Source organism: Paenibacillus sp. UNC499MF, assembly GCF_900107975.1.
Lineage (GTDB): Bacteria > Bacillota > Bacilli > Paenibacillales > NBRC-103111 > Paenibacillus_F.
Map to the genome: position 1 here is coordinate 1 of NZ_FNVF01000001.1, position 57,671 is coordinate 57,671.

At 55.3% G+C, this 57,671-nt stretch carries 50 protein-coding genes (1 of these 50 running past the window's edge); 40 read left to right on the top strand and 10 right to left on the bottom strand.

Annotated elements, in window-relative coordinates:
* From C4S74_RS26330 to yajC, 10 genes are all read left to right on the top strand, one after another.
* The coding region (locus tag C4S74_RS26330; protein ID WP_181024271.1) for a hypothetical protein at positions 1-569 on the top strand (569 nt) is incomplete at its 5' end.
* A 209-nt stretch (positions 570-778) separates the two neighbouring features.
* The gene (locus tag C4S74_RS00010) at positions 779-1,456 is read left to right on the top strand and encodes a BofC C-terminal domain-containing protein (protein ID WP_103993338.1); all 678 of its coding nucleotides are present in this window, start codon (positions 779-781) and stop codon (positions 1,454-1,456) included.
* A gap of 197 nt (positions 1,457-1,653) precedes the next feature.
* Entirely contained in the window at positions 1,654-2,070 is a 417-nt protein-coding gene (locus tag C4S74_RS00015; protein WP_103993339.1) for an organic hydroperoxide resistance protein, read from the top strand.
* A gap of 314 nt (positions 2,071-2,384) precedes the next feature.
* A complete protein-coding gene (gene ruvC, locus C4S74_RS00020) occupies positions 2,385-2,888 on the top strand; it encodes a crossover junction endodeoxyribonuclease RuvC (RefSeq protein ID WP_009671937.1) in 504 nt (167 codons plus the stop codon).
* Positions 2,885-3,511 carry a Holliday junction branch migration protein RuvA gene (gene ruvA / locus C4S74_RS00025; protein ID WP_103993340.1) on the top strand — a complete coding sequence of 209 codons (627 nt, stop codon included), beginning with the start codon at positions 2,885-2,887 and terminating at the stop codon, positions 3,509-3,511. Before ruvC ends, ruvA begins: the two co-directional genes overlap by 4 nt.
* An 18-nt stretch (positions 3,512-3,529) precedes the next feature.
* The gene (gene ruvB / locus C4S74_RS00030) at positions 3,530-4,534 is read left to right on the top strand and encodes a Holliday junction branch migration DNA helicase RuvB (protein WP_009671941.1); all 1,005 of its coding nucleotides are present in this window, start codon (positions 3,530-3,532) and stop codon (positions 4,532-4,534) included.
* 684 nt (positions 4,535-5,218) lie between these two features.
* The gene (locus tag C4S74_RS00035) at positions 5,219-7,291 is read left to right on the top strand and encodes a SpoIID/LytB domain-containing protein (RefSeq protein ID WP_103993341.1); all 2,073 of its coding nucleotides are present in this window, start codon (positions 5,219-5,221) and stop codon (positions 7,289-7,291) included.
* Positions 7,292-7,300: 9 nt separating this feature from the next.
* Entirely contained in the window at positions 7,301-8,422 is a 1,122-nt protein-coding gene (queA, locus tag C4S74_RS00040) for a tRNA preQ1(34) S-adenosylmethionine ribosyltransferase-isomerase QueA (RefSeq protein WP_103993342.1), read from the top strand.
* Positions 8,423-8,442: 20 nt separating this feature from the next.
* Entirely contained in the window at positions 8,443-9,579 is a 1,137-nt protein-coding gene (tgt, locus tag C4S74_RS00045) for a tRNA guanosine(34) transglycosylase Tgt (protein ID WP_103993343.1), read from the top strand.
* Between the two features lie 19 nt (positions 9,580-9,598).
* The gene (yajC, locus tag C4S74_RS00050) at positions 9,599-9,919 is read left to right on the top strand and encodes a preprotein translocase subunit YajC (RefSeq protein WP_103993344.1); all 321 of its coding nucleotides are present in this window, start codon (positions 9,599-9,601) and stop codon (positions 9,917-9,919) included.
* 92 nt (positions 9,920-10,011) lie between these two features.
* Here yajC and C4S74_RS00055 read toward each other — a convergent pair whose 3' ends face one another.
* Positions 10,012-10,857, bottom strand: a complete 846-nt coding sequence (locus C4S74_RS00055; RefSeq protein ID WP_103993345.1) for a phosphatase PAP2 family protein — start codon at positions 10,855-10,857, stop codon at positions 10,012-10,014.
* Positions 10,858-10,950: 93 nt separating this feature from the next.
* Positions 10,951-11,343, bottom strand: coding sequence for a TIGR04086 family membrane protein (locus C4S74_RS00060; protein ID WP_103993346.1), 393 nt, complete (start codon positions 11,341-11,343; stop codon positions 10,951-10,953).
* Between the two features lie 118 nt (positions 11,344-11,461).
* Between C4S74_RS00060 and C4S74_RS00065 the strand changes: the two genes are divergently transcribed.
* Together C4S74_RS00065 and C4S74_RS00070 are read left to right on the top strand one after the other, a co-directional pair.
* Positions 11,462-12,793 (top strand): SLC13 family permease, encoded by a 1,332-nt coding sequence (locus C4S74_RS00065; RefSeq protein ID WP_103993347.1) that lies wholly within the window; start codon positions 11,462-11,464, stop codon positions 12,791-12,793.
* Between the two features lie 83 nt (positions 12,794-12,876).
* The gene (locus tag C4S74_RS00070) at positions 12,877-13,566 is read left to right on the top strand and encodes a DUF421 domain-containing protein (protein WP_103993348.1); all 690 of its coding nucleotides are present in this window, start codon (positions 12,877-12,879) and stop codon (positions 13,564-13,566) included.
* 64 nt (positions 13,567-13,630) lie between these two features.
* Here the strand turns inward: C4S74_RS00070 and spoVB are convergent, their stop codons facing one another.
* A complete protein-coding gene (spoVB, locus tag C4S74_RS00075; RefSeq protein WP_103993349.1) occupies positions 13,631-15,202 on the bottom strand; it encodes a stage V sporulation protein B in 1,572 nt (523 codons plus the stop codon).
* Positions 15,203-15,385: 183 nt separating this feature from the next.
* Here spoVB and C4S74_RS27175 point away from each other — a divergent pair, with 183 nt between their 5' ends.
* The 6 genes from C4S74_RS27175 (at position 15,386) to C4S74_RS00105 (ending at position 22,421) form a co-directional block, all read left to right on the top strand.
* The gene (locus C4S74_RS27175; protein ID WP_103993350.1) at positions 15,386-16,081 is read left to right on the top strand and encodes a post-transcriptional regulator; all 696 of its coding nucleotides are present in this window, start codon (positions 15,386-15,388) and stop codon (positions 16,079-16,081) included.
* A 112-nt stretch (positions 16,082-16,193) separates the two neighbouring features.
* The gene (gene secD / locus C4S74_RS00085; RefSeq protein WP_103993351.1) at positions 16,194-17,426 is read left to right on the top strand and encodes a protein translocase subunit SecD; all 1,233 of its coding nucleotides are present in this window, start codon (positions 16,194-16,196) and stop codon (positions 17,424-17,426) included.
* Positions 17,416-18,336 (top strand): protein translocase subunit SecF, encoded by a 921-nt coding sequence (gene secF, locus C4S74_RS00090; RefSeq protein ID WP_103993352.1) that lies wholly within the window; start codon positions 17,416-17,418, stop codon positions 18,334-18,336. The genes secD and secF overlap by 11 nt, the downstream gene beginning before the upstream one ends.
* A 91-nt stretch (positions 18,337-18,427) precedes the next feature.
* Positions 18,428-19,381 carry a cation diffusion facilitator family transporter gene (locus C4S74_RS00095; protein WP_103993353.1) on the top strand — a complete coding sequence of 318 codons (954 nt, stop codon included), beginning with the start codon at positions 18,428-18,430 and terminating at the stop codon, positions 19,379-19,381.
* A 47-nt stretch (positions 19,382-19,428) separates the two neighbouring features.
* Positions 19,429-21,891, top strand: a complete 2,463-nt coding sequence (recJ, locus tag C4S74_RS00100) for a single-stranded-DNA-specific exonuclease RecJ (RefSeq protein ID WP_103993354.1) — start codon at positions 19,429-19,431, stop codon at positions 21,889-21,891.
* A 14-nt stretch (positions 21,892-21,905) separates the two neighbouring features.
* Positions 21,906-22,421: an adenine phosphoribosyltransferase gene (locus tag C4S74_RS00105; RefSeq protein ID WP_103993355.1), complete on the top strand. Its 516-nt coding sequence runs from the start codon at positions 21,906-21,908 to the stop codon at positions 22,419-22,421.
* Between the two features lie 91 nt (positions 22,422-22,512).
* Here C4S74_RS00105 and uraA read toward each other — a convergent pair whose 3' ends face one another.
* Positions 22,513-23,769, bottom strand: coding sequence for a uracil permease (gene uraA / locus C4S74_RS00110; protein WP_103993356.1), 1,257 nt, complete (start codon positions 23,767-23,769; stop codon positions 22,513-22,515).
* A 236-nt stretch (positions 23,770-24,005) separates the two neighbouring features.
* On the opposite strand from uraA, the gene C4S74_RS00115 reads away from it, so the two are divergent.
* The 4 genes from C4S74_RS00115 to C4S74_RS00125 all read left to right on the top strand — a co-directional run bounded on the left by C4S74_RS00115 (position 24,006) and on the right by C4S74_RS00125 (position 29,390).
* Entirely contained in the window at positions 24,006-26,192 is a 2,187-nt protein-coding gene (locus C4S74_RS00115) for a bifunctional (p)ppGpp synthetase/guanosine-3',5'-bis(diphosphate) 3'-pyrophosphohydrolase (RefSeq protein WP_103993357.1), read from the top strand.
* 39 nt (positions 26,193-26,231) lie between these two features.
* Positions 26,232-26,675: a D-aminoacyl-tRNA deacylase gene (dtd, locus tag C4S74_RS00120; protein WP_103993358.1), complete on the top strand. Its 444-nt coding sequence runs from the start codon at positions 26,232-26,234 to the stop codon at positions 26,673-26,675.
* A 129-nt stretch (positions 26,676-26,804) separates the two neighbouring features.
* A complete protein-coding gene (locus C4S74_RS26335) occupies positions 26,805-26,978 on the top strand; it encodes a hypothetical protein (RefSeq protein ID WP_181024272.1) in 174 nt (57 codons plus the stop codon).
* A gap of 429 nt (positions 26,979-27,407) precedes the next feature.
* Positions 27,408-29,390, top strand: a complete 1,983-nt coding sequence (locus C4S74_RS00125) for an FAD-dependent oxidoreductase (protein ID WP_103993359.1) — start codon at positions 27,408-27,410, stop codon at positions 29,388-29,390.
* A gap of 170 nt (positions 29,391-29,560) precedes the next feature.
* On the opposite strand, the gene C4S74_RS00130 is transcribed toward C4S74_RS00125, so the two are convergent.
* A complete protein-coding gene (locus tag C4S74_RS00130; RefSeq protein ID WP_103993360.1) occupies positions 29,561-30,346 on the bottom strand; it encodes a phosphodiester glycosidase family protein in 786 nt (261 codons plus the stop codon).
* Between the two features lie 238 nt (positions 30,347-30,584).
* Here C4S74_RS00130 and C4S74_RS00135 point away from each other — a divergent pair, with 238 nt between their 5' ends.
* The 5 genes from C4S74_RS00135 (at position 30,585) to C4S74_RS00155 (ending at position 36,968) form a co-directional block, all read left to right on the top strand.
* Positions 30,585-30,890 carry a helix-turn-helix domain-containing protein gene (locus C4S74_RS00135; protein ID WP_009674280.1) on the top strand — a complete coding sequence of 102 codons (306 nt, stop codon included), beginning with the start codon at positions 30,585-30,587 and terminating at the stop codon, positions 30,888-30,890.
* A 482-nt stretch (positions 30,891-31,372) separates the two neighbouring features.
* On the top strand, positions 31,373-32,662 hold the full coding sequence (gene hisS, locus C4S74_RS00140) for a histidine--tRNA ligase (RefSeq protein ID WP_103994240.1): 1,290 nt from the start codon (positions 31,373-31,375) through the stop codon (positions 32,660-32,662).
* Positions 32,659-34,440: an aspartate--tRNA ligase gene (aspS, locus tag C4S74_RS00145; RefSeq protein ID WP_103993361.1), complete on the top strand. Its 1,782-nt coding sequence runs from the start codon at positions 32,659-32,661 to the stop codon at positions 34,438-34,440. The genes hisS and aspS overlap by 4 nt, the downstream gene beginning before the upstream one ends.
* Positions 34,441-34,644: 204 nt before the next feature.
* Positions 34,645-35,400, top strand: a complete 756-nt coding sequence (locus C4S74_RS00150) for a ThiF family adenylyltransferase (RefSeq protein WP_103993362.1) — start codon at positions 34,645-34,647, stop codon at positions 35,398-35,400.
* A 44-nt stretch (positions 35,401-35,444) separates the two neighbouring features.
* Entirely contained in the window at positions 35,445-36,968 is a 1,524-nt protein-coding gene (locus C4S74_RS00155; RefSeq protein WP_258042336.1) for an S-layer homology domain-containing protein, read from the top strand.
* A gap of 151 nt (positions 36,969-37,119) precedes the next feature.
* Here C4S74_RS00155 and C4S74_RS00160 read toward each other — a convergent pair whose 3' ends face one another.
* The 4 genes from C4S74_RS00160 to C4S74_RS00175 all read right to left on the bottom strand — a co-directional run bounded on the left by C4S74_RS00160 (position 37,120) and on the right by C4S74_RS00175 (position 41,641).
* Positions 37,120-38,316 carry an MFS transporter gene (locus C4S74_RS00160; protein ID WP_103993363.1) on the bottom strand — a complete coding sequence of 399 codons (1,197 nt, stop codon included), beginning with the start codon at positions 38,314-38,316 and terminating at the stop codon, positions 37,120-37,122.
* 35 nt (positions 38,317-38,351) lie between these two features.
* Positions 38,352-39,407 (bottom strand): Gfo/Idh/MocA family protein, encoded by a 1,056-nt coding sequence (locus C4S74_RS00165; RefSeq protein WP_103993364.1) that lies wholly within the window; start codon positions 39,405-39,407, stop codon positions 38,352-38,354.
* Positions 39,408-39,468: 61 nt separating this feature from the next.
* Positions 39,469-40,326, bottom strand: a complete 858-nt coding sequence (locus C4S74_RS00170; protein ID WP_103993365.1) for an HAD-IIB family hydrolase — start codon at positions 40,324-40,326, stop codon at positions 39,469-39,471.
* A complete protein-coding gene (locus tag C4S74_RS00175) occupies positions 40,310-41,641 on the bottom strand; it encodes a DegT/DnrJ/EryC1/StrS aminotransferase family protein (RefSeq protein ID WP_103993366.1) in 1,332 nt (443 codons plus the stop codon). The genes C4S74_RS00170 and C4S74_RS00175 overlap by 17 nt, the downstream gene beginning before the upstream one ends.
* A 103-nt stretch (positions 41,642-41,744) precedes the next feature.
* Here C4S74_RS00175 and C4S74_RS00180 point away from each other — a divergent pair, with 103 nt between their 5' ends.
* From C4S74_RS00180 to C4S74_RS00205, 6 genes are all read left to right on the top strand, one after another.
* The gene (locus tag C4S74_RS00180) at positions 41,745-42,734 is read left to right on the top strand and encodes a LacI family DNA-binding transcriptional regulator (protein WP_103993367.1); all 990 of its coding nucleotides are present in this window, start codon (positions 41,745-41,747) and stop codon (positions 42,732-42,734) included.
* A gap of 320 nt (positions 42,735-43,054) precedes the next feature.
* Complete coding sequence (locus C4S74_RS00185; RefSeq protein ID WP_103993368.1) at positions 43,055-44,416, top strand: spore germination protein; 1,362 nt, start codon at positions 43,055-43,057, stop codon at positions 44,414-44,416.
* Positions 44,403-45,491 (top strand): GerAB/ArcD/ProY family transporter, encoded by a 1,089-nt coding sequence (locus C4S74_RS00190; RefSeq protein WP_103993369.1) that lies wholly within the window; start codon positions 44,403-44,405, stop codon positions 45,489-45,491. The genes C4S74_RS00185 and C4S74_RS00190 overlap by 14 nt, the downstream gene beginning before the upstream one ends.
* Positions 45,488-46,591, top strand: a complete 1,104-nt coding sequence (locus C4S74_RS00195) for a Ger(x)C family spore germination protein (protein ID WP_103993370.1) — start codon at positions 45,488-45,490, stop codon at positions 46,589-46,591. Before C4S74_RS00190 ends, C4S74_RS00195 begins: the two co-directional genes overlap by 4 nt.
* Before the next feature lie 87 nt (positions 46,592-46,678).
* On the top strand, positions 46,679-47,983 hold the full coding sequence (locus C4S74_RS00200) for a replication-associated recombination protein A (protein WP_374755386.1): 1,305 nt from the start codon (positions 46,679-46,681) through the stop codon (positions 47,981-47,983).
* 60 nt (positions 47,984-48,043) lie between these two features.
* Positions 48,044-49,525 carry a potassium/proton antiporter gene (locus C4S74_RS00205; protein WP_103993372.1) on the top strand — a complete coding sequence of 494 codons (1,482 nt, stop codon included), beginning with the start codon at positions 48,044-48,046 and terminating at the stop codon, positions 49,523-49,525.
* 364 nt (positions 49,526-49,889) lie between these two features.
* On the opposite strand, the gene mnmA is transcribed toward C4S74_RS00205, so the two are convergent.
* Entirely contained in the window at positions 49,890-50,972 is a 1,083-nt protein-coding gene (gene mnmA / locus C4S74_RS00210) for a tRNA 2-thiouridine(34) synthase MnmA (RefSeq protein ID WP_103993373.1), read from the bottom strand.
* A gap of 249 nt (positions 50,973-51,221) precedes the next feature.
* Between mnmA and cymR the strand changes: the two genes are divergently transcribed.
* From cymR to C4S74_RS00245, 7 genes are all read left to right on the top strand, one after another.
* Positions 51,222-51,641, top strand: a complete 420-nt coding sequence (gene cymR, locus C4S74_RS00215; RefSeq protein WP_009676580.1) for a cysteine metabolism transcriptional regulator CymR — start codon at positions 51,222-51,224, stop codon at positions 51,639-51,641.
* A gap of 16 nt (positions 51,642-51,657) precedes the next feature.
* Positions 51,658-52,800: a cysteine desulfurase family protein gene (locus tag C4S74_RS00220; RefSeq protein WP_103993374.1), complete on the top strand. Its 1,143-nt coding sequence runs from the start codon at positions 51,658-51,660 to the stop codon at positions 52,798-52,800.
* A 56-nt stretch (positions 52,801-52,856) separates the two neighbouring features.
* Positions 52,857-53,384, top strand: coding sequence for a PRC-barrel domain-containing protein (locus C4S74_RS00225; RefSeq protein WP_103993375.1), 528 nt, complete (start codon positions 52,857-52,859; stop codon positions 53,382-53,384).
* A gap of 14 nt (positions 53,385-53,398) precedes the next feature.
* Positions 53,399-53,596, top strand: a complete 198-nt coding sequence (locus C4S74_RS00230; RefSeq protein WP_009676575.1) for a hypothetical protein — start codon at positions 53,399-53,401, stop codon at positions 53,594-53,596.
* Positions 53,597-53,839: 243 nt separating this feature from the next.
* The gene (locus C4S74_RS00235) at positions 53,840-54,910 is read left to right on the top strand and encodes an AI-2E family transporter (RefSeq protein ID WP_103993376.1); all 1,071 of its coding nucleotides are present in this window, start codon (positions 53,840-53,842) and stop codon (positions 54,908-54,910) included.
* A gap of 407 nt (positions 54,911-55,317) precedes the next feature.
* Positions 55,318-57,558: an ABC transporter ATP-binding protein gene (locus tag C4S74_RS00240; RefSeq protein WP_103993377.1), complete on the top strand. Its 2,241-nt coding sequence runs from the start codon at positions 55,318-55,320 to the stop codon at positions 57,556-57,558.
* Positions 57,542-57,671: the start of a DUF1854 domain-containing protein gene (locus tag C4S74_RS00245; protein ID WP_103993378.1), read on the top strand. 404 nt of this gene lie beyond the right edge of the window; the window shows 130 of its 534 coding nt (coding positions 1-130); the start codon lies at positions 57,542-57,544; the stop codon falls past the right edge of the window. Before C4S74_RS00240 ends, C4S74_RS00245 begins: the two co-directional genes overlap by 17 nt.

Genomic DNA, 57,671 nt, shown 5'->3' on the forward strand with positions numbered 1-57,671 from the left:
CCGGTCTGGCCTCTATCCCGCCGCTGACGGGCAAGAAAGATTGCGGCTGCGGATGCGGAGGAGCGAAAAAGGGGCATGGCCGGGCACCGGAAGCGGCTGAATTCCAGGCAGCTCCTTACGGGTTCGTTCCTTATGCGGGAGGCGCTCAGCAATCGCCGTACACGCCGTTTACGAACTACGGCCAGCCGGATTGGCATCGGATCTGCCCGCCCGCGTTTCTTGCCCCGTACGGCTACGGCAGCGGGCAAGAAGGAGCAGTGAATCCGTACGCCCCGATCTCCCAACCGGCTTATGCCGTTTCGGGTCCACAGACCCAGGAGGCCGCTAACCGTTTAGACGGTTTCCAGGAGTCCGCACAGGGAACCGGGGAAAACGAAGCGAGGATTCATCTGGTCGACCGGGAAGATGAATCCGGCTCTTTTTTCGAACCGGAGGCCAAAGCGAAAAAAACGTCCGCTCCCAAAAAGGCCAAAACATCCAAGAGTTCCGTACGCACGGTTATCCGCAAATCGGGCCGCAGCGCACCGAAACAGGCGGTTAGTGCAAATGTTCCTTGGATGAACGTGTAAACCTGTCCGTACTGCTTTTGCAAAACAAGCTAAGGATGATCTTCAGCTCCGGCAGTTCCTTTTGGAACGCCGGGGTTTTCTTTTACATAAGGCAGAATAGTCATGATTTCGCGTTCAAGTCTGCATCAAGACACGCTGGCAATACATGTATAAGCTTTTCGGCGGGGGGCACAATAAGGAAAAACAGAGGATAGAAGGGGATTGCCGTGATGGTTTTCAACTTGCTGAAGCAATTGAAGAAAAAAATCCGTCTCAAACGCAAACGGCTGATATTCGGCAGCTACGTTCTGCTCGCTGCAGCCGCATACCTGCTGGCTGCCAATGAATTCCCCGAGCCGGCTTACAAGGAAGCCACCGCTCCGCTCGGACAAGCCGCAGCGCCGGAAATCGATCAGGCTTTGAAAACCCAGCAGGAACAAACGCTCCGGCAAATCCGCTCCGAAGGCGGGCAGCGGCTGACTTATATACAGCGTTCGTATGTGTGCGGAGAAGAACAGCAGGAGCTGGGACTGAAATCCGCAGAGGAGATTACGGCTTTGAACGGAGAACATCCCGACTGGATCATGAGCCTGAATTCCGAAGGGAGCGTCATTTTTACCCGCCACATCGACGATTTATCGCCGAAATGCAAGCAGAGCGCTTATTTCGGTGTGGACGAAAGCGGGAACTTGTCTTTGTTTGACGGACTGCCGGCCAATGACAAAGTGATCCGTACTTTTTTCCAGCTCAATATCCAATATCTCGAAAGCACCCTGCCCGAAGAAACCGTCCATCAGCTTCATGAAGGAATACGGGTGTCGGATGTGGCTGAATTCAACAGCGTCTTATCCACCTTCAGCGATTATGCTGTGGAGGAGAGCGAGAAGGCGATGTCACCCAATTACTGAAGCTTTGAGGGACAAGCGCCGCTATCTCAAAGTTTCTTCAAAAAGATTCCGCTTTAAAAGCGGGCTTTTTTTTCGATCAATTAATTGTTTGAAATTATATTGCACACAATATAATAGTGTGTTATTATTCAGTTATACAACAAAGCGCTCTTGCGGCGCCTCAAATTTTAAACTTTTACAGGGATGGTGTTTATAACATGGAACATTTGTACACAGCGGTTGCAACGGCTCAAGGCGGACGTAACGGGAAAGTAACTTCGGATGACGGCGTGCTGAATTTGGAGGTCAAAATGCCGAAGGCACTGGGAGGTCCGGGCGGGGCGGCAACGAATCCCGAACAGCTTTTTGCGGCAGGGTATGCGGCATGCTTCGACAGCGCGTTGAATCTTGTGATGCGGCAAAAACAGATTCGTTCCGAAACACGGGTGACGGCTCACGTAACGATCGGGAAAGACGAGCAGGACGGGGGCTTCAAGCTGGCCGTCGAACTCAAAGTGAGCATTCCGGGGGTTGAAATGGGAACGGCCAACGAACTGGTTGCCGCAGCTCATCATGTTTGCCCTTATTCGAAAGCAACGCGGGATAATATCGACGTGTTTATCGATGTTTGTTGAAGCGTAACGAACGGTATAGAAGATACGGCTTCCTTTTAGGAAGCCGTTTTTTTGCGTCTGTCGCGGGAGGGAGGGGAGGTCCGGAGGCTCTTTTAAGGACTTAGACGGCCGGAAATGGTCTTGAATATCCCTTTAATGAAGAGGACGGACAGACCGTGGAGAAGACAGTAGAAAAGACGGCAGAAAAGACGGAGAATATTTACGGCTTGTCCCGCCTCTAAACACGCTATCCCTTTCGGCGAGAATTTGCTATAATGGAAATCGATACATATGTTCGCTTTTTGGGACATACAGGGGATGGGAGAGAACTTCTTTTGCGTATTCTGGGAATCGACCCGGGCATTGCGATCGTCGGCTTCGGGTTTATCGACAAGACCGGCAGCAAACTAACGCCCGTTCAGTACGGCTGTATCCAAACCGAGGCCCATACCGATCCGGGTCTTCGGCTGAAGCAGGTATACGATGCGGCCTGCCAGCTCATAGACAAATATAAACCAGACGCGATGGCCGTCGAGAAGCTGTTCTTCAACCGGAACGTCACGACGGCCTTTACCGTCGGCCAGGCGCGCGGCGTGATTATACTCGCGGCCGTTCAGCGCGGAATACCCGTTGGGGAGTACACGCCTTTGCAGGTTAAACAAGCCGTTGTCGGCTATGGCAAAGCGGAGAAAATCCAAGTGCAGGAAATGGTCCGCATGTTTTTGAAACTGTCCGCTATACCGAAGCCGGATGACGTAGCCGATGCGCTCGCCGTGGCGATCTGCCACGCACATTCATCCACGCTGCACGATAAAATCAAAGAGGTTACCAAACGATGATCGATTTCTTAAGAGGCAAGTTAGCTGCGCGTGAAACGGAATATGTCGTTCTCGATGTGAACGGAGTCGGCTACCGCGTTTTCTGCGCCAACCCGTACGCGTTCGGATTGAAAGAAGACGGCGAAGTCACGCTGTTTACCCACTATCATGTGCGCGAAGACGCACACCTGCTGTTCGGCTTCCCTACAAGGGAGGAGCAGATGCTGTTCCGGCAGCTTATCGATGTCAGCGGCATCGGGCCCAAAGTCGCGCTAGGCATCCTTGCCGGAGGCCGCCCGGAAACGGTAGTCGCGGCTATTCAGCAGGAAAATATCGCTTTTCTTACAAAGCTGCCCGGTATCGGGAAGAAAACCGCACAGCGGCTTATTTTTGATCTGAAAGAAAAACTGGGCGCACTGCCGGTCACGGAGCGCGATCTGGCCGTATCGTTCGGCCTGGTCGACCCGTCGGATGAGTTCGGCACCCAGGGAGTCTGGGGCGAAGTTAAGCAGGGTTTGCTTGCGCTCGGCTATACGGAAGCGGAAGCGGATCGTGCGTGGTCCCGCATCCAGCCGAAGGTCAAGGATACCGATCCTGCCGATGTCATCATGAAACAAGCCCTCCAGGCTCTGTTTCAAATGTAAGTTTTGGGGGAGATGACAATGGAAGACCGCATTATATCCGCGAATTTGATGATGGAAGACGAAATCGTGGAATTCTCCCTGCGCCCCCGGTACCTGGCGGAATATATCGGACAGACGCAGGCGAAGGAAAATCTCAAGATCTATATCGAAGCGGCCAAAATGCGCAAAGAAGCGCTTGACCACGTTTTGCTTTACGGACCTCCGGGGCTCGGAAAAACGACCCTGTCGAATATCATCGCCAACGAGCTTGGCGTCAATATCCGCACGACGAGCGGGCCCGCTATCGAGCGGCCTGGCGACCTCGCCGCGATTTTGACGAATCTGCAGGAAGGCGACGTGCTGTTTATCGACGAAATCCACCGGCTTCACCGGACGGTGGAAGAGGTGCTGTATCCGGCGATGGAGGATTTTGCGCTCGACATCATTATCGGCAAAGGGCCGAGCGCGCGTTCCGTACGGCTCGATCTGCCGCCCTTCACGCTGATCGGCGCGACTACGCGTGCAGGTCTGCTGTCGGCTCCGCTGCGGGACCGCTTCGGCGTAATCAGCCGGCTGGAGTTCTACACCGTCGACGAGCTGTCGTATATCGTCAGCCGCACCTGCGATATTCTCCAGGTGCAGATCGTCGGGGAGGCGTCGCGCGAAATCGGGATGCGCTCCAGAGGCACACCGCGGATCGCCAACCGGCTGCTGAAGCGGGTGCGCGATTTCGCCCAGGTCAAAGGCGACGGGATTATTACCGTCGACCTGGCCCGCGAATCGCTCCGGCACATTCAGGTCGACGATCTCGGCCTTGACGAGATCGACCATAAAATGCTCAGAGCGATCATTACTTCGTTCCGGGGAGGTCCGGTCGGACTCGATACGATCGCTGCCACCATCGGGGAAGAGAGCCAGACCATCGAGGACGTGTATGAGCCCTATTTGCTGCAAATCGGCTTTTTGCAGCGGACTCCCCGCGGACGGATGGTTACGCATCAGGCTTACAGCCATTTGGGGCTGCCGATCCCGGAACAGAACTGACCGGTGCAGGCTGCTGTCGGGTTAAGCCCGCGCATCCGCGTGACGGCTTCGGCCTCCTGCTGCAGGAATCAGCCTGCGGAGCAGGAGCGGATTGGGGTGCAGGCTTCAGCCCGTGCCCGCAAAAGGCAGGCTGAAGACAGAAGTAAAGCCTAAGCTAGAGCGTAAAGCGTAAAGCGTAAAGCGTAAAGCTTAAAGGCTATACACCGTATGATTCCGACTGCAAAAACCGGACATATTCATATTACGTACATGTACAGACCATGCGCCTTCGGTGCGGATCTGTGCGTGTACGTTTTTTTGTTCCTCAAGTCGGGCGGCGATTGCATAAAAATAACCTGCTCGCGGCCGGAGCGGGGATTGCTTCTTCTTTCTCGTGTTAACGACATCGCTCTCGAATTTTTCTCGTTTTACTAGTGATCGTGAAATCAGCTGCAAAGCTCACATTGATAGTCATTTTAGAAGGCCAGCCGGAAGTACCGGCTGGCCTTTATTTATCCCAATCAACTCTTGCATTTACACATCCGTCAGCCGATATAAATATAGACACCCGGCTCCGTATTCGGACCTTTGCCGTATTTTGTCACAACTTATCGTTGAAAGCGGCGTCTAATAGTTGATAGAATACTAGAGTTGGATTCATTTACCAGACTCATATCCCCAAAACGGAAAGGATTGTTTACACCTATGAAGAACAGCCGGATAAGCTGGAAAGTGGTCACGGCCGCCGTACTGGCGCTGGTGCTGGCAGCGGGATTGTTCGGCGGCGCCGCGCTCCCGCTACAAGCAGCGGTTCCGAAACTCGATACGATTCGGGTCGGCCTTTTTATCGAACATGAAAGTTACCGCACGTCCGAGCAGGTGGTCACACTCTCATCGGACAAAGGCTTCAAGCTGGGAGTGCGCACCCCTGCTGGCGTTGCGGGTCTCACAACTGAAGGAGGCACGACTCTGAAAGCTTCGCTTGACGCTTACGGGGTCCGCGTGCTGGAAACGGCGAACTGGAATGAAGCGAAAGCCGCTTACGACAAGCTCCAGAGCTCGCCTTCCGACCGCGCTTACATTATTAGCCGTTCCAAAAAAGGAGCCGCCGTTTATCAAGTTTATTACGGCAGCTATGCGTCAAAGGAAACGGCCAACGCGGCGAAAGCCAAAGCGGTCAAAGCGACCGGGTCCGCGCAAGCGGTTCTGTCGGGACCGCTGCATTGGTCTACCGGCACATTCGCCACGGCCGCCGAAGCGGACAACCAGGCCGCGGCCGTCTCCCTGGCGGGAGCGGACGCCGACGTCGTCCTGACGTCGGACGGTTCGGGACAAGCCGGCTACAGCGTATGGGTAGGCGGCGAAGCGGACGAGGCCGGACTGGCCGCCGTCAAAGCCGCTTTGCCGGGCGTAGCCCTGCAGCCGGCCGATACCGCATCGGCGTATCTCATCAAGCGGGCGGACGCCACGGCAGCGGCAGCCGCGGTTCCCCATTATTTCTCGGGAGCAGGCTCGCAGAAAACATGGCTGGACGGCAACGGCGCCGGAATCAAAGTGGCCGAGAAGTCGAACCAGGTATACCGGGGCAGCATGGAAATTAGCCGTTACAACGGCAAATTCGCCCTCGTTAACGAGCTGCCGTTCGAAGAGTACTTGTACTCCGTGGTCAGCTCCGAGATGGACGGCAGTTTTCCGCTGGAAGCGCTGAAGGCCCAGGCAGTTGCCGCACGGACGTTTGCCATTAAAAAAGGAATGAAATACGGCATCGCGCACCTCAGCGATTCGACGACCGACCAGGCATACAGGGGCATGCTCCGCGAAGCCGAAATCGTCCGTCAGGCCGTCGATGCCACCAAAGGTGAAGTTCTAGTGGACAAGTCGGGTGTGATCGGAGATCCTCTGTACTCCTCCAATTCCGGCGGGCAGACCGCCGACGCGTCCGAAATCTGGGGCAATGCGGTTCCCTATCTGAAAAGCGTAGCCAGCCCCGACGAGGGAGCGGCTAAAGGAAAGGCCGTCTGGTACCGGATCGCCCTGCTATCGGGTGAAACGGGATATGTCAGCGGCACCTACCTGAAGAAAACGGGCGACAAGAACGCGGCCGGTCTTGAAATAGCCGCATCCACGCAAGGAGGCGTAAATGTCCGCAAGCTGCCCAGCACGGACAGCGCCAGTTCTCCGGCCGTCGCCCAGCTTAAGGACAAGGAGCGCGTTACTCTGCTGGAGCAGGTAACGGAGTCGAATTCTTACAGCTGGTTCCGGGTTTACGACCGTGCCCAGATGGAGAAGCTGCTCGCGGGCGCGGGAGTGAAGCTGGGCGGTCCGCTCCAGTCCTTGGAGGTAAGCAAAAGAGGCCCGTCGGGACGCGCGACCGAACTAAAAGCGAACGGGGAAGTGGTGAAGGTCAAATATCCGAACGACCTCCGGAACGTTTTGGGCGGTCTGCCCAGTACCCTGTTTGAAATTGAGGAATCAGGAAGGTATACTATAGTTGGTGCAGACGGTAAACCCACCGCTCAAACGGCGGGTGCTGTCCAGGTTATCGGGGGAACCCAGGCCAAACCGCAAAAAGCGGGGGCCGACCTGTTCGTCATGGGAGCGGACAACCAGGTGCGCAGCGTCGCATCGGGCACGTCCAGCTTCGTGATCCGCGGGACAGGCAACGGGCACGGGCTCGGCATGTCCCAATGGGGAGCCAGAGGTCTGGCGGAGCAGGGAAAAACCTACACCGAAATTTTACAAACTTACTATACCGGAGTTTGGACGACTAAGGAATGAGAGACATAAATGGACGTACAAGATTTTGACTACGAATTGCCGGAAGAATTGATTGCCCAGACTCCGCTCCTGGAACGGACGCAGTCCAGGCTGATGACGCTCGACAAGCAGTCGGGCGCCATCGCTCATCATACGTTTGAACAGTTGGCCGATTATTTGAAAGCCGGGGATCTGCTCGTGATGAATGACACGCGAGTCATTCCAGCCCGGCTTTTTGGCGTGAAGGCGGACACGGGAGCCAAAGTTGAGCTACTGCTGCTCAAACCGCTCGGCGAAGACCGCTGGGAAGCCCTGGCCCGCCCGGGCAAGCGGATCAGAACCGGTACCGAACTGCTGTTCGGCGTACAGCCGGAAACGGCTGCGGACGGTACGCCGGTCGTTCCGAAGCAGGCCCCGCTTTCGGCGGTCGTCGAAGCCGAGGGAGAGATGGGAGCGCGTACCGTTCGCTTCCGCTACGAAGGTATTTTTAACGAGATCCTGGATAAGCTGGGAGAAATGCCGCTGCCTCCTTACATTAAGGAGCAGCTGCCCGAGAAGGAGCGCTATCAGACGGTATATGCCCGTCATGCGGGTTCCGCGGCGGCTCCGACCGCCGGCCTGCATTTTACCGGCGATTTCCTTGAGGAGCTGAAAAGCCGCGGCGTCCGTCTGGCCTTCGTGACTCTTCACGTCGGACTGGGGACGTTCCGTCCCGTATCCGCCGACAAGGTGGAGGAGCACGAAATGCACGCCGAGTATTATGAGCTTCCGCAGGAAACCGCGGATCTCATCAACGAGACGACCGCCGCGGGCGGACGCATCGTCGCGGTCGGGACGACTTCGACGAGAACGCTGGAAACCGCGGCCCGCCAGTCGCGGGCGGCATCCGAAGCGCAGGGCGTCTCCGTCCATACGGACAGCGGGAAGCCTTATATCCGCGCCTGCAGCGGCTGGACCAGCATTTTCATTTATCCGGGGGTGGAGTTTCAGCTGGTCGATGCGATGCTGACCAATTTCCACCTGCCGAAATCGACCCTGCTGATGCTGATTTCCGCGATGGCCGGCAGGGAGAGCATTTTGAACGCTTACCGTGAAGCCGTCGAGCGGAAGTACCGCTTTTTCAGTTTCGGCGACGCGATGTTTATTTATTGAATTGAGAAGGGAAGACAACTATGGCTGCGGTTACTTATGAACATATCAAAACCTGCAAGCAGACCGGCGCAAGACTCGGCCGCGTGCATACGCCGCACGGAGTGATCGAAACGCCGGCTTTCATGCCGGTAGGCACCCAGGCAACGGTAAAAACGATGAGCCCGGAAGAACTGAAAGCGATGGATGCTCATATCATTTTGAGCAATACGTACCATCTTTTCCTCCGTCCGGGTCATGAGCTTGTAAAAAAAGCGGGGGGCCTTCATAAATTTATGAACTGGGACCGCCCGATTTTAACGGACAGCGGCGGCTTTCAAGTATTCAGCCTGAGCGATATCCGTAAAATTACGGAAGAGGGCGTGCAGTTCCGTTCTCACCTGAACGGGGACAAGCTCTTTATCTCGCCGGAGAAAGCGATGGAGATTCAGAACGCGCTCGGCTCCGATATTATGATGGCCTTCGACGAATGTCCTCCTTATCCGGCAACTTACGAGTACGTGAAAGATTCTCTGGAACGTACGACCCGCTGGGCGGAACGATGCCTGAAGAGCCATGCCCGTCCGGGCGACCAGGGACTGTTCGCCATCGTGCAGGGAGGCATGTACGCGGATTTGCGCAAGCAGAGCGCGGAGCAGTTGACTTCCATGGATTTCCCGGGGTATGCTATTGGAGGATTAAGCGTAGGCGAGCCCAAGCACCTCATGTATGAGATGCTGGAATGCACGACACCGCTGCTTCCGGCCGGGAAGCCCCGCTACCTGATGGGAGTGGGTTCACCCGACGCACTGATCGAAGGCGCTATCCGCGGCGTGGACATGTTCGACTGCGTTCTGCCGACACGGATTGCCCGCAACGGCACCGTGATGACGAGCGCCGGACGTCTCGTTATCCGCAACGCGAAACACGCCGACGATCTCGGGCCGCTTGATCCGGAGTGCAGCTGTTACACGTGCACGAACTACAGCCGCGCCTATATCCGTCACCTGATCAAGGCTGACGAAACATTCGGCATCCGGCTGACTACGTACCACAATTTGCATTTCTTGCTTGAACTGATGAGGGGTGTCAGACAAGCCATCCGGGAAGATCGCCTCGGTGATTTCCGGGACGAGTTTTTTACAAAGTATGGTCTTCACGACAACGACAAAGGTTTTTAACTGAAGGAGGATCTCAACGATGTCCAATCTGGCCACAGCAGCCAATGCAAGTCCGTACGGAAGCTTAGTGACGTACATTCCGCTTATCTTGATGTTCCTGGTTCTTTATTTCCTGCTGATCCGCCCGCAGCAGAAGCGGACGAAAACCCGCAACATGATGCTGGCTAACCTGAAGAAGAACGACAAGATCGTTACGATCGGCGGCCTGCACGGCACGATCCTGGAAATTACCGATGACATCGTCGTTCTGCGTGTTAACGACGCGACCAAGATGACATTCGACCGTTCCGCGGTTAACACGGTCGTCACGAGCAGCACGGTTGCCGAAGAGAAAAAATAAGCGCGAATCACATACAAAAAGGCGAGTTCCCCGGACCGGACGGTCGAGGAACTCGCCTTTTTTTGCATATCGCGGCAAGCGCTGCTGGCGCCTTATTCGCTGACTTCCTGCTCCTGGAGCCTGCGCTGCGGCAGCAGAACTCTGCTGAAGAACGGACGCTCTTCGCTGATGCTCAAGCCGAGACGGGCCGCGAACACGCCGAGAAGGACGCCGCCGAACATGTCGGTCAGCCAGTGGATGCCGAGGTAGAAGATCGAGAAGATGATCACTACGCAGCTGAGAAGGGAAAACCATTTCCAAACCCGGTTCCGGGAACGGCCGGCAAGCAGCGCCATGGAAACGGAAATGGAGGTGTGCAGACTCGGAAAACAGTTGTCGAGCCCGGACAAAGGCCGGTATTCCGCTTCGAATTTCGGAAACACTTCCATAATCAGCAGCTTGACGTTCGGATGGAACGCCCACACTTCCTGAACGGGGAAGAACAGGTAGAACGGAATGGCGATGATGTAGTTAATCATAACCGTATAGCAGAGCGCGTAGAAAAGGCTGTATTTTTTCTGATACGTATAAATCAGGATCGACACGATCATGAGGCAGGGAAATACGATCACATAAAAAATACTCGTAACCAGAGTGACGGTGTTGTTATAGAACAAGTGCTGGAAACCCGCGACGAAGTCTCCTTCGAGCCCATGTATTTTTGCCGTGAAATCGGCCGTGTAGTGCATTTTGGATTCAATCCAAAGCTCGATTTTATTAAAGAAGAGAATCGCCATGACCGCCGCAAAATGAAGAAAAAACTTCCGCTTTGTGAAAAAGTCCTGTACGAATGCTCCTGCAACGAGAAACGGATTTTTCCGCAAAGACAAATACAGGAGAACGTAGATGGAAATCACAATATATACGGTTGCGTGGGTCATGGATTGTAACGGATACATTGTATTTCCCCCCAAAATTGAAAAAGGTATAAGAGAACTAAGATATTATATCATAGTCGGAGTAGTAGGTGTGCAATTTCAGGGGCCGCTCCATTATTTACTGCTCGAATTAACGCCGATAACACCGCCGAGCGCGCCGGCAGCGAAAGCGAACCCGGCCAGGGTGAGCGTTTTCAGATCAAATGCGGTATCAACCGCAAGAAAACCGATAACCCAGACGATCAGGGCATAGAAAATACCCAGCATGCCGCCGTAATACCACCCTCTGCGCCCGGCGCGTTTTCCCGCCACCCAGCCTCCGATAAAAACGGAAAGCCCGTGTGTGATATAAGCGAGAGTGGGCAGCGAAGACTCTTGGGTGCGGCTGAAAAGCAGAATCAGCGAGGTTATTACGGTTCCCGCAACCAGCATAACGAACGCATAGAGAAGACCGGAAAGAAATGGTGAAGATAAACGGACCTGGCTCACCTTGTTAATCGGAATCATGGCAGTATCCTCCCTTTCCCTTAGGAACATTTCGGTATCATCATTCTATGGGCCTGTTCATAAGAATAGTACAGGTTCCGCTTGTACGGCGGCCCGCGGGAAAGGGGACGGGAACAAGATGTATGAAGTTTTGCAGGATGCCGGCTGGCAAGCCGCCGCCGCTGCCGCTGCCGCTGCCGTTGCCGCCCTGACGGTGGTCCTTCTGAGTCTAAAATTTGTCCGCTTCCGTGCCTGGTTTCCGCTGGCGGGAGCAGCAGTCTTATTGGCGGCCGGAATAGCCGGCTCTCCTACCGCCGCGATAGAGGCGGTCCCGTGGCGGGCTCTTGCGCTTGCACTGACCATGGGGATCATCGCCACTGCAGCCGAAGAAGCGGGCTGGCTCCAGCTGACGGCCGTAAGGTTTTACCGGCTCACTTCGGCGGATCCGCGGAAGATGCTGGCCGTGTCCATGCTGCTGGCAGCCTCGGCCTCCGCCCTTCTGGATGCATTGACCGCCATGGCGGCTCTTCTGCCGCTTATGCTGGCTTTTACGAGAGCCTGGAAAATAACGCCTTCTCCGTTCGTGATCGGCATGATGCTGGCCTGCAACCTCGGAAGCGGTCTCTCCGTAGCCGGAACCATGCCGGCCAGGCTAATCGGCACAGCCGGCGGGCTTGGCCTGACGGACGTCTGGTTCGTGCTGGGCCCTCTTCATGCCGTCCTGCTGGTTCTCGCTTATCTGATGATCCGGACGGTGTACGCCGATAAGCTGAAGCTGAGCCCGGCAAGACTGCGGGAGCTTCAAGCCGCGGTTTCCGGCATGGCAGGAAACCGGGGAGACGTCCGGAATCCGGCCATCGCCCTGGGGCTGATCCTGCTGGGTTATCTTTGCGCCGATCTGGCGGATATCGACCTGATTTGGATTTCCGGAGCCGGAGCGGCCCTCGTATTCCAATCGCTAATAAAACGAGCGGAAAGCCGCAAAAGTTTCGCCGCTGGCTTCGCTCCTCTGCTGGCGCTCACGGCAGGCTGGCTTCTGATCGCGGGCGTTTTCGTCCGGACAGGCGTGCTCGACGCCGCGGCCGGAGGGCTGATGACTCTAAGCTCGGGAGACGAGCAGCGGGCGGTGCTGTCCGTTCTGTGGATGTCCGCAGCCGGAGCCGCTTTATCGGACGGGACGGCTTGGACCGCTTTCGCCGTTCCCGTCGTTCAAAGTCTCGCCGCTCAGCTGCAGGAAGTGTCTCCGGTTCACACGGGGAGACTCTGGTATGTTCTGCTTTCGGGCATTCACTTGGGCGCCAATGCGACAAGCTTCAGCTCTTTTTCAAGTCTTCTGGCCTTCGGAGTCGCCGCCGCGCGGAAAAACGGGTTGAGCTTCCGGGAATATGCACGGATCGGCGTGCCGTTTTCTCTATTTTCACTTACCCTGGCATCCCTGTATTTAGTCGGATTCTGGTTTGGGAACAATTGAGTGGCCTCCACCCCGCATGAAGGGGAAGGGGGACGGTCAGACTACCGGGTAAACTCCGAGAACGAACGGTCCAGGAGGATCCCATGGAACTGCTGACAATTTTTTTGCGCACCGTTATGATTTATTTCGTCGTTTTCGTCATGCTCCGCATTATGGGGAAGCGCGAAATCGGCAAGCTTTCGGTTTTCGATCTGGTGATTTCGATTATGATCGCGGAGATCGCCGTATTTGTACTGGAAGACGTGCGGATGCCCATGGCGAACGGAATAGTGCCGATGATTACACTCGTGCTCATTCAACTGCTGATGGCGTTCATTACGCTCAAAAGCCAGCGTTTCCGCACGTTATTCGAAGGCCGTCCCAGCGTTCTGATCGAACACGGGAAGCTGAACCGCGAAGAGATGCGCAAACAGCGCTATAACCTTGACGATCTGATGATGCAGCTCCGGCAGCATAAGGTTATGAACGTGGCCGATGTCGAATTCGCCATCCTGGAGCCGTCCGGCAAGCTGAGTGTGGTGGAAAAATATCATCCCAGCCGCCAGCCCGAATTGGGACCGGTCGAGAGCGGGCGCATCCGTTATGCGGGGCTGCCCGTAGCTCTGGTCATGGACGGTAAAGTCCAGGAGGATAATCTGCAAAAAGTGGGCCAGACCCGTTTCTGGCTCAAGAGCGAGCTCAAGAAGAAGGGGATATCCGATTTCAAGGAAGTTTTCTTCTGTTCTGTAGATCACCGGGGCTATTTGTACGTGGATAAAAAGGACCGGGTTTAAACGATGAAAAGCCGGACTGCACAACGATTTGTGCGTACCGGCTTTTCTGCATGAAGCGGGCGGATCAAGGTTTGCGGATGATCTTGCGGCCGAGCGTCAGCAGCCGGGACAAGTCGGACTTGTTGACGATTTTCAAGACCGTTACGGCGGCCAGATACGCGGTTAGGGCGGCGGCCGAAGCAAGGAGGAAACCAATGCCGGCCGGCTGGCTGGCGATGGCCCGGTAAACCGCGTAGCAGCATAAGGAGGCGATGCCCATGGCGGCGGACACTTTAGCCACGTCGCTGCCGCGCAGAGTAAAGTTCAGATGGCGCAGCACGCTTAGCCCGTGAAGAAAAGTGACTAGCACAATGTTCACGCAGCTGGCCATAACAGCGCCGAGGATGCCGAATTCCGGTTTGCTGGCCAGCCATACGATGAGCAGGAGCTTAACGAGGGAGCCGATCAGTGTGTTGACGAGAGCGCTCCCGGGTTTGTCCAAAGCTTGCAGGGCTGCCTGCAGGGGTGCCTGCAGGTAAATGAAAATCGCGACAGGCGCCAGCATTTTAAGCATAACCGCGATATCCTTCTGCCCGTACATGAGCAGACATAGAGGCTCGGCCAGCACGTACATGATGACGGCGAATGGAGCGCCGGTTACTAACGCCAGCCGGAGCGACTGATGCATGCGCTTGTGAATGGTTTTCAAATCTTTGCGTGCCGCCGCCTCGCTGAGCGAAGGAACGAGCGAAACCGAAAGCGAGGAGGTTAAAGCGCTCGGCAGCAGGATGATCGGGATAATCATCCCTTGAAGGGCGCCGTACTGCGCGGTCGCCAGTGCCGTAGCGATTCCCGCGGCCGCAAGACTGTGGGCGATGAGAATGGATTCGAGCAGGTAGGAGCCCGCTCCGACAAGGCGGCTGGCCGTAATCGGCAGGGAAAGCGTCAGCAGACGGCGCAGCTGGGTCAACCGGCCTTGCGCGGCACTGGTGCCGATCTGCACCTTGTTTACCGGCCTGTTTTTGTTCCGCTGCAGCCTGTAATGAACGAGGAGAACGAGCATGCCCGCGATTTCACCGATGGTTACGCCGATCATGGCACCGGCGGCCGCCCAAGAAATCCCGTAGGGAAGCAGGGCGAAGGAGCAGAGCAGCACCATGACGATGCGTACCAGCGTTTCTATGGTTTGAGAAGTCGCCGTGGGAATCATGTCCTGCTTTCCCTGAAAATAGCCCCGCAGAACGGAGGATACCGCAATAATCGGTATAATCGGGCTCATGCAGAGAAAAGTAAAATAGACGCGTTCGTCCGTCAGCAGATGAGAAGTTATCCAGCGCGCTCCCAGAATGCAGACCGCGGTAAAAACTCCAGATATGCCGACGGAAAGCGTGAGAGCGAGCTTGAGAATGCGTGACGAACGGCGGTAGTTATGCTCCGCTTCCGCCTCGGCCACGAGTTTGGAGACGGCGAGGGGGATGCCTCCCGTTACGATCGTAAGAATAACGATCAGGAACGGCCAGCCCATCTGATAGAGGCCGACGCCTTCGGCGCCTATTACCCGGGGAAGCGTAATCCGCGGGATGAAACCGAGGATCCGGTTTACGATGCCTGCGGCCAGCAAAATCATCGTCCCTTTTAGAAAAGACTGCTTGGTCAACGTTAACTCCCTCTTCCGTAACGGGTTCTGTTAGAGGATATGCGGGCAATGGCCAAGCTCATGCCAAACTTTTTGGGGGGACGGGACCGGCCATGCAGGAAAACCTGTTTTTGTAAGCGAATATAGCAGGTAAGGAACAGAACGTGTACGTTGCCGTTACAGCAGCTAAGGGGGGAATAAGTTATGAATTCGGAAACGGACAAATTGGAGTCGGTACCTGCCGCGCCGGAGCAATCCGGGGCTATGGATGATGCCAAAGAACAAACGGAAGCCCCGCTATTGCCGGAAGGACTTCTTGAAGCGGAAGCGCTGGCCGAAGCGGAGCCTCTGGAAACGATGCTGAATCCCGAAGAGACAGATGTAGAAATAGAAGTGAACAACCCGGACGGAAGTGCAGAAAGCGGCGGAACGGCGGAATATGACTTTGAAGCCGGAAAAGACCCCAGAGAGGTAACGTCGACGGTTGTGGAAATCAGTACCGAGGATGAAACGTCGGCTGCAGCCGAACCGGTGCAAGCGGTTGTAGTCGATCCTGACGGTTCGTTTGCGGTGAAAGCGGAGCCGGCATTCGACATGGCGGCCGAAAGCGAATTTCATACCGGGGATGACCAAGGTATCCAGGAGGAGGAATCCGAGCCCGAGCGCCTGACCGACCGGGAACTCAATGAGATGATCGAAGGCTTATGCCTGAGCAAGGCGGAGGAGTTTCAGATGATCGGTTATGAGCACGTCACCGGGGAAGAAATCTGGGAGTGCATAAATGACAGGTACAAGAAGAAAGGGCTGCCGCCTCTTCATCAGGTTGTCAACGATATTTTGTCGCTTAAACCCAATCAGTTTATGAATTATTTGACGTTAAGCATGTATCGAAGGTCCTGATCGGCTTTTCGGGGCCTTTTTTTGTTTGGCGTGGTAAAAAACGTCAAATTGACTCGTTTTTCGCGTGTGGGTATAATAGGAATATTGAGTTGGGAAGGGAGATTATCAAGGCATGAATGTAAAACGGATCTCGGCGTTTTTCATAACCGTCATTGTCACGCTGGCCGTGATCACAACGACGAGTCCCGGGCTTCTTGGCAAGATCAAGCTCGGTTTGGATTTAAAAGGAGGGTTTGAGATCCTCTACGTGGCTGAGCCGTTTACGGCCGGTCAGAAAGTAACACCCGCAACGTTGAAGAAAGCGGCGGAAAGCATCGCGCAGCGCGCGGACAAGCTCGGCGTAGCGGAACCTGAAGTTCTCGCCGAAGGCGAAAACCGTATCCGTGTCCGTCTGGCGGGCGTCCAGAACGAAGACGAGGTACGCCAGAAAATCGGCAAACCGTCTTCCCTTACGTTCCGTGATCCGGAAGGCAACAATATGCTGATCGGTACGGATTTTGTCGAAGGCGGAGCCTCGGTCGGCTACGATCAGGCGAACCAGCCGGTGGTACAAATCAAGATGAAAGACCGCAGCAAGTTTAAAGAAGTGACTACAAAAATGGTAGGAAAGCCCCTGTCCATTTTCCTCGACGAGGAAAAGCTGTCCTCCCCGATGGTTAACACTCCGATCGACAGCGACGTAGCTACGATTACAGGAAGTTTCACCTTCGAAGAAGCGCAAAAACTGGCCGACACCATCAACCTCGGTGCCCTCCCTCTGAAACTGACGGAGAAATACACGCAGGTAGTCGGAGCCTCCCTTGGACAAATGTCTCTGGAGCAAACGGTCCGCGCGGGTATTATCGCATCCGTTATCATTTTGGTCTTTATGATTCTTCTTTACCGTCTGCCTGGTATTATCGCGGCCTTTACGCTTATCACGTATACTTGGCTGCTTCTCGTCCTGTTTGACTGGATCAACGCGACACTGACGCTTCCGGGGATTGCGGCGCTCGTGCTCGGGATCGGGATGGCGGTCGACGCCAACATTATTACGTACGAACGGATCAAAGAAGAAATCCGCAGCGGCAAGAGCATTCCTTCTTCGCTTAAAGCGGGCTCCAAAGCCTCTTTCCGTACGATTATGGACGCGAATATCACCAATATCATTTCCAGCCTTGTGCTCTATTATATCGGCAACGGGGCTATCAAAGGCTTTGCTTTGACCACGATGCTCAGTATTATCGTGAGTATCTTGACGAACGTGTTCTTCTCGAGATTCCTCATTCACCTGCTCATTAAGGGCAATGTGTTTAAAAAGCCCGGCTATTTTGGCGTGAAGGAGGCGGAAATCCGTGAACTATAGTAACAAATTCAACTTTGTCAAACATCGGAACATTTTCTTCGCAATTTCCGGGGTACTCATACTGGCCGGTATCGTAACGCTCCTGCTGTTCCAAATGAATTATGGTGTCGACTTTAAAGCGGGTACTTCCATCGACGTATCGGTAGGACAAGCGATCACCAAAGAGAAGGCGCAGGAAATTTACAAAGGCGCGGGCTTTGATCAGACGGTAACGATCGGCGGAGCCAACGGCGACCGCGTTTCCACCCGTTTCGATGAAATTTTGGGCAAAGAACAGGTCGATAAAATCAAGGCGGCTTTCGAAGCCCCTTATAAAGATAAGGTGTCCATGGAAGTCAACACCGTATCGCCTGACATTGCCAAGGAGCTTGCCGTTAAAGCGATTATCGGTATTCTCATCGCAAGTGTGGCGATCAGCATCTACGTGAGTATCCGGTTCGAATGGAGATTTGCGTTAGCCGCCATCATTTCCATTCTTCACGATGCCTTTATCGTCGTCGCCATGTTTGCCATCTTCCGTTTCCAGGTCGATTTGCCGTTCGTGGCCGCCGTACTGACTACCGTCGGTTACTCCATCAACGACAAAATCGTAATTTTCGACCGGATTCGTGAAAACCTTCGTTTTGCCAAGCTGAAAACTCCGGAAGATCTGGAGAAGCTTGTCCATGACAGCACCTGGCAAACGATGGCCCGGAACATCAACACGGTTCTTACCGTATTGATCGCAGCCGTCTGTCTCTTTATTTTCGGCAGCGAATCTATCAAATTATTCGCCCTGGCGAAAATTATCGGTCTGACAAGCGGAGCTTACTCTTCCATCTGTATCGCGAGCCCGCTGTGGTACCTGCTCAAAAGAAATTCGCTCGGCAACAAGCGCAAAGCCGCTCCGGCCGCAGCCGCAAAAGAATAAGCTCACTGCCGCGTGAATCCTTGTTCCCGCGGCTTTTCCTTGACATGAGATAGAAGCGTCACCCAGCAAACTATTCATTAGGAGAGTCGAAATGTCAGACGAACGATTTCAGAAAGCCGAAGTTGCCGCATGGATCGGAATAGGGGGCAACATCGGCCTTACGGTTCTTAAGGGTGTGGTCGGCGTAATGGCGGGAAGCCGCAGCCTTCTGGCGGACGCCGTTCATTCCGCTTCGGATACGGCGGGTTCCTTCGCTTCGCTGCGGTGTCTGAAAGCGCCGGGAACTCCCGTCGACCATGGCCGCTCCTACGGCCGTGACAAAGCGGAATCGATAGCCGCCATTCTGATTGCCGTTATCCTGACGATCATATCCGTGGAAATCAGCATGAATGCGGTAAAGGATATGGTCTCCGGCGTACATAACGCGCCCGAAAGCTACGCGCTTATCGCCGTTATCGTTTCCCTTGTTTGCAAAGAAGTCATGTTCCGGTACAATTACTGGGTTGGGAAAAAGCTCGGCTCACGCGATCTCGTGACGGGCACATGGGAACACCGTTCCGGCGTGTATTCTTCGATTATGACGCTGGCCGGGGTAGGAGGCGCCCTGATCGGAGATAAAATGGGCTGGGCTTTTATGTACTATCTGGACCCTGCGGCGGCTGTTGCCGTCACACTCCTTATCGTTAAAAACAGCTACGGGGTCATTACCGACGCGCTGCAGAAAACGATGGACCGAGCGCTGCATCAGGAAGATGCGCGGGATATGATTGACGCCGTACAAGGCGTGAAGGGTGTTATTTCCGTAGAAGATCTTCGTGCCCGGGAGCATGGGCATTATGTCATTGTGGAACTCCGGATCAGCGTGAACCCGCGCATTTCCGTTCTGGAAGGAAACGATATCGCCAGGTCGGTCAAATATCAGCTCATGAAAAAGTTTATTCATCTTTCGGATGTCACGATTCACGTATTCCCTTACGATTCGGGTTATCCCTACAAACAAGGTATCGATGCCCCTGCGGCTGACAACGCGCAGATGCTGCATTAACGAATACTTCAGCAAAAAAATCATTATGCAAGTTTAGGAGGAACAACGTGCTGGAATCCAAAGCAAGATGGCGGTTGGGCGCTGGAGACGAGGCCGTTGCCGGGCAGCTTTGCGATGCTCTCGGGATCGATCCGCTGCTTGCCAGGCTGCTTGTGCTGCGTGGAGTTAGCAGCGTTCCCGAAGCCGAACAGTTTCTCAGCGGGGGGAGCGATCATTTTCACGATCCCTTCCTGATGGAAGGAATGGAAACGGCGGTCGGCCGGATCCGGTCCGCTCTCCTCAGCGGAGAAAAAATCCGTGTCTACGGCGACTACGATGCGGACGGGGTCAGCTCGACGGCGCTTATGTCTCACCTGCTGCGCGGACTCGGCGCCAATTTCGACACCTATATTCCGCATCGCGTCAAAGAAGGCTACGGTTTGAATAAAGGGGCCGTCGATCTCGCCAAAGAGCAGGGAGTGTCCTTGATTATTACGGTCGATACCGGCGTAAGCGCGGTAGAGGAAGTCGCTTATATTCAGGAGCTCGGCATGGATGTCATCGTGACGGATCACCACGAACCGCCCGGTACGCTTCCCGAGCCGCTTGCCCTGATCAATCCGAAGAAAGAAACGTGCCCCTATCCGTTTAAGGGGCTTGCGGGTGTTGGGGTGGCTTTAAAGCTGGCTCAAGGGCTGCTGGGCCGCCTGCCCGAAGAACTGCTGGAGATTGCCGCAATCGGTACGGTTGCGGATTTAATGCCGCTGCATGACGAAAACCGGCTTATCGTTAAGCTCGGATTGGAAAGAATGAGAAAGTCGGCTTATCCCGGACTGCGCGCCTTGATGGACGTCTCCGGTGTCGAGCGGAATGCGGTGAACGCCACGCATATCGGATTCAGCCTCGCGCCAAGGATCAATGCCAGCGGCAGGCTGGAGCATGCCTCCACGGCACTCAAGCTTCTGGTGACGGAAGACGAAGCCGAAGCGGCAGCAATTGCGGAAGAGCTTGATCTGCTGAACAAAGAAAGACAGTTCATTGTAGACGAACTGACGGGACTCGCTAAGGCCGCCGTTCAAGAAGAACAGGATGGGGCTTTGAAGCGGGGAGAAGCGCCCAAAAATTTTCTCGTCGTATCCGGCGAAAAATGGAATGTCGGCGTGGTCGGTATCGTCGCTTCGCGTCTGGTCGACACTTATTACCGTCCGACCATTGTGCTCAGCATTGACCCCGACACGGGTATGGCCAAAGGCTCCGCCCGGTCCATTGCGGGCTTCGATATGTATCAGGCGCTGACGCGCTGCGCCGATCTATTGGATCATTACGGCGGGCACCAGGCCGCAGCGGGCATGTCGCTCCGGAGGGAGAACATCGGCGAGTTCGAACGGAGGCTGAACGTGCTTGCCGGCGAGTGGCTCAGCGCGGAAGATTTTATTCCGCTGCTTGCCGTCGATGCGGAGTGCAGCCTCAGTGAGGTGCCCCTCGAATGCATCGAGGAGCTGGAGAAGCTGGCTCCGTTCGGAGTAGGCAATCCGGCGCCGAAGATTTTGTTCACCGGCCTCCGCCTCGATGAAATCAGGCTGATGGGCCGTGAGCGCCAGCATCTCAAGCTGGTGCTCACGGATGCCGCCGCCGAGATCGCGGCCGGAGTCGAGGCCGTCGGCTTCGGCAAAGGCTGGCTAAGCAGCCTGATGACGCCGCAGGCGCCCGTTGACATTGTCGGAGAACTCTCCGTCAATGAGTGGAACGGCGTGCGCAAGCCGCAGCTCATGCTGCAGGACTTGCGCATCCCCGCTCTCCAGGTCTTCGACTGGAGAGGCAAACCCGCCGCGCGCGTCGGCGAAGAGCTGGCCGCTCTCGGCGAGCGGCTCGCCGCCCTTCCGGGGCGCGGCTCCGCCCGGCCGCCGGCCCTTGTCCTCTTCGGGGAAGAGGACAGGGCCCCCGGCGCCGGCGGGCGTCCGGCAGGCCCCGTGTGGCGGTGCCTGCCGGACGGGAGCCTGGCAGCGGACAATGAAGCGGCCCGGGAACTGAAGTTCCCGGAGATGACCGACATTGTCCTCTGCACGGTTCCCCGCTCGCTCCCGCAGCTGGAGCGGGCGCTTGCCCAGGCGGACGGCATACGCCGGTGCTATGCCGTCTTCGCCGATCCCGCGCCGCAGGACGGCGGCGCGATGCCGACGCGCGACCAGTTCAAAGCGGTCTACGCGTCGGTCAGGCAGCAGGGCATGTGGGATTTGCGCAATCCCGCCCTGCTGCAATCGTTCAGCCGCCGGTCGGGCTTATCGGCCGCGATGATCTCTTTCGTCCTCGATGTATTCGAGGAGCTGGGTTTCATCGAGAAAGCCGGAGGCGTCGTCCGGCCCGTAGCGGCTCCGTCCAAGCGTGACCTGACGACCTCAAGGAAATATCAGGAGCGTCTGTCGCGCGCGGAAGTCGACCGCGTCTGCGTGTATACGTCCGCCAAAGAATTAAGCGACTGGATTGCAGGCTGCCGTTCACCGCAGCAGCTGTCATCCGCGCAACCCACATAAATGGAGGAATCCCCATGAATTTCAAAGAGTATATCCGCGTCATCGAAGATTTCCCGCAGCCGGGCATCCGTTTCAAAGACATCACGACCCTGCTGCAAAATGGGGCTGTATACAAAGAAGCGATCGACGAGATCGCCCGTTTCGTCAAAGACAAGCAAATCGACCTGATCGCCGGTCCGGAAGCACGCGGATTCGTCGTGGGTGCTCCTCTTGCCTACGCGCTCGGTGTAGGCTTCGTGCCGATCCGCAAGAGCGGCAAGCTGCCGGGCAAAACGATTGAGGCGGACTACTCCTTGGAGTACGGCAAAGACAAGCTGGCGGTTCATGACAATGCGATCAAGCCCGGCCAGCGCGTGCTGATTGCCGACGATCTTCTCGCAACGGGCGGCACCATCAAAACTTGCGTCAATCTGATCGAACAGCTGGGCGGAGAAGTCGTGGGTTCGGCTTTCCTGATCGAGCTGACTTACTTGAACGGCCGCGATCAGCTGCCTGCGGGCAAAGATGTCTTCACTTTGATCCAGTACTAAGATTAAGTTCCCATACAAAAAAAGCCTGTTCTCCTTGCGGAGAGCAGGCTTTTTATAATTGACTATTTTTCTTTTAAGCAGATGTACTAATCTAGTCGTTCGAAAGCTTCAACACTTCGACCAGTTTGAAGAAAAGGCTGAGCACGATAGCGCAGACGGTCGCCAGAGCCATGCCTTTCAGCTCGAAGGAACCGATTTTTAGGAGGGCTCCGCTGAGACCGATGATCAGCACGATGGAAGTCAGAATCAGATTAGTCGCCTTGGAATAATCGACTTTGCTTTCGACCAGCATGCGGATACCGGATGCGCCGATAACTCCGAAGAGCAGGAGCGAGACGCCGCCCATAACGGGAGTCGGGATCGTCATGATCAGGGCGGCAAGCTTTCCGGAGAAGGAGAGCACGATGGCGAACAAGGCCGCGCCGCCGATGACCCAGGTGGAGTACACACGGGTGAGCGCCAGTACGCCGATGTTTTCACCGTAGGTCGTATTCGGTGTAGAACCGACGAAACCGGACAGGATAGTAGAGATCCCGTTGCCGAGCAGCGAGCGGTCCAGTCCGGGATCTTTGGACAAGTTCTTGCCGACGATATTGCCGGTTACGACGAGATGACCGATATGCTCGGCGATCACGACAAGGGCCGCAGGCAGGATGAGCACGATGGAAGTCAGGTCGAACTGCGGGGTGTACACCTGCGGCAGAGCGAACCAGCTCGCTTCCGAAACCTTGGAGAAGTCCACGATTCCGACGAAGGCGGCTAGAACATAGCCGGCAATGATCGAGACGAGAATCGGAATGATTTTCATAAAACCGCGGAACAGGACGTTGCCCAGCAGAGCGATCAGCAGGGTGACGATGGAGACGAGCAGAGCTTTGCCGTCGAGGGGAGCGCCGTCCTTCGGCAGAAAGCCGGCCATACCTGCGGCGGTCGGTGCCAGTTCAAGCCCGATAACGGCGATGATGGCGCCCATGGCGGCTGGAGGGAAGACGACGTCGATCCATTTCGTCCCGACAAGTTTGACCAGCAGGGCGACAAGGACGAAGACGATCCCGACGATAATGAAGCCGCCCAGCGCCGAGTTGTAGCTCTTGGTGGCGAGCACGCCGAGCACCGGCGAAATGAAGGCGAAGCTGGAGCCCAGATATGCCGGAATTTTTCCTTTACACAGAAAGATGTAAAGCAGGGTTCCGATCCCGTTCATCAGCAGCACGATGGCGGGGTTTACTTGAAACAGTGCGGGAACGAGAACAGTGGAGCCAAACATGGCGAACAAATGCTGAAGGCTCAGCGGAATTGTTTTGCCCAGGGATGGCCGTTCATCAACCCCAATGGTACGGTTACTCATGTCCGAACATTTCCTCCTTTATCGCGTTTAAGCGATGATAGCTAGAGTTCCATCGACAAGTGTAGCAGATTTTCGGGATTCGTCTATAGCTTTTTTCGGACCGGAGGGAGATTTTGTGGAAAAAGGTCGCCATTTCCCGAATTTTCTTGTTTTGAGCGGGCTTGACAGTTGACGCAAGGCGCACAATTTAGGCATAATGAATAGAAATATCCATGTTTCGTAGAAAGGGTTTATTCATGGGAATAGAGCAGTTGCTGGAAAAGGCGGCACAGTACTTTAAAGAGACAGAACTCAACCGAATCAGAGAGGCGTACGAGTTCGCGGAACATGCCCATCACGGGCAGGTGCGCAAATCCGGAGAGCCTTATATTTTACATCCTCTGGCCGTTGCCGACATTCTGGTCGACATGCAGATGGACGTGACGTCCATTATTGCGGCTCTGCTTCATGATGTCGTGGAAGACACTACGGTTTCGCTCGAGGCCGTCCAAGATAAATTCGGCAGAACCTGTGCCATGCTGGTAGACGGCTTGACCAAGCTGGAGCGGATCAAGTTTAAAACCAAAGAAGAGCAGCAGAACGAGAATTACCGCAAAATGTTCGTGGCGATGGCGCAGGATATCCGCGTCATTCTTATTAAACTGGCCGACCGGCTGCATAATATGCGCACCCTCAAGTATCAGTCCGAAGAGAGCCAGCGCCGTATCGCCGACGAAACGCTCGAAATCTTCTGCCCGATCGCCCACCGGCTCGGTATTTCCGCCATCAAATGGGAAATGGAAGATATCGCACTCCGTTATCTGAATCCCCAGCAGTATTACCGGATCGTTAATCTTATGCAGAAGAAGCGGACGGAGCGGGAGCAGTATATCGAGGACGTGATCCGGAATATCCAGGACAAGCTCCGCGAAATGGGCATTGAAGGCGATATTTCCGGCAGGCCCAAGCACATTTATTCCATTTACAAAAAAATGTCTTCGCGCAACAAGCAGTTTAACGAGATCTACGATCTGATGGCCCTGCGCGTCATCGTGGACAACATTAAAGATTGCTACGCCGCGCTCGGAATTATCCACACGCTGTGGAAGCCGATGCCGGGGCGTTTTAAAGACTATATCGCCATGCCGAAGCCGAACATGTACCAGTCGCTCCATACGACGGTGATCGGCCCGAAGGGCGAGCCTCTCGAAGTCCAGATCCGGACCTGGGAGATGCATCAAACCGCCGAATACGGAATCGCGGCCCACTGGGCCTACAAAGAAGGTAACGGCTCCCCCGAGGGAACGTTCAGTGACAAGATGCAGTGGTTCCGTGAAATTCTCGAGCTGCAGAAAGAAACAGACAACGCGTCGGAATTTATGGAATCCATGAAGATGGATTTCTTTACCGATCTCGTTTTTGTGTTTACCCCCAAAGGGGAGGTTATCGAGCTTCCGGCGGGCGCGGTTCCGCTTGATTTTGCTTACCGCATTCATACCGAAGTTGGCAACCGCACCATCGGGGCCAAAATCAACGGCCGCATCGTGCCGCTGGACCATAAGCTCAAAACGGGCGATATCGTCGAAATTTTGACGTCCAAGCACTCCTACGGACCCAGCCAGGATTGGGTGAAAATCGCCCAGTCCTCGCACGCGCGCAGCAAAATCAAGCAGTGGTTCAAGAAAGAGAAGCGCGAGGAGAACGTGGCCAAAGGGCGCGAAGCCATCGAACGCGAGCTGAAGCGGCTGTCTTTCGACCCGCAGGCGCTTATGACGGACGAGAAGCTGCTGGAAGCCGCCAAGAAGTTCGCTTTTAACGATATCGAAGATATGATGTCGGCTATCGGGTTCGGCGGAATCACCGCCGCTCAGATATGTACGAAGCTGACGGAGAAGCTCCGTAAAGAGAAGGAAGCGGAAGAAGCCCAGGCGATGGAACTGACCAACGAGGTCAAGGAAGTCAAGGCGGCTCCGCCCGAGAAGAAAAGCAGACCGGTCAGCGGCGTAAGGGTCAAAGGGGTAGATAACCTGCTGATCCGCTTCGCGAGATGCTGCAACCCGGTGCCGGGCGACGACATTATCGGCTACATCACGAGAGGCCGCGGGGTGTCGGTGCACCGGACGGACTGCACGAACATACCGGGTGAAAACACCGAGGAAGGAAACCGCGTCATCGAGGTGGAGTGGGCGGATTCCGTGGAATCGAATTTCCACGTGGAAATCGAAATCACGGGTCATGACCGCCGCGGCCTGCTGAACGAAGTGCTTCAGGTCGTCTCGGAAAGCAAAACGATGATTTCAGCGGTTTCCGGCCGTTCCGACAAGAACAAAATGGCCATGATTCATATGACCATCCTGATCCGCAACATTGAGCACCTTCATGCCGTAGTGGAGAAGATCAAGCGGGTGGAGGATGTATATTCCGTTCAGCGGATCATGCAGTAAACATACGGACAAGGCACGTTCGGCAAGGAGAGTGGTAGTATGAAAGTCGTGGTACAGCGCAGCAAGGAAGCGCAGGTTACGGTGGACGGGGAAATTGTCGGCCGCATCGACCGGGGCTTGATGCTTCTGGTGGGCGTAGGCCATGAAGATACGGAAGAGGACGCCAAATATTTGGCGGACAAGGTCGCGGGCCTGCGAATTTTCGAGGATGAACAGGAGAAGATGAACTTTTCCGTGAAGGATATTGGCGGCAGCATTCTTTCCGTATCGCAGTTTACCCTGTACGGGGACTGCCGGAAGGGCAGAAGGCCGAATTTTATGGGAGCGGCCCGGCCGGAGCAGGCAGAAGCTTTATACGATACATTCAATGATCTTCTCCGCGCTCAGGGGCTTCATGTGGAAACGGGCGCTTTCGGGAAAATGATGGATGTGGCCTTCACGAACTGGGGACCGGTTACGCTTATTCTCGAAAGCAAAGCCTGAACCGGCGCTTGACTGGCATAATCCGTCAGCTCCTGGGACAGGCTAAAAGTCGAAGCCGCCGGCCGCAGAACGTCTCTTAGAGATAAGCTTCTGCCGGCGTGCCACTAGACAGAGGAGCCTTCCTACACCATGCGCCGATCCTTTAAAGAAAAGCAAATGACCCAGCCGGAGAGCCAGCTCGCTCATTCCGCTTATTCCGAAAGAATACGCGCCGGAGCGGAGCTGCCCGGGATGGAAGCGAGCGGGGAAATCGCCCCCGTGCAAGGAAGATTCAAACGGACGGCCAAAGTGCCGCCCCGCTAACGAGACCGGCCTCCCAGCGGAAGGCCGGTTTTCATTTTGCACGGATAAGGCGCACCCCGGCGGCGTACCCGGCTATAAGCCTTTGTCCCCTTTGGAAAATATGTTACACTAGTCATGGTCATTTTTAGGAGGAAATGAAGCTTTTTGCCGCATGACGGAGACCGTTGGGCTTCATTCCCGTATAAGAAGTAGTGATGCTTGAGCTTCCCGCGGTTCAGGGGGTTCAACCAAGTTCACGACCCTACAAAACCGACAGGTACACCTAAGGCGGATAACGGGTTCAACTCCCCTACTCTCCGCTGTCCCGGGCGTGGCCCTATTCGTGTGCAGCAAGCCGGAAATAGCTCCGGAACAACCCGCGCACTGAACCGCACGGCCGGGATGCAAGCAGAAACATAAGCAGTTGGAATACAATGAGGAAGGTGCCCCATGACAAAGAGTAAGAGCAACCATTCGAAGCATGCCGCATCAAAATCCTGGATCGTCTGGATGTGCCTGCTGATCGTGCTGACCGTAATCGCAGCCGCGGCCGCACTTTACTGGCAGTACCGCCATCACAACAAACCGAAGCCGATCGCTCAGCATACGCTGTCCGAAGTGAAGTCGGCGGCGAACCTGCAGAAGCAGTATGATGTGATCGTCGTCGGAACGGACCCCGAAGGCATAACGGCAGCGGTGTCCGCCGCCCGCAACGGGCAGAAGACCCTGCTGGTGGACGGGCACGACCGGGAAATTCTCGGCGGCCTGATGACGCTCGGGTGGCTGAACAGCATCGACATGAACTATGTGCCGAACCCGTCCGTGCTCAATCCGCACGATGTGCTGAACAAAGGCCTTTTTTCCGAATGGTACAGTAAAATCGAAGGCGATTCCTTCAGCATTAACACGGCGGCGAACGCTTTCCACGATATGGTGCGCGGCGAGAAGAATATCGATCTGATGCTTAAACTTAAATCCATCGAGCCGCTTTTAACCAATCAGGGACAGCAAACCCGCGTAGAAGGCATCACCCTTACAAAGGAAGATGGAACGAAGCAGGAAATCCGTGCGAATGCGGTGATCGATGCGACCCAAGACGGCGATATCGCCGCTGCGGCGGGCGTACCTTTTACATACGGTCTGGAAGACCTCGGCAACAAAAACGCCAAAATGGCGGTTACGCTCGTATTCAAGCTGAAAAATGTGACCCCTGATGTCTGGTCCCAGATCAGCAAGCATCTGAAAACGGACGACGATCCGATGTCCGATGCCAACGAAGTCAGCGCATGGGGCTATAAGGAGCTTTACAATTACCCGGCTCTTAACCCGGAACGCGTGAAGATGCGCGGTCTGAATATCGGCCGCCAGGACGGCGACATGGTGCTGATCAACGCGCTGCAAATTTTCAATATCGACGGCTTGGACGCAAAGTCGCGGGCCGAGGCGTTTGAAATCGCGAAGAAGGAAATCCCGAACGTGGTCGCTTTCCTGAAAAAGAACTACCCCGAATTCGCGGGTGTCGAACTGGCGGGAACGGCTCCCGAGCTGTACGTGAGGGAAACGCGCCATATTCAAGGGGAGTACCGCCTGAATATTATCGACCTGCTGGAAAACCGCGACCAGTGGGACCGGATCGCGTTCGGTTCGTATCCGGTCGACATTCAGCGTCTGGCTCCGACGGACACCGGAATGGTCGTCACGCAGCCGGAGCAGTACGCGATTCCTTTCCGGAGCATCGTGCCCAAGAAGGTGGACGGGCTGCTCGTCATCGGGCGGGCCGCTTCTTACGACACGCTTCCGCACGGCAGCGCCCGTGTCATCCCCGTCGGCATGGCCGAGGGTGAAGCGGCAGGCGCCGCGGCCAAGCTCGCCAAGGATGCGGGCCTGAGCTTCCGCGAGCTCGCCGCTTCGAAGGAAAACGTGGCGAAGCTTCAGGAAATGCTGAACAAGCAGGGCATGGATCTGAAGCCGTTCAGCATGAAGCCGCAGCCTTTTATGACCCACAAGCAGTATGAAGGCCTTAAATCGGCCGTATCCATGTCCCTCGTGGGCGGCGGATACAAGAACGAGTTCGAGCTGGACAAAGTGTCCAACCCGCAGCGTATGGTGAACTATATCACCCGGATGAAGAAAATCATTCCGTCGGCTTACGGCGGCGACCCGAGCGGCTCGCTAAAAGGAATCGACGAGGAAGCGCGCAAGAAGTCCGCGCTGACGCTCGATCAGGCCGCGTACACGATGACGCAGGGAGTGGGCATCGCCGTTCCGAAGGAAGGCGCCCTGGCCGAGCTCTCCAAACGCGGAATCGTGCAGGAATCGTCGCTCGCGACAATCAAAGACAAGCAGAACCTGACCAACGGCGATACCTTTATGCTCATCATGGATTTGCATAAATACGCCGAAAGCAAAGGCGCGAAACCTGCGGCGCAATAAGCCGGTCCGAGATTGTAACGAAATTGTAACTTGATTTTCATCTGGGATTAATGTTCGCGTCCTATACTAAATATCGACCCCCTTTACGATATAGATATCCATGGACAGTCTGCAGCTTCGTGCTGCAGGCTCTTTTCTTTTTTAGGCCGGATTTCTCTTAAAAAACGGATTTAATGAAGGGCGATCATTTGATAGATTTGCCGCTTGTCCCCAGGCAACGATGCCTGCGCCACCTTCAACTGGGAGGAGCCGTTGCCGTCGAGGAATACGCCGTCGACGAGTCCGCTTCTGCCCAGCGATCCCGCGATTGCGGCGCGGAACTGCTCGCCGGTGCACGGTGTCGGCGTTACGACGAGCCAGACGGCATTGCTCTTGTCGTACACGATGCCGGTCCGCATCCGGGCTTCGTTCAGCGCCGGCATATTCTCCTCCTTGGCGAGCTTGCGCCAGTCGGCTTCGTTCTGCAGGCTCATGGAGATCCCGCCCTGTGCCCAGTAGCGGGTGCGGTCCGTCACCTGCAGCTCGGCCGCGTCGGACGCCTGCTGGACCGTAAACCGCCGGGCTGCGTCGTCCCAGACGAGGGTTCCCCGCTTATGACCGGTATTGAACCAGCCCGAGCCGTATTCGCCCTGCGCCCCCTTGACCGGGCGGTCGTTCATGACGGCGATGCTGAGCAGATTGCCCTGCCAGAAAAAGCCGCCGTTAATCCCGAACTCGGGCACCTCCATGATGTTGCCTTTTACGGCTTTAAGCGCGATCCGTTCGGGCTTCGTTTTCGCCACATGCAGCTCGACTCCGTTGGGCGCCGTTATTTGCGCATAGGCGTAAGCGGGAGGCGGAGGGCCTTGTTCTCCGGAATGATGGGCGAAGAGCAGGGTGAAGGCAAAACTGGCGGCCGCGACGGCGCCGTAAATGACAAGCAGCTTGTCTAATCGGGCAAAAAAACGGGGAAGCATAGCCAACCTCCTGTCTGTTCGGCTCTACGATTCTTTAACTCTATGATCCTATTCTATGAGGAGTCCGCTAGAGTAGAACCCGTATTTTTCAAATGTCCGAAAAGGGTGTAAAGAAAAGACGGTCCGGCAGCGATTACACGGGTTCGGGCATATGGGGGCCCGTCTGCGGGATATTAGCCGTATAGACTTACTTTTGACAAGTGACTATGGTAAGATGTTACTAAGGAGATGATGTCGCATGGCAGATTTTCATTTGTGTCCCAAATTCGAGAACGCGTTTGAGCTGCTTGGAAAACGTTGGACGGGATTGATCATCCGGGTCCTTTTGAGCGGTCCCAAACGTTTTAAAGATATATCCGATATGATACCGAGCATGAGCGACAGAATGCTGTCCGAGCGCTTTAAAGAGCTGGAGGCGGCGGGCATTCTGATCCGGCACGTATACCCCGAGACGCCTGTGCGGATCGAATACGAACTGACCGAGAAAGGCAAGGGCCTGGAGCCGGTCATGGACGAGCTGCAGAAATGGGCGGAAACTTGGTAAGGGAAAAGCTTGACTTTACCGGAAGAGCCGATTACAATCATTTCTAACACAACCCTGAAAAACTTTGATCCGCTGAAGGGATGAAGTCGTTCGACTCCACGTACTCAGAGAGGGAAGCCCTGGCTGCAAGCTTCCTTATGATGGCCGAGCGTAAGACCTCCCGGAGGACAGTCGGTGAACAGAGGGCTGCCTGAGCTCGTTCCTTGGAACGTGCCGTGCAGACCGTTTCCCATTAGCCGACATGCGTAGACGGGCGTTAACCGTATGAAGCGAAAATCAGCCCGGCCGGACTTTCCGCGCCGCAGGCCGCCGATTTTCGGAATGTGGGTGGCACCACGGGTGATGGTTAGTTACTAACGTCTCTCGTCCCTTTGACCGTTTTGCGGTTTTAGGGATGGGGGACTTTTTTAATGGCAAAAAAAGCAGCATCGCAGACGCAGGACAATGGGGAAGTCGACGAGGAAGATAAGGAGGAAGCTCAAATGAGCATACAAAAGCCGAAAGGCACCCAGGATATTATGCCGGGTTCCGTAGAAAAGTGGCAGGCGCTGGAAAGCAAAGCCCGCGACCTGTGCAGCCGGTTCCGCTACCGGGAAATCCGTACGCCGATCTTCGAACACACCGAGCTGTTCTCCAGAGGTGTCGGAGAGACGACGGATATCGTAGAGAAGGAAATGTATACGTTTCAGGACAAAGGAAACCGCAGCATTTCGCTCCGTCCGGAAGGAACGGCCGGCGTCGTACGGGCGTATGTGGAAAATAAACTGTACGGTGAACCGGATGTCAGCAAGCTGTTCTACATCGGTCCGATGTTCCGGTACGAGCAGCCGCAGGCCGGACGCTACCGGCAGTTTCACCAGTTCGGGATCGAAGCTTTCGGCGGGGAAGATCCTTCGCTGGATGCCGAAGTCATCGCGTTCGGCTATACGTTTTACCGCGAACTGGGGATGACGGGCGTGTCCGTCGAGATTAACTCCGTCGGAACGCCGGAGATCCGCGGGAATTACAAGCAAAGACTGCAGGCGTTCCTGGAGCCTCTCAAGGATAAGCTCTGCAAGGACTGCCAATCGCGGTTCGACCGCAACCCGATGCGGATTCTCGACTGCAAAGTCGATCAGAAGTATTTCGAAGGGGCGCCCGAGCTTCTGGACGATCTGGACGAAGCGTGCCGGACGCACTTCGAAGCGGTAAAACGCCATCTGACGGCGATGGACATTCCGTTTACGATCAATCCCCGCCTCGTGCGCGGACTCGATTATTACACGCACACCGCTTTCGAATATAAAGCGGCGGGCATCGGCTCCATCGATACGATCGGCGGCGGAGGCCGTTACAACGGCCTCGTCTCCGAGATCGGCGGACAAGACCAGCCCGGCGTCGGCTTCGGCCTCGGCCTGGAGCGCGTTCTGCTCGTCCTGGAATCCCAGGGCGTGCAGCTTCCTCAGCCTCCGGGGCTCGACGTGTACCTGATCGGACTCGGTCAGGCGGCCGAGGACGAGATCGTGAAGCGGCTCTATGAGCTGCGTACGCACGGCATCCTGGCGGAGAAGGATTACCAGGGCCGCAAAATGAAAACGCAGATGAAAGCGGCTGACCGCTCCGCAGCGCGTTTTGTCGCTATCTTGGGAGACGACGAACTGGAACGCGGGGAAATAACGCTTAAAACAATGGCCACCGGCGAGCAGGAAACGATCAAGCTGGAGGAGTTTGCGGAAGCTATTTTGAAACGGACAAAGTCCGGAAACGAAAATGGAGGGGTTCAGTCATTATGATGCTCAAAACACATCATTGCGGGCAATTAACGAAAGCGAACATCGGAGAAACGGTTATTCTGAACGGTTGGGTACAGCGCCGTCGCGACCTGGGGGGCGTCTTGTTCATCGACCTGCGCGACCGCAGCGGACTCGTGCAAATCGTCTTCAATCCCGATTTCTCGGGCGAAGCGCTGGCAATCGGCGACCGCGCACGCAACGAATACGTGCTGGCCGTAAAAGGAACCGTCGTCGAACGTGACGCCGAAACGGTAAACACCAACCTGCAGACCGGTGAAATCGAAGTCCGGATCACGGAAATCGAAATTATGAACGCGGCTAAAAATCCCCCGTTTTTCATCGAAGACGGGATCGAAATCGACGAAACGCTGCGCCTGAAGCACCGCTATCTGGACCTTCGCCGTCCGGAAATGCAGCAGACGCTCATGCTGCGTGCCAAAGCGGCCCGGATTTTCCGCAGCTTCCTCGACGAAAACGGGTTCCTCGATATCGAGACGCCGATCCTTACGGGCAGCACGCCGGAAGGCGCGCGCGATTATCTCGTGCCGAGCCGTGTGCACCCGGGCGAATTCTTCGCGCTGCCGCAGTCTCCGCAGCTGTACAAACAGCTGCTCATGGTGAGCGGCCTGGAGCGGTACTACCAGATCGCGCGCTGTTTCCGCGACGAGGATCTGCGGGCGGACCGTCAGCCGGAGTTCACGCAGGTGGACATCGAGACGTCCTTCCTGTCCCAGGATCAGCTTCTGGACATGATGGAGCAGCTGCTCGTGCGTCTGTTCCGCGAAACGGTCGGTGCGGAAATTCCGACGCCGTTCCAGCGTCTGACTTATGCGGAAGCGATGGACAAATACGGCTCCGACAAGCCGGACCTGCGCTTCGGTCTGGAGCTGTCCACGGTGACCGATATCGTGGAAGACAGCGACGTAAAAGTGTTTAACATGGTCGCCAAAAACGGCGGTATCGTCAAGGCCCTGAACGCCAAGGGCTGCGCGACGTGGAGCCGTAAAGAGCTTGACGATCTCCAGCCGTTCGCATCCCGTTACGGCGGCAAGGGTCTGGCCTGGATCACCGTGAAGGAAGGCGAGTGGAAAGGGCCGATCGTCAAATTCTTCAAAGAAGAAGAGATCGCCGCTCTGACCGAGCGCCTCAACGTGGAAGAGGGCGACCTGCTCGTCTTCTCTGCCGACAAACCGAAAGTCGTGTACGACGTGCTGGGCAACCTTCGTCTGAAGGTCGGCCGCGATCTGGGTCTGATCGACGACAAAGCCTACAAATTCCTGTGGGTCGTCGACTTCCCGATGTTCGAGTACGACGAAGAAGAGAAGCGCTATGTCGCCATGCACCACCCGTTCACCCGTCCGAAGGACGAAGATCTGCATCTCTTCGAAACGGACCCGGGCCAAATGCGCGCCCAGGCTTACGATATCGTTCTCAACGGCTACGAAGTAGGCGGCGGCTCCATGCGGATTTACCAGCGCGACGTGCAGGAAAAAATGTTCGCGGCGCTCGGATTCACGCCTGAAAAAGCGAAAGAAAAGTTCGGCTTCCTGCTTGAAGCGTTTGAATACGGAACGCCTCCGCACGGCGGAATGGCTTACGGCTTCGACCGTCTCGTGATGCTGCTTGCGGGACGCACGAACCTGCGTGAAACGATCGCCTTCCCGAAAACGGCGAGCGCGTCCGATCCGCTTACCGATGCGCCGAGCGCAGTCGACGAGAAGCAGCTTGAGCAGCTTTCCATCCGCATCGCGTTGAAACAACCGGCCGCCAAGGCTTAAATTCCGGCAGCCGCGCCGCTCTGCCGGCCGTGAAAAATTTTACAGGCCGCAGGGCAGCATAAAGGAAACAGGGAGGGACCTTCGGGTCCCTTTTTTTCGGGCCGCACAGATAAAACCAAGCGCCCGACTTGACATTGACCACCGAATCAGGTCAAACTTAGCGTAAACCTATCATTTTGCAGCTGACAGAGGAGGAAATTCCGAATGCTTCATCAATTCTCCCGGACGGAACTTGCCATCGGACCCGAGGGACTCCAGGTTATGAAAGGCAGCACGGTAGCTGTGCTCGGGATCGGCGGAGTCGGTTCCATAGCGGCGGAAGCCCTGGCCCGGACCGGAGTCGGACGAATTATACTGATCGATAAAGATGTGGTGGATATTACGAATGTGAACCGTCAGATTCATGCCCTTACGACGACGGTAGGACAGCCTAAGGCCGAGCTTATGCAGGAGCGGATCAAGCTGATTAATCCCGAATGCGACGCCATCGCGCTGCGGATGTTCTACACGGAGGAAACGTACGAGCAGCTGTTTGACTACAAGCCGGACTACGTTCTGGACGCTTCGGATACCATCTCTTATAAGATTCATCTCATCAAGGAGTGCCTGGAGCGCAAAATTCCGATGATCTCCAGCATGGGCGCGGCGAATAAAATGGACCCGACCAAGTTCCAGGTCGCGGATATTTCCAAAACGACGATGGACCCCATTGCCCGGGTCATCCGGACGAAGCTCCGCAAGGAGGGCATCAAGAAAGGCGTGAAAGTGGTATTTTCGACGGAAGAGCCTAAGAAGCCGCGCGAAGACGTGACTCAGCGCATCGTTCCGGAGAATGCGCCGGAAATCCGCAAAGCGCAGCAGCCTCCGGCGAGCAACGCTTTTGTGCCGCCCGTCGCCGGTCTGATCATGGTCAGCGTATGTGTTAAAGACCTGCTGCACAATGCCGGTATCGAGGTTTAAGCAGTTTTCGAAGTCACAATCGCACCTAGAGAGGCAGGAAAGATATGGCTTGGAAAAAGGTTCTCCTTACTCTATCCGCGTCGGCTGTGCTGACTTCGGCTGCCGGGCTTAGCCTGACGGCAGTCGGACGAGCTGCGGAGGCGGAAAACTTAGCTGCGGGGCAGCGGAAGGCGGACGTCAGTGCAGTGAGGCCGGAGGGGCACAGCGAATCGGAGACGGCCCCCGTCTATGCCGCAGGCCGTGCGGCGCCGCAGGAGGGGCAACCGCCGGGTGCTGAAGTTCCGGCGCTGCGGGAGCATCCGGCGGGCGCGGAAGACCACGCGGCGGCGCCTCTGACGGCGGGAGCCGGTCCGGCTAAGCCCGGCACGGCGCCGGAAGCAGCGCCCCAAGCGGCGGCCAGCGGCTCGGCGGAGCAGCCGGCCGCAGGCCGCCTCTACGCCGATGTGGCCCCGGATGACCGCAACGCGGACGCGATTGCGGATCTGGCTGCGCGGGGCCTCATCGAAGGAACGGCATCCGGCCGGTTCGACCCGGCCGGGGCGCTGACCCGCGAGCAGTTTGCCAAGCTGCTCGCATCCGCCTTCGGACTCGGAACGTCCGAAGGGCCGACCCCTTTCGTCGACCTCGTGTCCGTGTGGTCGACGCCGTATATTTCGGCTGCCTATGCGGCAGGGCTCGTTGACGGCGTAACCGCCGTCAAGTTCATGCCCGCGCAGCCGGTAACCCGCCAGGCCGCCGCCGCGATGGTGTGGCGCTGGCTGGAGGCCCGGGGCGTCGAAGCCCCGGCGGATGCAGCCGCCTGGAGCGTCGGCGATGCGGATGTGTGGGCGCAGGCGTCCGTGCAGAATATCATGGCGCTGGGACTGCGCAGCGATTCGGGCGACGACTACGAACCGAAGCGCGTCATGACCCGCGGGGATGCGGCAACGCTCGTTTCGCGGGCGCTCGCTCTGCTGGAGAGAACGGCCGTGGAACGGGCGGCCAAAGCGGCGCAGCCTTTGACGGCGGACAAGGCGGCAAGCCTGATCCGGTACAACGAGCAGAAGACGTCGGAGCTGCTTCTGAGCCTTTTCGACCACGAGCTGGCTTCGCGTACGAAGCCGCCTTTTAAAGCGATCGAGCCTGCCCTGAGCCGGTATTATGCGGACCCGGGAAGCTGGAGAACGTTCTATGAGCATCATCTGGGCGGGATTTACGAAGCCGTGGCCCTTTTTCCCGCTGCTTCGATGCCCGGGCCTTCGTTCAAAATCGTCAGCGTGACGGACGATCGGGTCAAAGTCCGGGGCAAGAGGCCGGAAGGGGCTTACACGGATTCGGCCTTTCTCACCTATACGCTGCTCAAACGAAACGGGAGCTGGGTCATCGGCGGACGCGAGGAAGAGAAGCTGACGGAGCCGTTCACCCGTGAGGAAGCGGAAGGAATTGTGGCCCGGTATTACAGAACGGGCGCAAGTCTGTTCGAGCGGGAGGAGAGCGACTCCTATCTGTTTACCGTGACGGACAAAGGGGAGAAGCTGCGGTTATCCGTCAGCAAGTCCAAAGGAATTCTGGCGCTGGAAGAAAGCTGAATAACTCGCCTGCAGCCTCGCTTTTGGCAAACAAATTCGGATAAATCTTTTAAAAGATTCGATGTTAAGAGCCTTCATTCCGTTTTTACGGCGGGAGTGGAGGCTTCTTTGCGCTGCCCGCTTCTTCACGGCAAGCCGAAGAGCATGGACCTTATCGGTCCATGCTCTTGCCAGCGGGTTTATAGAAGCTGCTGCCCGTGTCTTTCAGCCGGAAGGAAATGAACCAGAGCAGCAGAGCCAGCCCGGCGAACAGAAACAGTGTAACCGGGAGCTCTTCCAGCGTCAGACTCCAGCCGACTAGAAGCGAAATGAGCGACCCGCCCAAACTCGCGGCGGCGATAAAGTAGCTCGTGACCTCATCCACATGTCCCCGGCTTACGGAAGCCGCAAATGTAATCGCAACCGGAAACAGGGGAGCTGCCGCAATGCCCGTTAGAAAAATGGCCGCCAGCACCAGGATGGCATCATGGAGAAAAGGGAACACCCCTAAAAATAAAATCAGACTCAGAGCGGAAATCTGCAGTATCGGCAGAGGGGGAATATTCCTCCCTTTGACGGCGAGCAATGTCCGGCCGACAACCATCGACGCCCAGAATACGGAAACTCCGATCAGGCTGTACGGTTCATATCCGCCGGCAATCAACAGCGAAGGCAGAAAGTTCGCGTAGCTGGTTTCGATCCCGGCATAGACGAAAGCGAATACAATGAGCAGACCTAAGCAGCGTTTTTCCCTCATAGGTGTGTTTCCCGGGAAAAACTCCTCCGTGTCGCTTCCGGCTCCTTCGGGCTGGGGAAATCTCTGATTTAGCCGGGCGACTGAAGTCAAGAACACCCATACCGTCAGCAGTACCACGATAGTAGCGAGCAGGGAGGATAATACGACAAGAAGGACATCCTCACCGGCCAGCAAATGGATAAGGATGGGGAAGAGCAGGGCGCCGAAGCCGAAGAATACTTCCAGCTTCGCCATCCCTGACTTGCCGCTTACCCCTTGTCCTATGATCAGAGCTCCTACGGTCGTCTCCAGCGTGCCCGCCCCGTATCCGATCAGGAACCCGGTCAGAGAGAGCAGTTCCCACCTGTCGATCCACAAATAGCCGGCTAAGGCGGCCCCGACCATACAGAGTCCGATCGTAATGACGCCGAACGGACCCAGCTTCTTGGAAAAGACGGGAGAAAACAGGACGCCGATGAGAAAACCGATAAACTGTACGGACAGGATCACGGAGATCTCCCGGGCCCCGATTCCGTATCTTGCAAAAAGATGAGGGGACAAACTGCCGATAAACACATGAACGACGCCAACCAGAAAATAAAAGGCGCAGCCCATCCAAAGGACGATTCGCATCGTCGGCCTCCTATCTGCGGAAGGCATTCAGGGGATTAGGCCTGCATTACAAGCGTGCCTGAAAGATCCTTCGCATGTGTTTCGAAGAACAGATTCAGCTCAGCTTGAGAACGGTACCCGTCCGCAAAGCTCGGCAGACCTACCCGGCTATTCCGGAGAATGGCGTCCACCCATGCCATCTGTTCGATCCGGAAGGAATCCGCCCAGCCGTGAAACTCGCCCGCTGGGTCCGTCAACAAGGCGGGAGGGAGATCGAAGCTTGTGGACGAGATTCCTTCCGTGATGGTATAACTCAGTGGATTGCGTGTGTGGTAATGGAAATTTTTTTGGTGTCCGATAACTTCAATCCCGAACCCGCAGTCTTCCGGGGCCGTGCTCTTGGAGGTAATCATATGAATGAACACCTGATTGCGGAGCTGTCCCAGGATTTCCGAATAATCATCGACCTGAACTTCCCTGTTTTCTTTTTCCTTCACATTGGTAGCCATTTTGATACGGATCGATTCGGGCCGGAACTCCGAACGGAACAGATACCAGATCATATCGATCAGATGTATGCCGAGATCGCCGAGTGCGCCGCTAGTCTGCTTGCTGGCCTCGCTGTCTCTCCACGTGAAAGCTTTTTTTCTCAGAGCGCTGTCTTTCTTGAAGGAGATATTAAACGAAATGATGCCGCCGTGCTCGCCGCTGCGGATAAATTCCATCAGGATGTGGACGAACGACAAATACCGGTAATTGAATCCCATCATGGCGATGGCATTGGCTTTCTCCGTAAAGTCCCGCATCGTCTGGGCTTCTTCAAGAGTGATGGCCATCGGTTTTTCGCACAAGACATGCTTGCCGGCAGCCAGGGCCTGGAGGGCGTGCTCTTTATGTTTGAAGTTAGGGGAGGCGACAATAATGCCGTCCGAGGAATCCAGCAGGTCTTCGATCCGTTCGAAAGCTCGTCCGCCGAAGGTGGCTGCGAACCGCTCGCCTGCCGGCTGATTTATATCGTGAACGCCTGCAAGGACAGCCTCCTTGACCGTTGACAAAGCTTTGGCATGCGTCTTGGCAATATTTCCGGCTCCGATAATACCAATTTTGATCATCTTGATTTCCTCTCCCTTATCCGTGGATATTCTCTCTGATCAAACACAGCGTTTCGAATCGTCAGCCTTCCGCCTGCAAGTGTTCTTGAAGCACATGAAGAATGCCTTTCACATAAGCCCCTTCGGAGACCAGGGGATGCATGCCCTTGGCTTCCTCCGTCGCATTGTGAACCAGGTAGCCGTGCCGGACGGCCTGGAGCATAAGCAGATCGTTTCCGCTGTCGCCGAAAGCAAACGCATGCTCGGGCCCGACGCCGTACCGTCCCAGCATGAATCGCACGATCTCCGCCTTGCCGGTTCCAAGCGGAATAAAGTCCACGTCGTAGCAGTCTTCCGGATCGCCCGCCAGAGGATTGCACCGGTTGATATTGACGTCCAGCCGGTACCGGCCGGCCAAACGGCGGATATACTCGACCGCGTGCCGGTCTGTTACGGGATCCTTTTGCCAATAGTAAAAATTCCATTTGAAGCGGGAACTGCCCAGTTGGGTCTGAGGGGTTAATTCCACGCCGTGTTCTTGAGACAACCGCCGGACAACGGTGCCGACCGCTTCTTCGGAGAAACCGCTGCTGGTCAGCCGGCTGTCCCACTGTTCGTCCCTCGTGCCGTAGCGTTCCCAAGTCATATAGGTAAGCTCCGTCCCGAGGTCGCTTGCGATAAAGTGAGGAAAAATCCGGAATTTTCCTTTGTTCATTTTGTTTAAAATATCTTCCAGTTTACTGCCGCTTACCCAGCCGATCATCAATTCTCCCTCGCGGCTTTTCCGTTCGATGAACGTTTCAAGCTCTTCGAGTTCCCGGCGGTGCTCTTCCAGCAGAACGTGCGGAAAATACGTTTCGTCAAAGTCACAGAACACGAGGTGCTTGGGGTTCTCGGGATGTTCCAGCCGGACGAAGCTGTCTTTATACTCCAATAACACGTCGCAGTCCCTCCATCAGATGATCTTGTTCTTCCCAGGTCAAATGCGGATACATGGGCAGATGCAGCAGCCGGCTGTGGGCCTGCTCCGTTTGCGGAAGCCGCGCATCCGTATAGCGGCTATTCACGAACGCGGTGTTTTGCCTGTGGGACAAGACGGGATAATAGATATCGGTTTCGGCCGAATACTTGTCCTTCAGCTCGTGCCGTACAGAGTCACGGTCTGCGCCCAGGATTTGAATGGGGAAGTGGTGCCAGACGTGGTCGTCCGACATGTCGGGCAGCCGGATTTTCTGGCTGTCGGCCAGCGGTTCCAAGCCTTGGCGGTACCGGTCGGCCAGAACCGTCCGTTTGAAGTTGTTCAGGGACAAATGCTTTATCCGCTCGATCCCGATGGCGGCCTGGAGGTTATCCATCCGGCTGTTGTATCCGAAGTCTCTTATTTTGCGGTTTTTGACGTTGACTTCAAAGCCGTGGTAACTGAACTGCAGGCACCGCTGCGCCGCTTCTTCATTGTCCAGGGCAATCGCGCCTCCTTTTCCGCATACGCCTACATTCTTGTAGGGATTGAAGCTGAGGATCAGGGCATCCCCCTCGCGTCCGAGTCCCGTTATGCCGATGGCTTGGCAGGCGTCCTCCACAATCAGCAGGGAGTACCGGTCCGCAAGTTCGCGGAGACTTGCCATGTCAGCCTTCTTGCCGTATAAATGCACCGGGAGGATAAACCGGGTCCGGGGCGTAATGGATGCTTCCGTGCTTGCCGGATCCAGCGTATACGTGTGCGGATCAATATCGGCAAAGACAGGGACGCCGCCTACGGCAAGCACGGCATTCTCGGTTGCGGCAAAGCTGTTGGCCGGCATAATAACTTCATCGCCGGGACGGAGGCCCAAAGCGAGCAGGGCCACCATCGCCGCATCCGTTCCGCTGGAGGTGGCAACGATATATTTTTTTTGCAGGTAGCTGGAGAGGATTTCTTCAAAGCGGTTTACATACGGTCCGCTGGTGAACTGCCCGGTCGGGAGCACCTCTTTCATTACCGCCAGAATGGCTTGCACCTCTTCTTCGGAAATCAGCCTGTTCAGAGGCAGGAAATCGACTTTCTCCGGAAATTGGGGAAGAGCGGGAAATAAAGATGGAATCCAAGTATTAATTGTAATTCGATTTCCTGAATTGTATAATTTTTCTATTATCTTCTTGTTTACCAAATGATTTTCAAAGCAATCCGGCTCTACGTCATGTCCTGTTTGGATGCGATTCATCAGTTGAAGAAGGTCTTTGCTTGTTCCCCGATATTTATTTTTGGTGATCAGCATGGTTTTTTCCTCCGTTTCCTGAATTTATTACTAATTCCTATCCGTAATCATCGTAAATTATGAAATCGATGACAGGTCAAGACATTTTTTTGGAGGAAAATTTATGCCTACGATACAAGAAATCGCCAAGCTCAGCAAAGTATCGACATCCACGGTGTCGAGAGTCTTGAACAATCATCCGTACGTCTCCGAGAGGAAGCGGAAAGAAGTATTGAGGGTGATCGAAGAAATGAACTACACGCCGCATTCCTTGGCCAGGGGGCTGCGCACCAACAGCTCCAAATTGCTCGCTGTCTCCGTCCCCAAGGCGGATCATCCCTTTTTTGCCGGCCTGATCAAGGGAATCTCGCTGCAAGCGCTGGAATTCGACTACAAGGTGTGTGTGTTTCAAACTTTTTACTGCAAAGAAAACGAGTTTCAACTGATGAAGCTTCTTAAGAATAGGGAAGTGGACGGAATCATTCTTGGCGCATTGGAGAACATGTGGGACGATATCGCGCCTTACCTGAAGGGAGGTCCCATCCTCATGTGCAACGAGTTTCATGAAACCGCATCGGTCCCCATTTTGTGCTATGACGAATTCGAGGCCGGTTATACCGCGGTGCGGCACTTGATCGACAGGGGATACCGGGATATCGGCTTTTGCTTCGATACGGCCAACAGCGAGGCGCAGAATATGCGGAAAAAGGGGTATTTGGCCGCCCTCTCGGACCACGGCCTCCCTTATCGTGAGGAATGGATCTTTGAAGGAGCCTTCTCGATTCTGGACGGCATCCGTATTATGGATGAGATCCATCTGCTGGGGAAGAAGCCGACCGCTCTCTTCTCGGGCAGTGATCAAGTGGCGGCAGGGCTGATCAAACAGGCTGTGAATCTCGGATACGGCGTGCCGGATGACTTGGCCGTTATCGGGTACGACAATCAGCCGATCTGCCGGGTAACGACGCCGACCATTACGAGCATCGATATTCCGGTGGAGCAGCTTGGACGGGAAGCCGTTAAGAGGCTTCTTGCCTGTTTACAAGAGGGGCTTCCTTTGAAGCGTGAAGTCACCCTGTTTCCGACTGCCTTGGTCGCACGGGAGTCGACATGAGACCTGTATGTGAACCGGCATGTGAACCTTCATGGGATCGTCCATAAAACACGAATTTGCAGAAGAATCGTATGCTCAAAGTAACAAGGATGCCCCGTTTGCAGAGGCATCCTTTTTTGCGATTCTTTTTATCTCCCTCCTGCTCTTAAACCGCGTTTTTTCCGCTGACGGGATTAAATCTCGGCACATCTGAGCGAAGCGGGATTCCGGCTTGTTCGGCACGCTGTAAATGCGAAGCTTTGGAATGACATGGAAGCAAGCTGGGCAACGTAAACCAAAGAGCCGTTGCGGATAAGAGAACGAAGGGAGGGGAACGGCGGATGACCGGCAATAAAGCGACGACGGAGCAGATTGAACAATGGCTGGCCGAGAAGCTGGCGCTTTCCGCCGATCTGGAAAATTGCGAGCTGACCTCGGACGGCAGGACCATGCGGCTGATCTATATGAAAAGCTTGTGCGATTCGAAAATGATCCGGAGATTTTTTATCGCCCCGTTTTTTGAAATCCGGTCTATGGACCTTTATGTGCAGTATATTTCGTCCCTGCCCAGCGGCATGGAGTATACGAATGTGGTCAGAGCGCTCGATTTGATTTTGTCAGGATCGGTGGCGCTGTTTGTCGACGGGAAAATATACTTACTGGAAGCTTTGCAGGACGTGAAGAGCAGTGTGGGGGACGCCACGGTGGAAGCGATCGTGCAGGGGCCTCAGGACGCTTTTACGGAGTCGATTTTCACGAACCTGAATATGGTGCGCCGGCGCTATAAATCTTCCAATTTGAAAATCGAAAATTCAACGGTCGGCTATTTGTCCCAAACAACCATCGCGCTCGTGTATGACGACCGGAAAGTCGACAAGGGCATCCTCAAGGACGTTAAAGACAAATTTTCGCAGCTGAAGGTGGACAAGATCCAATCTTCGGGCGAGCTGGAGAAGGCGCTCAGTCCCGAAGGCTTTCGGCTGGTGCCTACGATGATGACGACGGAAAGGCCCGACCGGGTGATCGATAACCTGAGCGAGGGTAAGATTGTCATTTTGATCGATACGAGTCCTTTTGCGCTTATTCTGCCGTCCACCTTTTTTGATTTTTTTACCGCGATGGACGATAAAGTGCAGCTTCCGTTCGTCGGTTTTTTTCTGCTCATTCTCCGTTATGTCGGCCTGTTTATGACCTTGACCCTGCCTGCGCTCTATGTGGCTTTTACTTCCTACAACCCTGAAATTTTGAAAATGAACCTGACGCTGCTCATCGCGGGGAGCCGGGCGAGCGTGCCGTACCCCTCTTTTGTCGAGGTACTGATTATGCTCGTCATGATGGAATTTCTGATCGAAGCGAGCTTGCGGCTGCCCAAAGCGATCGGACCTACGGCGACGACGGTAGGCGGTTTGATTTTGGGGACGGCATCTACGGAAGCGGGGCTGGTCGGCAGTATCATGATTATTCTCGTGGCCGCGGTTGCCATCTCCAACTTCGTTATTCCGATCAACATGATGAGCTTTTCAGTCCGCTTCGCGAAGTATTGGTTCGTCCTGCTGGCCGCTATTTTCGGCCTGCTCGGCGTCGTCGTCGGGGTGATCGGCAGTATTTTATACCTGTGCAATCTTCGCAGCTTCGGACGCCCTTATATGCGGCTGTTTCATATACGCGAGCAGCGCGGAGGAGGTACGGATGGTCACCAATAGATATGTGTACTGTCTGATCGCCATCAACGCCTTAATCAGCCTGATCATTTATGTGCCGAGAATTTTGCTGCAGCACCGCTTCGACGGCGCGTGGACTTCGATTCTCCTCTCGGTCGTTATCAGCTATCTGCTTGTAAGAGGGTTCACGAAAATGATGGTTCCTTTCACCCGGCAGGGGTTTCCGGAAATGATGGAGCAGTTTCTGCCCAAATGGCTGAATGTCGCCGTCCAGCTGCTTATGATCGCACTTTGGTTTTTGGTCGGCGCCATTACGCTGTTGTCCTTCGTGGATATCACGCTTCGTTACATAAGCCCCGACGTTCCCGCTTTTCTGGTTATGCTCGGCTATTTGATCGTCGTATGCTGGGCTTGTACGCTCAATCCCGCCTCGATTTTGTTCGGCTTGGAGATTCTGCTCTTGCTGAACTGTCCGATTGTCGCGTTTTTCATTATCCGGGCCATCACGTCTCCCATGTTCGATTGGGACGCCGTTCTCCAAACGTTCACTTTCAGTCTGCAGTGGCCCTCGTTTCAGGCGGTGGCGGCGGCGACTTTTCTTTTTACCGGCTATATCAATCTGGTCGTATTTAACCGGGTATTCGAAAAGTTTCATATGAGAGGCTATCTGCTCATTTCGCTGTCGGGTCTGCTCCTGCTGCTGCTCACAATGATCGTACCGATCGGAATGCACGGCACTATGGGGGTATCGACATATGTCTATCCCTGGTTCTCGCTGGCGGATGCCATACGGATCGATATGTTTCTCGTCGAACGGCTCGTCTTCGTTTTTTATCTGGTGTACATTTCCCTTTTTCTGATCAGTACGGTCGTACATTGGCATGTGGCGCAAAGTCTCGCCCGGGAGCTGATCCGTCTGCCCGCCGCTTCACGGAGCGCTAAATTCCTTCCGCTGGGAGTCGTTCTCGTTTTCGCGGCAGCCTGCTTGATGATGCTCAAATTCAATCAGGAAGGGCTCATAAGAGCCGGTGAGCTCTTTCTTGAAGTCAGGTTCGTAGCAGAAATTTTTTTCGTGCTGCTGATTTTCTATATGTATCGGAAGGTGAAGAAGAAGTGAGGCTAAAGCTGCTGCTGTTCGTTCCGGTTCTGCTGCTCCTTCTACTGCTGGGCGGCTGTAACTTCAAAGATATCGACAAACGCATTTTTGTGATCTCGATGGGAATAGACAAGCTGGATGACCAGGAAAATAAACTCCGGGTCAGTTTGAAGCTGGCCATTCCCCAAGGGAACCCGAAAGAAGGAACCGAGCAATTCGACGTTATCGTGGAAGAGACCAAGACAGTGGCGGATGCGGTGAGGAAAGCGAAGTCCAAAGTGGACAAGGAGCTCGATTTCGGTCATATGAAAGTATTTCTGATCGGGGAGAAAATGGCCCGCGACGATATTTACCAAATCATCAACTGGGGGGTACGCCGCCGGGATATCCAGCTCATTACCCTGCTTGCCGTCGCCAAGCCTACGGCTTATGACGTTCAGAAAGTGAAGCCTTTGTCCGAACGTATCCCTTCCAACGCTCTTATACTCGCTCTTTCCAAAACCGGAACGGAATCGCCCTACATCGTAACGGAATATTTATTCGATTACCAGCGGCGGCTTGAAGAGAGAGGGATCGATCCTATTCTGCCGATCGTCAAAGCGGAGGGGGATCATTTTATTATCGACCGGCTCGCTCTGATGAAAAAACACCGCATCGGCGTAGAGCTCAGTCCCAACGAAACAAAATTGTACAATCTGCTGACCACCAAAAATCTGAAAACGAATATGAGCGGCAAATCGGACGGAATCCTTTATGAATTGAATCTGGAAAACTCCCGGGCTACGTACAAAATAACCGATAAGCCGGGAGAAGATCCTCTGCTTACGTACCGGATTCATATCAAAGGAACACTGGAAGAAAACGAGAGCCAGGAGAAAATGACCCGGCCCGTTCTGGATAGGCTGGAGGAAGCGACGGAAAAAGAAACAAACGAGCAGGTGGAGAGCTTCCTGAGAAAACTTCAGAAACAGGAAACGGATCCGATCGGCTTCGGCCTGCATTACATGTCCCGGCGCTGGAACAATGCATCGGAATGGGAGGACTGGCAAAAAATATACCCCAAACTGAAATTCAAGGTCGATACCCATGTCCGTATTCATTCCGCGGGAACGGCGCATTAGCAGGCGGTGCTTCGACAAACAAGAGGCGTCAACAGTATAATAGATAGATACTTTATATGCTGTTGAAAGGCGGAATTGCAGATGGAAATGGACTTATTCAGTGCCGCTGCCGAGAACGATTCCCGCGGGAAGCTTCTCGCGGACCGGATGCGGCCTCGCACTCTCGATGAATATATCGGCCAGGAGCACATCGTGGGTCCCGGCAAGCTGCTGCGCCGGGCGATCGAGGCCGACCAGATCACGTCGATCGTGCTGTACGGGCCTCCCGGCTGCGGTAAAACGACGCTCGCGCATATTATATCGGAGAAGACGTCCGGCGATTTCGTAAGGCTGAACGCCGTGGACGCATCGGTCAAGGATGTGCGCGAAGTGATCGAGCAGGCCAAGTCGGCCAAAGCGCTGTACGGCCGGCGGACGATTCTGTTCCTCGACGAGGTGCACCGCTTTAACTCGGCCCGCCAGGACGCTCTGCTGCCCGCCGTGGAGCAGGGCACGATCGTGTTCATCGGAGCGACGACCGAGAACCCGTTCCACTATGTGAACGGGGCCCTGCTCTCCCGCTCCACGCTGTTCCAGCTTCACGGCTTGACCGAGAAGCACGCCCGCATCGCGATGGAGCGCGCCCTCGCCGATGAAGAGCACGGCCTCGGCTTCCTGAACATCGAAGCCGAAGAAGAGGCGCTTGCGCATATCGCGTTTATGGCGGGCGGAGATATCCGCCGCGCGCTCAATGCGCTGGAAATCGCCGCGCTGACAACCTCGGCGGATGCGGACGGCGTTGTCCGCATCTCGCTGGACATCGCGGAGGAGTCCATCCGCCGCCCGACCGTCAAGGCGGACGAGTCGACGCAGTATGACGTCCTCTCCGCGTTCCACAAGAGCGTGCGGGGGTCGTCCGACGCCGCTCTCTTCTGGTTCCTGTACGCGGTGGAGAAGCTCGGCATGGACCCCATGACGTTTATCCGCCGTCTGACCGTCGCATGCAGCGAGGACATCGGTCTGGCGAATCCACAGGCTATGGTTCAGGCGGTTTCGGCGATGGAGGCTTACCACAAGATCGGCTGGCCGGAGGCTAAGTATATCGTCTGCCAGGCGATTCTGTTTGCCGTGGAAAGCCCGAAATCCAACTCCATCCCGCTTGCCATCGGACGAGCCATGTCCGCCATGGACAAGATCGGTCAGGCGGAAGTGCCGCTTCATTTGAGGGATACCCACTACAAGGGTGCGGACAAATTAGGGCATAAAGGCTACATGTATCCCCACAATTATCCGGGCCATTACGTAAAACAAGCGTATTTGCCGGAACAATTGGAGGGTGAGGTGTTTTTTAATGCCACCGAACAGGGTATGGAAGAGAAGATGAAAATAAATCAGCAGCGCCGGAACCGATGACCCTTCTATAAGAGCATGCGGCTTCCGGCAGGAACTGCAGGTAGCTGAAGGAGACCGATTATGACGGAGAAATATATTTTTCTCATTGCCGTCCTGCTGTTCGCCGGCGTGCTTATGTCCAAGTTTTCGTCCCGGTTCGGACTTCCGGCACTCGTTTTTTTTATGCTGGTGGGAATGGGGCTCAACCGCTTTATTTATTTCGACAACGCCCAGTTGACGCAGTGGTTCGGTTTGATGGCTCTTATCGTCATTTTGTTCGATGGCGGCATGCACACGAAATGGCCGCACGTAAAGGAAGTGATCCGCCCTTCCCTGATGCTCGCTACGGTAGGCGTCCTGCTGACTACGGCTATCGTGGGGCTGAGCGCCTACTGGATTTTGCAGGTGTCGCTTAAGGAAGGGCTTCTTCTCGGTGCCATTGTCGGATCTACGGACGCCGCGGCGGTGTTTGCCGTTCTGGGAAATCAGAACGTGAAGAGAAGACTCACATCGACGCTGGAAGCGGAATCCGGCACGAACGATCCGATGGCGGTGTTTCTGACCGTGTCGCTGATCGAGCTTATTCAAATGCCGGACACAAGCATCCTTCTTCTGATCGGCAGTTTTTTATGGGAGATGGGATTGGGGCTTGTGCTGGGTCTGGTCATCGGCCGCCTGGCCGTCTGGAGCCTGAACAAAATCGATTTGGATTCTTCGGGACTTTACCCCGTGCTGGCGCTTGCTTTTGCCATCTTCACCTACGGATCTACGGCGCTGCTTCACGGAAGCGGGCTGCTGGCCGTCTATGTGATGGCTCTTCGGCTCGGCAACGCGGATTTTGCCTACCGGTTCTCGATCACGCGGTTTCACGAAGGGTTTGCCTGGATGATGCAGATTCTGATGTTTATGCTGCTCGGACTGCTGGCGTTCCCGGACGATCTTATCAGCATTGCCTGGCAGGGAGTCGTTCTTGCCCTGATTCTGATGTTCGTCGCGAGACCGATCGGGGTATTCGGAAGCATGCTGGGGACGGGGTTTCAATACCGGGAAAAGCTGCTCATTTCGTGGGCCGGTCTCAGAGGGGCCGTTCCGATCGTACTCGCCACCTATCCGCTGATTGCGGGACTGGAGCACGGGCGCATGTTTTTTAACATCGTCTTCTTCATCGTGCTTCTGTCGACGCTGGTTCAGGGTTCCACCATTTCCGTCCTGTCCAAAAAGCTGGGTCTTACCGAAGGGTCGGCCAAGAACGATACTCACACCCTTGAGCTTCTTGCTCTCGGGAAAGCGAATGCGGAAATTATCGAAATTAAAGTGACGGAAAGCGGACCGGTCAACAACAGGCTGATCAGCGACCTGGAGCTTCCGGACGACGTTCTGATTACGGCCATTGTCCGAAAAGGCAAAATTATAACTCCGCACGGAAATACGGAGCTTATTGAAGGCGACCTTCTGTATACGCTTGTTTCTAAGCCGATGAGGGAGAAGGTCAAGAAAATCTTTTATGATGAGGAGACCCCTGCCATAAAACCGGCTGATCTTGAGCCCGAGAACGGACTGTGATCGTTATTGGAAGCCGGAACAGCTAACGGGGTAAATTATTTCCCAGGTAATCAACGTAAGTATCCGTAAACCATTTATATACTTACAAAAAGAACGCTAATCCTCAAGAGGATTAGCGTTCTTTTTTGACGGAGCCGGGCAGCCCGTCCGCCCGGACCGAAGCTGCCGCGCGGCCAGGCGGCCGGGCCCGGTTCAAGCCGGGACGGCCGTGGAGCAGCCGAAGCCGCCCGCTTAAACATTCCGGCGGGTATGTTGCGCCCGCGCCTGTATTCCGCGTAAGCCGCCGCTCTCCGGATTCATGTCCGTCAGGCGGTACACGGCCATGCGGCCGCTTTTACGAGCCGGGAGACCCGGACGGTTCATCTCAGCGGTGAACCTTATCGATGATTCCGCCGCCCAGGCAAATTTCGCCGTCATACAAAACGACGGACTGGCCGGGCGTGATGGCTTTCTGCGGCTCGTGGAACACGACTTCCGCCGTTCCGTCCTCGCCGAGCGTAATCGTAACGCCCTGATCGGGCTGACGGTAGCGGAATTTCGCCGTACAGGTGAACTCTCCCTGAGGCTTCCGCGTGCTGATCCAGTTCACGTCCGTGGCTGACAGGCCCTTGCTGTAAAGGCGCGGATGCTTGTCACCCTGCACGACATACAAAATGTTGCGCTCCAGGTCTTTGTCCGCAACGAACCAGGGCTCGCCGGTACCCGAACCGCCGATTCCGAGTCCCTGGCGCTGGCCGAGCGTGTAATACATCAGGCCGTCGTGGCGGCCCTTCACTTCGCCGTCCAGCGTCTGGATATCCCCCGGCTGGGCGGGAAGGTACTGGCTCAGGAATTCTTTGAAATTCCGTTCGCCGATAAAGCAGACGCCGGTGCTGTCCTTCTTCTTGGCGGTCGCCAGGCCGGCGGCGGCCGCGATTTCACGTACCTGCGGCTTCGGCATGTGCCCGATAGGGAACATGGCTTTCGAAAGCTGGTACTGGTTCAGCGCGTGCAGGAAGTAGGTTTGATCCTTGTTCGAATCGTTTCCGCGGAGAAGAACGAACTCCCCGTCGCGTTCTTCCAGCCGGGCATAGTGGCCGGTCGCGATAAAATCGGCGCCCAGATCCAGACCCTTCTGCAGGAACTCGCCGAACTTGATTTCACGGTTGCACATGACGTCCGGGTTCGGGGTGCGCCCGCTTTTGTATTCATCCAGGAAGTATTGAAACACCTTCTCGGAGTACTCTTTTTCAAAATTAACCGTATAAAACGGAATGTCGATCTGGTCGCAGACTCTCCGTACGTCTTCCGCGTCTTCCTCGGCGGTACAATGGCCGAACTCGTCGGTATCGTCCCAGTTTTTCATAAAGACGCCGATAACGTCATAGCCCTGCTCTTTGAGCTGCAGAGCCGCTACGGAAGAATCTACCCCGCCCGACATACCGAGAATGACTCTCTGTTTGCTCATGGCCGGTTCTAATCCTTTCTTGCCAAAAATGGCTGGTGACACCTGACGTAAGCTTCAGGGTTCTACCCATTATAGCGCGCTTTTCGCAAAGTGAAAATATTTCATCAAGATGTCATGGTTTTGTAACCAAATTAATCGGAATTGTGATAACATAGTAAAGAACATGCCTAAATGGAATGAATTATAGAGAAATAGGATACCCTAGAGCTAGTAATCCTACACATAAGCAGGGGTAGAAGAGGTGTTAATTTGAAAATTTCAACCAAAGGCCGTTACGGTCTCACTATAATGATGGAACTGGCCGCAAGATTCGGGGAAGGGCCGACCTCGCTGAAAAGTATCGCAGAGAAACACCAACTATCCGAACATTATCTGGAGCAGCTCGTGGCTCCTCTTAGAAACGCAGGACTTGTTAAGAGTATCCGGGGTGCCTACGGCGGGTATATCCTTTCGAAAAACGCGGAAGAAATTACCGCGGGTGAAGTGATCCGCGTTCTGGAGGGACCGATTTCACCCGTCGATTTTACGGAAGAAGACGATCCGGCCAAGCGGGATTTGTGGATTCGTATCCGGGACAGCATTGCGGAGGTTCTGGATTCCACAACTCTGGCTTCTTTGATTTCTTATCAAGAAGAAGGCAAACGCGACAGCTATATGTTCTATATTTGATTGCAGGGTGACCACTATGGGAATATATCTTGATCATGCCGCCACCACCCCCCTCCATCCGGAGGTGCTGGAAGCCATGATGCCTTACTATACGGACTATTTCGGCAATCCTTCAAGCATCCACAGCTACGGCCGGGCCGCCAAGACGGCGCTCGACCGTTCCAGGAGCGCTTTCTCGGCGGCAATCGGCTGTTCACCGGCCGATCTGCTTTTTACGAGCGGAGGAACCGAAAGTAACAATACAGCTTTGTACGGGATCGTCGATACCTTCGGGGGCAGGCGGGCTCACGTGATTACGACCCAGATCGAGCATCATGCGGTGCTGCATCCGGCGGAACGTCTGGCGCGAATGGGCTGCGACGTAACATTTCTGCCAGTAGATATGACCGGTCTTATCCGAATGAAGGATCTGGAGGAGGCCATACGGCCCGAGACGGTTTTGATCAGCGTGATGTATGTGAACAACGAAGTCGGCACCATCCAGCCGATCGAAGAAATCGGGCGTCTGGCCCGAAGCCGCGGCATCGCTTTTCATGTGGATGCGGTTCAGGCGCTGGGCAAGCTTCCGATCGACCTGTCCGTGCTTCCCGTAGACCTGATGAGCTTCTCGGCTCATAAAATCAACGGGCCCAAGGGGATAGGCGCTCTCTTCGCTTCGCGTAGGCTTCAATTGGCCCCGCAAGTACTGGGAGGGTCTCAGGAACGTAAAAAAAGAGCCGGCACGGAAAATGTAGCCGGAATAGTCGGCTTTACGAAATCGCTGGAATTATATAACAATAATTACAAAATATACAACAAACAAACTTCCGAGTACCGCCGGCATATGGAGCGGATTTTCCTGGAGGAACTGGGGCCTGAGGGTTTTGTGGTCAACGGAAATCCCGATGCTTCCGCTCCCCATATTTTTAACGTGAGCTTCCCCGGAACTCATACGGAAACGCTTCTCATGAATCTCGATCTGGAGGGCATCGCCGCCGCAAGCGGTTCCGCCTGCTCGTCGGGCTCTCTTGAACTTTCTCATGTCCTTCGGGCCATGGATCTTCCAGAAACTGTGTGCAAGTCGGCTGTCCGTTTTAGCTTCGGTTTTGGGAATTCTATAGACCAAATTGAGACGGCGGCCCGTAAAACCGCAACCATCGTGAAGCGGATTCGTAGATAAGAGAAGGGTGCGTCCGTGACGGCCGCCGGCTGTCACGAGGAGGTAGAATATTCCCCTTGCGTAAAGCCCGCGATATTATCGGACTCCCAGTTTTCTGCTTAGCCGCAGGCAAACGCGCCGGCACTGTGAGAGACGTTCTTTTCGACCACGAATGGACGATACTCGGAATTATGCTTGACGCGCAGCATTGGTATTCTTCTTGCCGGTATATTCCTGCAGGCGACATTACGGCTTGCGGACAAGACGCTGTCATCATTGCCGACATGAAAGCCGTACGAAGTTATGCGGAAGCGGAGAGTCTGGGGCTGATCCCGCTGAACGGCGGCAAGCACAAGCTTAAAGAGCTCCCCGTTATTACGGCAAACGGTCAGCAATTGGGAACGATTGAGGACGTTTATTTGCTTGAGAAATTGGGTACAAAGATAATAGGTTTTGAACTGTCCGAAGGTTTCGTGTCCGATTTGATGGAAGGTCGCAAGTGGCTCCCAATGCCGGTATCGGTAACCATTGGTGAGGATGCGGTGATTGTTCCGCTTAACTCCCGGCTTGAGGCGGAGGAAATCTTCGTATCTAAAGAAGAATAGGGTGAAAATTGCACATGATGCGCTGTCCAAATTGCAGTTCCAAGGATATCGGCAAAATCGGATCCCATCAATTTTATTGCTGGGGCTGCTTCATTGAACTCGCTGTGAACGGAGAGAAAATGTCCGTTTACCAAGTGGAGGAAGACGGTACGCTGAGCTCGCTCGACGATCTGTTTTTCGAGGAAGAAATGCCGCAAATTCATGCCCAATAAAGGGTTTACAACTTGATTAGCGAAATGACGGAAATAAATAAGAGGCGCCGCCTCTGCAGGGACAAGCTTAACCGCTTATGCCCGGCAGAAGCGGCGTTTTTTGGTTTGGCCGGAGTCCGGGCAACGGAGGGGGGGAACTGGGCAGCGACGGGCTTGGATTAATTGCCAAGGTTGTACATATACTGAAGAAAGGAAGCGGGACGTTTGTCTGCCGGTCCGGCAGTGTCAACAGGAGGGATCGCCATGAATTCGATTTTTAAAAACGGCTGGTTTGCCGGCCTCATTTATACGCTTCTCGGACTGCTGGTTCTTTTCTTCCTGCTGCAAATAAGACCTATTCTGGGAAGTGTCTTTCATTTCTTGAAAGCGGTGCTTACACCTTTTCTGATCGCCATGATTATTTCCTATGTGCTCAATCCCGTCGTCAATCTGCTGAGTACACGCAAGGTTCCCCGGACGTTTGCCGTTCTGCTCATTTATGCGGTATTTTTGACCTCGCTCACCGTTGTTTTTATGAATGTGACGCCAATGCTCGTCAATCAGCTTGGGGAATTGAACGAACATATGCCCGAAATGACGCTCAAGGCCCAATCGCTCGTGGACGGGATGAAAAACAGCCAGCTTCTTCCGGATACCGTCCGTTCTGGCATTCACGATGCGATTTTTAAACTGCAAAAAAATTTGTCGCTCAAAATCTCGGACACGATTCACGGCATCGGAGGCACCATCAATATGCTTCTGACGGCTTTCATCGTTCCTTTTCTCGCTTTTTATATGCTGAAAGATTTTCAGTTGATCGAAAAAACGGTGCTGACCATCGTTCCGAAATCGCGGCGCAGACAGGTGGTCAAAGTGCTGGTCGATATCGACACGGCGCTGGGCAATTACATCCGGGGACAATTCCTCGTTTGCGTCATTGTGGGGATTCTGGCCTATATCGGCTATTGGGCTATCGGCATGCCGTATGCGCTGCTGCTGGCCGGTCTGGTGGCGGTGTTCAACATTATTCCTTATCTGGGACCGTTCTTCGGTGCGGCTCCGGCTGTCATTATGGCGGCGACGGTTTCGGTAAAAATGGTTCTGCTCGTTATCGTCGTCAATACGATCGTGCAGATCCTTGAGGGCAATGTAGTATCCCCGCAGGTTGTTGGACGGACCCTCCATATGCATCCTCTGCTTATTATCTTTGCGCTGCTGGTTGGCGGAGAAGTGGCCGGAATACCGGGGCTGATCTTGGCCGTTCCTTTTTTTGCCGTGCTGAAAGTGGTGCTTCAGCATCTGTTTCTTTATTACATTCACCGGCGTACGGTGTAGGCGAGAGTTCAGGAAGCGGAGACGGAAAAAAAAGCCGCAGTCCCACGGTAGGCCGGATATGCGCGTCTAGGCTTGGTCCTCGGAACAATGTAGAGTCTGCAAGACGGGACGGTTTAGTCTGCGACGGAGCGTTCGGGTAGGAACGGAGCAGGAAAGAGCGAGCAAAGATAAGAAGAATGAGCCTTAAACGAGCAAGTTATAGGGCTGCACCGGTAAAGGGAGACTCTGGAATCTCATGTGAAGGCAACCGTTACCGCTCACGATATAAAGAGTATCAGATTTAATGGTCTCCGTAGGCAGAATCGCCAAAGTGATCCCGCCCGTTCCCTTGCGCTTGCAAGAGGCGTGCGTTACGATCAGACTAACGATTCTGCCGCCACAGATAAGGCGGCACAAGGAGGTTCGTCATGGCACTCAAGGAGCGGCATGCGGCAGGGGAAGAACTGCCGTCCGAACTTCTCCGCAGTCTGGGGGCAAAGCCTGCGGCGGCGGCCCGCGCGGATGTGGACGAGAACGGGCGCCCGGATGACCGCTGGCTGGTTGCTAACGCCGGACAAATCGGCGTCTACTCTTCCGGCGGCGTCTGCCTGCACAGATTTGCGCCGGAAGAGGTCCGGGGCCTGCGGACCCAGGATGCTCCGCAGGGCGGAGGAAGCCTCATCGCCGATACGCAGGCGGGCCCCGTTGTGCTTGTCCGCTACACGGGTGCCTGCGCCAAAGGGCTGGACGCGGCGGTGCACACGGCCAAGCTGCTGCTGGAAGCCGGCGGCTCTGACGCTACCGGCGGCGATAGTGCCGGGCTGTGCGCGCTGTGCGGAGAAGCGGCAGGCGAGGACCATTCCTGCCCGGCCGAAGATCGGATGCCGCGGAGCGGCCCGGGACGCCGGCGGGTGATGACGCGGCTGCTGGGCTACACGCGCCCGTACCGGGGCAGAATGTTTCTCGCCGCGCTGTTTTTGATCATCGCGGTTTTGCTGGAACTGGCGCCTCCGCTGGTGACCAAGATTATTGTCGACGACGTGCTTCATCCGGGAGGGATGGCCGAGACCTTGCTGATCTGGGTGGCGGCTCTGCTCGGCGCCCGGTTGGTCTTGTCCGCGCTGCAAATTGCCCGGGGTTTTATCGGGGTCAAGGTCGGAGCGGCCATGATGAACGATATCCGCCGCGAAACGTTCGAGGCATTGACCGAGCAGTCACTCGGCTTCTACGACCGCCGCCAGACGTCCCAGTTCATCGGCCGGCTCAATCAGGACACCGATTCCATGAGACAGTTTCTCACGGAAGGCGTGATCTGGGTGGCAAGCCAGGTGCTGACCGTCATCGCCATTTTGTCGATGATGCTCGCTCTCAGCTGGAAGCTCACCCTGGTCGTGCTTCTGCCGACTCCGCTGCTGCTTGCCGGAGTCTGGATTTTGTGGCCGAAGGTCCGCCGGCTTTGGTATAAGCAGTGGAGAGCGCTGAATACGCTTCAGACACTGGTAGGCGATTCCCTGCAGGGCATTCGCGTGGTTAAGGCATTCGGCCGGGAAAAAAGCGAACAGGCCCGGTACGGGGAAGCGAACCGGGAGATGATGACGCAAACCGTACGGATGGAAGGTCTGTGGCAGGCTGCGACTCCCCTGTTTATGCTCGTCACGGGTGCAGGCGGGATTATCGTCTGGTATTACGGCGGCCTGCAGGTGCTGGACGGAGGCTTGACGCTGGGTACGCTGATGGCCTTTACCGTGTATCTCACGATGTTTTTCGGTCCTTTGCAGTGGTTTACGCAGGCAATCAGCTGGACGAATCGGGCCGTTTCGGCCGCGGAGCGCGTTTTTGAAATTATGGATACGCCCCGCGAAGTGGCCGATACGACGGATGCGGTTACACCCGGCCGGCTTCAAGGCTCCGTCTCGCTGGAACGGGTCACGTACGGTTACGAGAAGCACAAGCCGGTTTTGAAAGATATCTCACTCGAAGTAAAGCCGGGTGAAATGATCGGTTTTGTCGGACATTCGGGCGCCGGCAAGTCCACGCTGATTCATCTGATCTGCCGGTTTTACGATCCGGACCGGGGGCGGATTTTAATAGACGAGATTCCGCTGAAAAAGCTGAGCCAGGAAAGCCTGCGTGCCCAGATCGGGGTCGTGCTCCAGGAAACGTTCCTTTTTGACGGGACGATTGCCGAGAACATCGCCTATGCGAAGCCGGAAGCGTCGCCTCTTGATATTATGCGGGCCGCGAAAATCGCCAACGCCCACGACTTTATCGTGGGGATGAGCGACGGCTACGACACGCGGGTGGGCGAGCGCGGCCACCGGCTGTCCGGCGGGGAGAAGCAGCGCATCGCCATTGCGCGTGCCATTCTGCACGATCCCCGCATCCTTATTCTGGACGAAGCTACGGCTTCCGTGGATACGGAAACGGAGCGTCTCATCCAGGAGGCGATTTCCAGGCTTGTCCGGGGAAGAACGACCTTTGCGATCGCCCACCGCCTATCCACTCTTCGCAGCGCGGATCGTCTCGTGGTGATCGATAAAGGACGGATAGCCGAAACCGGGACTCACGAGCAGCTGATGGAACTGGAAGGTATCTATTGGAAGCTCGTGAAGGCCCAGAACGAAACAGCGTTGATCAGGGAGCGTGATACCAGTGCCGAGCCCGTATAAATACTCCGGTTTCCCGGAGGAGGGAGAATCCTTCGATATCTTCCTGCTTCAAGCGGACAAATGCCGGATCGAGCGCACGGAAGGCGGCCTGCTTTCGCTGACCTGCGACGGAC

Bases quoted from the DNA above. Each gene is read 5' to 3' on its own strand.
- ruvA (WP_103993340.1), top strand. From the start codon at position 2,885: ATGATCGATTTCTTAAGAGGCAAGTTAGCTGCGCGTGAAACGGAATAT.
- secD (WP_103993351.1), top strand. From the start codon at position 16,194: ATGAATGTAAAACGGATCTCGGCGTTTTTCATAACCGTCATTGTCACG.
- C4S74_RS00200 (WP_374755386.1), top strand. From the start codon at position 46,679: ATGGACTTATTCAGTGCCGCTGCCGAGAACGATTCCCGCGGGAAGCTT.
- C4S74_RS00150 (WP_103993362.1), top strand. From the start codon at position 34,645: ATGCTTCATCAATTCTCCCGGACGGAACTTGCCATCGGACCCGAGGGA.
- C4S74_RS27175 (WP_103993350.1), top strand. From the start codon at position 15,386: ATGAATTCGGAAACGGACAAATTGGAGTCGGTACCTGCCGCGCCGGAG.
- ruvB (WP_009671941.1), top strand. From the start codon at position 3,530: ATGGAAGACCGCATTATATCCGCGAATTTGATGATGGAAGACGAAATC.
- queA (WP_103993342.1), top strand. From the start codon at position 7,301: ATGGACGTACAAGATTTTGACTACGAATTGCCGGAAGAATTGATTGCC.
- C4S74_RS00105 (WP_103993355.1), top strand. From the start codon at position 21,906: ATGAATTTCAAAGAGTATATCCGCGTCATCGAAGATTTCCCGCAGCCG.
- C4S74_RS00220 (WP_103993374.1), top strand. From the start codon at position 51,658: ATGGGAATATATCTTGATCATGCCGCCACCACCCCCCTCCATCCGGAG.
- C4S74_RS00240 (WP_103993377.1), top strand. From the start codon at position 55,318: ATGGCACTCAAGGAGCGGCATGCGGCAGGGGAAGAACTGCCGTCCGAA.
- C4S74_RS00060 (WP_103993346.1), bottom strand. From the start codon at position 11,343: ATGATTCCGATTAACAAGGTGAGCCAGGTCCGTTTATCTTCACCATTT.
- C4S74_RS00135 (WP_009674280.1), top strand. From the start codon at position 30,585: ATGGCAGATTTTCATTTGTGTCCCAAATTCGAGAACGCGTTTGAGCTG.
- C4S74_RS00035 (WP_103993341.1), top strand. From the start codon at position 5,219: ATGAAGAACAGCCGGATAAGCTGGAAAGTGGTCACGGCCGCCGTACTG.
- C4S74_RS00015 (WP_103993339.1), top strand. From the start codon at position 1,654: ATGGAACATTTGTACACAGCGGTTGCAACGGCTCAAGGCGGACGTAAC.
- C4S74_RS00125 (WP_103993359.1), top strand. From the start codon at position 27,408: ATGACAAAGAGTAAGAGCAACCATTCGAAGCATGCCGCATCAAAATCC.
- C4S74_RS00230 (WP_009676575.1), top strand. From the start codon at position 53,399: ATGATGCGCTGTCCAAATTGCAGTTCCAAGGATATCGGCAAAATCGGA.
- uraA (WP_103993356.1), bottom strand. From the start codon at position 23,769: ATGAGTAACCGTACCATTGGGGTTGATGAACGGCCATCCCTGGGCAAA.
- C4S74_RS00235 (WP_103993376.1), top strand. From the start codon at position 53,840: ATGAATTCGATTTTTAAAAACGGCTGGTTTGCCGGCCTCATTTATACG.
- aspS (WP_103993361.1), top strand. From the start codon at position 32,659: ATGATGCTCAAAACACATCATTGCGGGCAATTAACGAAAGCGAACATC.
- C4S74_RS00095 (WP_103993353.1), top strand. From the start codon at position 18,428: ATGTCAGACGAACGATTTCAGAAAGCCGAAGTTGCCGCATGGATCGGA.
- C4S74_RS00115 (WP_103993357.1), top strand. From the start codon at position 24,006: ATGGGAATAGAGCAGTTGCTGGAAAAGGCGGCACAGTACTTTAAAGAG.
- C4S74_RS00180 (WP_103993367.1), top strand. From the start codon at position 41,745: ATGCCTACGATACAAGAAATCGCCAAGCTCAGCAAAGTATCGACATCC.
- C4S74_RS00205 (WP_103993372.1), top strand. From the start codon at position 48,044: ATGACGGAGAAATATATTTTTCTCATTGCCGTCCTGCTGTTCGCCGGC.
- C4S74_RS00070 (WP_103993348.1), top strand. From the start codon at position 12,877: ATGGAACTGCTGACAATTTTTTTGCGCACCGTTATGATTTATTTCGTC.
- C4S74_RS26335 (WP_181024272.1), top strand. From the start codon at position 26,805: ATGCGCCGATCCTTTAAAGAAAAGCAAATGACCCAGCCGGAGAGCCAG.
- C4S74_RS00165 (WP_103993364.1), bottom strand. From the start codon at position 39,407: ATGATCAAAATTGGTATTATCGGAGCCGGAAATATTGCCAAGACGCAT.
- C4S74_RS00160 (WP_103993363.1), bottom strand. From the start codon at position 38,316: ATGCGAATCGTCCTTTGGATGGGCTGCGCCTTTTATTTTCTGGTTGGC.
- hisS (WP_103994240.1), top strand. From the start codon at position 31,373: ATGAGCATACAAAAGCCGAAAGGCACCCAGGATATTATGCCGGGTTCC.
- tgt (WP_103993343.1), top strand. From the start codon at position 8,443: ATGGCTGCGGTTACTTATGAACATATCAAAACCTGCAAGCAGACCGGC.
- mnmA (WP_103993373.1), bottom strand. From the start codon at position 50,972: ATGAGCAAACAGAGAGTCATTCTCGGTATGTCGGGCGGGGTAGATTCT.
- C4S74_RS00010 (WP_103993338.1), top strand. From the start codon at position 779: ATGGTTTTCAACTTGCTGAAGCAATTGAAGAAAAAAATCCGTCTCAAA.
- dtd (WP_103993358.1), top strand. From the start codon at position 26,232: ATGAAAGTCGTGGTACAGCGCAGCAAGGAAGCGCAGGTTACGGTGGAC.
- C4S74_RS00175 (WP_103993366.1), bottom strand. From the start codon at position 41,641: ATGCTGATCACCAAAAATAAATATCGGGGAACAAGCAAAGACCTTCTT.
- yajC (WP_103993344.1), top strand. From the start codon at position 9,599: ATGTCCAATCTGGCCACAGCAGCCAATGCAAGTCCGTACGGAAGCTTA.
- C4S74_RS00190 (WP_103993369.1), top strand. From the start codon at position 44,403: ATGGTCACCAATAGATATGTGTACTGTCTGATCGCCATCAACGCCTTA.
- C4S74_RS00055 (WP_103993345.1), bottom strand. From the start codon at position 10,857: ATGTATCCGTTACAATCCATGACCCACGCAACCGTATATATTGTGATT.
- C4S74_RS00065 (WP_103993347.1), top strand. From the start codon at position 11,462: ATGTATGAAGTTTTGCAGGATGCCGGCTGGCAAGCCGCCGCCGCTGCC.
- C4S74_RS00155 (WP_258042336.1), top strand. From the start codon at position 35,445: ATGGCTTGGAAAAAGGTTCTCCTTACTCTATCCGCGTCGGCTGTGCTG.
- C4S74_RS00185 (WP_103993368.1), top strand. From the start codon at position 43,055: ATGACCGGCAATAAAGCGACGACGGAGCAGATTGAACAATGGCTGGCC.
- C4S74_RS00130 (WP_103993360.1), bottom strand. From the start codon at position 30,346: ATGCTTCCCCGTTTTTTTGCCCGATTAGACAAGCTGCTTGTCATTTAC.